Consider the following 57,052-nt stretch of genomic DNA (forward strand, 5'->3'; position numbering starts at 1 on the left):
CCCTCGATATACCTCTAACAGAACTACTCAAAGGATTCTAACCCAATCATTTTTTTAATCAGTTTTGATATTTACCCCATCGCTGCATTTCCCCCTTTGTGACCAGCGGGAACAAAGGGCAAGCGGTTTTTGTGGAACAAAAACACCGCTTGCTATAAAACCGCCACCTCCTTTTCCGGGCAACCTACCCGTTTCTTTCCTCCTTTTAAAGGGGCTGGTGAAAAGAAAAAAGGGGAAACAGTAGTGCCATTTAAACAGATGATTTTTCCGATACCGCCCGGCCATGTACTGCCGTTGCAAAAATCATCTGTTTAAATGGCACAAGCCCGCCGCAGGCGTATTGGGTTAAAGGGTCCCCGCCCGTAATGGTCTCCCTTCCCCAAACAACCGGTCTTTTAATGCTCTCATATTATTACTGATCTTACGTTGGGTAATTTTGGCATATATCTGTGTTGTACGGACACTTTTATGCCCTAATAACTGGCTTACTGTTTCCAATGGCACATCATGTTCCAATGTGACCGTAGTGGCAAAGGTATGCCGGGCAGTATGGGTGGTTAAATGCTTTTTTATGCCGCAAATGGTCGCTATTTCTTTCAAGTAGCCATTATACCGTTGATTACTGTTTACCGGCAGCAAACAGCCATATATTTTGCAATAGGGATGGTCTTTATAGCGTTCTACTATCTCCAAAGCGATTGGCAACAGCGGTACACGTTCCGGGTTATCTGTTTTCACACGGTTCTTTACTACCCACTTTTCACCATCAATGCCAGTTACCACATTATCAGGCTTCAAATTCAATACATCCTGGTAGGCGTGCCCCGTGAAGCAGCAGAATATAAAAACATCCCTCACTTCTTTCAAGCGGTCGAGGTGCAGCTCCTTATTGTACAGGGTCATGATCTCTTCCATAGTCAGCCGCTCCCTTTCAGGCTCTTCATACCTGCATTTGAAAGCGGCAAAAGGGTTGACCATCAGCCATCCATGCTCCACGGCCATTTTTACCACCTGTTTTAAGATTTTCAGGTACTGGAAAGCAGTATTGCCGGTCATACCCTGAACGGTGGTAAGAAAATGCTCAAAGTCCGCCGCAAATGAATGTTTGAGGTCATTTAGCTGTTTATCGGAAACCCTGTATTGATGTTTCAGGAAAGCAATTACTTTTCCCTTGCCAATCTCAAGGCGTTTCAGCGTACCGGTGGATTTTTTCCCGGCCTTCACCTTTTCGGCAAACCTGCGGTTATAATGCTCAAAGGCTTGCATTAGCGTCCTTTGCTGTTCTCCTATGCCCAAGTAGGCATTTTTCAATGACTCCGCGCTGATGGGTTTTCCTAACGCCAGCAAGTGGCTGTAATGCCGGTGTAGGTCGGCCTTCATAACGGTTAATTGCTGGTTGATTGCCTGGGCTTCATCTGAGTTCCCTTTTACACATTGACCAGCCTGGTTCCATAAATGGCTGTCAACATGGCGATAAGTAGAAAGTTCTGTACGTTTGGAGCCTACAGTAAGCCGGAGATAAATAGCTGGCTTATCATTTTTGCAGCGGTGCCGGTTAAGCCAGAAAAGGATTGCAAAACTTTGATGACCTTTTTCCATACAAACACATTTTTTGTTAACCAATTTTGTTTCAACTTCACTTGCCTTTACACTACTGGACAATTGGTAAAACTCAATCCAGATCAGCACTTCAGGTCAATTCGGTTAGCAAATATACAATGCATATCCGCTAACCGCAACGCTCACAATTTTGTTTGAATTCCTTTGAACTATTTTGGTATGGAAAAAACAAAAAACCCGCGCAAACCTAGATTTTACGCGGGTTTCTTTACTTTTCTGTTCTTATCTGAACATTGGGCTGTGATCCAGTCAGGATTCGAACCTGAGACCTACTGCTTAGAAGGCAGTTGCTCTATCCAACTGAGCTACTGGACCGTTTTATAGCTGCAATAGCTTTCCCTGAATGAAATAAATCCTATATTTATCCTTCCATTTTGGGAGTGCAAATTTATCAATTTCCACCAATTATTCAAATTTAGACGTTTTTCTAATACTTTAGCCATGGATGTACAAATAGAAGCCAGTTGGAAAGAAGTCCTCAAGGAAGAATTCGATAAATCCTACTTCGCAGAAGTTGCCATGTTCCTCAAACATGAGAAAGCCCTTGGCAAAACCATCTACCCTCCCGGCAACCTGATATTCAACGCTTTTAATACAACGCCGTTTGACAAGGTAAAGGTGGTGATACTGGGCCAGGATCCCTACCACGGTCCCCGGCAGGCGCACGGCCTGTGCTTTTCCGTGCAGGACGATGTACCTCCTCCCCCCTCCCTGATCAATATTTTCAAAGAGCTCAGGGAAGACCTGGGACAGCCCATACCCACCACCGGCAACCTCACCAAATGGGCGGAGCACGGCGTGCTGCTGCTCAATGCTATCCTCACGGTACGTGCCGCAGAAGCCGCCTCCCACAGCAAGATAGGCTGGGAAACCTTTACCGACGCCGTTATCCGCAAAATATCCGACAAAAAGGAGAATGTGGTGTTCCTGCTCTGGGGCCGGTTTGCACAGGACAAACAGGTGCTGATAGACGCCACTAAACATCACATCCTGAAAGCGGCGCATCCCTCGCCGTTCAGCGCCGACAAGGGCTTTTTCGGCTGCCGGCACTTCTCCAAAACAAACGAGCTGCTGGCAAAAGCCGGCCTGGAGCCGGTGGACTGGCGCTTATAAAACGGCCAAATACATATAACAAATTATATAACTATTATATTGTAAATTTGCTCGCTTAAATTTAACAGCAAACAGCGCCCCCGATTTAACAGGGACAAATGATAATATGATCAGGTTAAAGAATATACTGGCCCGGGTATACACCGTGTATGGTCTGTCGGTATTCCTGATCACCTTCCTGGTAATGTTATTGCCCATGTGGATCGTTTCCCTGCTGCCTGAACCACGGAGAACCCGCTGGTTCTTTGTGCTGGCGCGCGGATGGATGAAGGTGTTCATGCCCCTTGTCTTCTGCCCCGTAAGAAGAAAAGGGTTGGAATATTTTGAGCCGGGTGTCAATTACATTGTGGTCTGCAATCACAACTCCCTGATGGATGTGCCGGTTACTACTCCCGGCGTGCCCGGCCTCAATAAGACCCTTGCCAAAATAGAAATGGCGCGTATTCCGCTGTTCGGCATCATGTACAGGATAGGTAGCGTGCTGGTAGACCGGCAGGATGAGCAGAGCCGCCGGAACAGCTACGAACAGATGAAGGAAGTGCTGGCCATGGGCATGCACATGATCCTTTACCCCGAGGGCACCCGTAATAAAACCGGCCAGCCGCTGAAATCCTTTTACGACGGCGCTTTTTCACTGGCTATTGACACCCAGCGGCCTATTATGCCCGCCGTTCTTTTCCACACCCGGAAAATATTGCCGCCCGGTCGCATTTTTTACGCACTGCCCCACCGTATTGACTTCCATTTCCTGCCCCCTATCCAAACGCAGGGCCTCGGCAAGGACGATATGCCTGCTCTTAAGGAACGGGTGTTCCGAATAATGTGGGATTATATTGAAAAAGTGAATGGCTAGAAATCGTAGAACTGCCGCGTTCGATTGATCCGCAGATCCCGCAGCAGGCCGGATTTCGGGCTGATGGTGATGCTGAATTGCCGGAAGGTACCAAACGGCACCAGGTTGATGGACATCTGCCAGCAGTGCAGGTCGCGGGAAATATACATATTCGTATAGGCGATCTCCTGGTTGATGAAATCGTAGCCGCTGGTCAGGCCTACCTTCCACTTGGGCGTCAGGCTGAAATCACCGTTAAAGTTGAGGTACTGGTTAAAATTCACCACTACGCCGCCGGAGTCCGGTATAATGGATTTGCTGTAGGTAAGGCTGTAAGACAGGTCTACCCGCCAGGGAATGTCAAAATCCACGTACTCGCCGGGATTGTTCCGCATCATTTCCAGTTGCCGTTGCTGCGCCTGGTAGGCGGCATCCATGCTTTGCTGGTCCTGGTTCTGCATTTCCTCTAACTGTTTCTCCTTTTCCTGGCTCTTCTTGTCATTGCTCTGGAAGGAGGTGCTCAGCGTAATATTGGCATTGGTGAGGCGGCCCAGGCTCACTTTACCGGCTTCCCACACATACTGGTCCAGTCTTTTGCCCCGGGCGTCCACTACATAGGGGTCCAGGGTGCCGCTGGCGGAGATATTCAGCTTCTCAAACAGGTTCGTGCGCGCATAGATGCTGAAGTTGCTCAGCTTGAAGGAGTCCGCCATCAGGTTATAACTGCCATTAATGCCGAAGCCGTCCAGCAGCTTGATCTTCTTTTCCTTGGCGGCGGAGGTGTCTTTCTCCGATGCTACCTTCATTTCCAGGTTATTATCCAGGCCAAAGGACACCATGCCGGCTTTCCCTTCCCCTGGCACCCCGATGATCGATCCCGAGAAATAGGAAGTACGGGTAATGTCCTCCGGGTTATGGCTGTACTGCAGATCATAATAAGCGGCAGAAGCCAGGTCCGGCTGGTAGCTCAGGCTCACGGTAGGGCGCACCACATGCCGGATGGCCTTGATCTTCGAGCCTTTTTTGAACGTGTACATACCGTACAGCGCTGTGGACAGCGACACGCTGGCGCTGGCCTGCCGCGCAGCAAAGAAGCCGGTCTGGTAGGTGGTGTCAATAGCGCCCAGTGTATCCGTTTGCGGGTTGTATTTATTGGCATCCCAGCGGCGGAACATCTTGCGCGTATACCAGTACTCCGAGTAATTGAGGCCCGGCGACAGGGTGAAGGTACCGATGGGAATGGAAAATGAAACAGGTATGGTGTGCTGCATACCCGTCTGCAAACGGTCAAACATCTCCTTTTTCAGGAACATGGTGTCCCGGAAGTTCACGCTGTTGCGCAGCACCGTGCTATAGGAAACCCCTATTTTCTGGTACCATTTCGGGGTACCTACCAGTTCCTTCGGCTGGAACGGGTAGATGGTGTTTACGTTGAACGACGCGTCCGGGAAAGAGATCATGATATCACCGGTAGACAGGTTCTGCTGGTGGTTCAGGCTCATGCTCAGGTTGTAGGGCTTGCCCTGCCAGGTTTTGGAAAAGCTGATGGAGGAACCGATGTTATTATTTACGCGCGTATAATAATCGAATACATTGTACGTATTATAGGAAGAAGTACCAAAGTTCACGTTGGCGCCGAAGTTCACCCCCGGCCGGGCCTTGCTGTCCATGCTGTGGTTCCAGGTGATGCGGAAGTCGCGCGAGCGGGTAAACTCGGACTTTACAGCCGGGTCGCCAAAGCGGGTATTGGCAAAGCTCAGGTTGAGGCCGCCGTTGTACTTGTACCGCTTCCGGTATGTAGGGCTGGCGGTCAGGCTCCAGCTACCATAGGAGTAAACATCGCCGCGCAGGGTCAGGTCAAAATAATCTCCCAGCCCGATGTAGTAGCCGCCCTGCTCCAGGCCCACGCCCTTCTGGGCGTTTACCGCGTATTGCGGGGGCAGGATACCGCTGCGCTGCCCGTGCGTGATCGGGAAGATGGCAAAGGGTATGAACAGCGGCGTAGGCACGCCTTCTATTTCCAGGTTGGCCGGGCCGGATATCACCAGCTTGTCCGGTATCACCTTTATTTTCCGGGCGCGGAACTGGAAGTGCGGCGTATCCAGGTTACAGGTGGTGTAGCCGTTCCGGAAGCCGAAAATGGTATTGTCGGATTCCCGCTTGGTCTGTTCGCTGTGTATGTAGCCTTCCCCGTACTGGGAGCGTGTATGATAGATCTTTGCTTTTTGTGTGTTGAAATTGTACCGCAGCGTATCCGAATCAAAGGCCTGTTCCCCGTCCTTCAGCACGGGGCGGCCAAACGGGTTGCCGCTGGTGTCTTTCGCGGTAGTGGCTTCCAGGATGCCGGTGTTCTGCGTAAAGTTCATCCGCTCCGCGGTCAGGTCTACCGTTTTATACTTGGTATTGGCATTGCCGTACAGGAAAAAACGTTTATCCGGTACCATCAGCACGATGGAGTCTTTGGCTTTGTACTCCACCGGCGCATCCAGGCTGTCACGGGAAAGCTTGACCGGCACAGTGTCTGCCACCGTGCTGTCTGCCGGCAGCGTGGTGTCCGCCTGCAAGGGCGGCAGTGTATCTTTCACGCTGGAGTCCTGTGCGGTGGTGTCGGGCAGCGGCAGGGTTTTGAGCGGAATAGTGTCCTGCAGCGGCACCGTATCTGTGAAAATTTTGTTAAAATATCGTGCAGTGTGTGGCTTTGCTGCAGCAAATGCATCTATAATAAGAAAGAAAGCGACAAATGTACCTGCCACGAACAGGTACTGTCTTAAAAGCTTTTTATAGTTATTTTTGTGGTCAGGGCTCATGTGGTCAAGCGGGCACAAACCTACAAGTTTTTATACAAATAATTTTTATTATCATGTTGTAAAACGAAAAAGTGCCTGCAGTGGTACGGTCCCTGCAGAATATTGTATTTTTATTAACTAAATCAACTTACATAGAGTTATACTAACTAACAACTAAAGCCCATTAAATTTAGAAACATGCGCTGGAACCGATTTTGGATTTTAGGAGGCGGAACGCTATTTATCTGTACCTTATTTATTCAGGCCCAAAACCTTCCCCTTGCGGCCAATAATGAATCTCCATTGAAAACCGTGGTGATTGATGCCGGGCATGGCGGGGCAGATATTGGCGCCCGCGGCAGCTACTCCACAGAAAAAGAGATCAGCCTCGATGTAGCGCTGAAGCTCGGAAAAATGATGGAAGAAAGAATGCCCGATGTAAAGGTGGTGTATACACGCAAAACGGACCGCTACGATGATCCCCGGAAGAAAGCCGAGATAGCCAATAACGCCCGGGGCGATCTTTTTATATCCATACACTGTAACTCCGCTCCCCGTAGCCGGAAAGTGACAGGATACCGCACCGTATACCGGAAAAGAGGCGGCCGCAAGGTGCGTGTACGGCAACCTATTTACAAATACTACCCCAGCACGGCCAAAGGCACCGAGACCTATGTATGGGCCACCAGCAAGAACGATGAGAAAACGGAGTCCCTCAAGGAAAGCTCTGTGATGGTGCTGGATGCCAATTCCGAAGAAGCCAAGGAAGTGATGGACGCTGCCGATCCCGAGACCTTTATTATGCTCAATACCCTGCGCAATGCCTTCTTTGACCAGAGCCTGCGCCTGTCTACCCTGGTGGAGGACGAGTTCACCAAGGTAGGCCGCATCAGCCGCGGCGCCCGCCAGCGGAACGAGAAAGGCATCTGGGTGCTGCAGGCTACCGCCATGCCCAGCGTGCTGGTGGAACTGGGCTTTATCAGCAACCCGGAAGAAGAAAAATACCTGAACTCCGCCAGCGGCCAGGAAGAAACGGCCCTGTGCATATTCAATGCTGTAAAACGGTATAAAGAAGAGCTGGAACGCTTCGGCAACTTTAAGAAGCCCGCCGCTCCCACGCCGCCGCCTGCCGTTCCGGAGCCGGTAATGCAGCCCGTGATAGAAACCGGTTATAAACAACCGGTGGCTTCGCCCGCCACTGCCAATGGCATTACCTATAAAGTGCAACTGCTGGTGAGCGATAAGGACTATACGCCGGAATCCTCCATTTTCCGTAAACTGGACGGTCCCGTGAAGCAGGAGCAGGTGATACTCAACAGCAAAAGGTTCAATAAATACATCTGGGGCAATTTCAGGACGGAGCCTGAAGCCGGGGCCGCCGTGCAAAAAGCCAAACAACTGGGCTTCCACGATGCGTTCGTAGTGCCCTATAAAGACGGCCTGCGCCTGGAAGCGCAAATGTGATCCCGGCAGCCAATATTACACGGTCATATAATAATAACTCCTGAGCCGTTTCAACTTTCTTTATTTACTTTTGCATCGAACGTATACGTATCTCATGCTGAAAGTATCTAATGAAACCAAAGTAGGTATTCTGACCGTTGTAGCCATTACGCTGCTGGTATTGGGCTTTAACTTATTGAAGGGCAAAAGTTTATTCTCTTCCGATAAAACCATCTATGCCGTCTACCAGCAGGTAAACGGGCTGCAGCCTTCCAATTTCGTACAGGTGAATGGCCTTACTGTAGGGAACGTATCAAACCTGGATGTGCTCGACAACAACGCCGGCAAAATACTGGTCACCCTGCGCATCACCAAGGACGTGGAGATCCCGCGCAACTCCGTAGCCCGCATTACCGGCGACCTGCTGGGCACCAAAGCCGTACAGATCGATTTCGGTAACGCCAATGAATATCTGAAAAGCGGCGACACCATCTATGCCGCGGTAGATGGCTCCATTACAGACGCGCTCAAGGAACAGCTAAGCCCCCTGGTAAAAAAACTGGAAACCACCCTTACAGCGGTAGACTCCGTGCTGCTCACCGTCAACTCGCTGTTTGACACCACTACCAAGGGCAACCTCCGCAGCGCGATAGCCCACTTTAACACCACCATGTCCAGCTTCTCCAGGACCGCCACCTCCCTGAAAGGCATGATGGACCCGGAGCACGGCAATGTGCAGGCTACTTTTGACAACCTGGCCGCCATTACGGACAACCTGAAGAACAATAACGAAAAGATAGCAGGCATCCTGAGCAATGCAGAAAAAACCACCAGCGCGCTGGCCAACGGCAAGCTGGATTCCTCCCTGCTGGACCTGCAGCATACTGTTGCCAACCTGAACGGGATGATGGCCAAACTGAACAGCACAGACGGCTCCCTGGGATTATTGCTGAACGATAAAAAAGTGTACAACAACCTGCAATATTCCCTCAACAGCCTGAACATGCTGCTGGAAGACCTGCGTGTAAACCCGAAACGGTACGTGCACTTCTCCCTGTTTGGCAGAAAAGATAAAGTAAGGCCTATCCCGTCAGACACGGCAACGGCACAATGATGATTTGTAAGATGCAGCATTTAATAAAACACGGGTTAATACTGGCCGGTATCTGCCTGCTGGGATGGATGCCGGCAATGGCGCAGAACAGGGGCGACAGCACCTCGGTGATACATATCCTCCACGCGGATACGCTGAACAATATCACCCGGGACTCCGTACAGTTAGCCCGCTTTATCGGGAACGCCGCCTTCCGGCAGGGCAATACCACCATTTATTGTGACAGCGCCTTCAAAAACAGCCTTACCAACCAACTGGATGCATACGGCCATGTGCATATCAACCAGGCCGACAGCGTACAGGTGTACGGCGACTACCTCCACTACGAAGGCAACACGAAAATGGCCAGCCTTAAAGGCAATGCCCGCCTTACAGACGGTAAGGTGACCATTACCGGCCCGGAGCTGCAATACGATATGAACGCCCGCATAGGCACCTACACGCGGGGCGGCAAGCTGGTGAACGGGCAAAGCGTGCTCACCAGCCGTGAAGGCTTCTACTATGCGGATACCAAAGACGTGTATTTTAAATATGACGTGCTGCTGGTAGACCCGCAATACACCCTTACTACCGATACCCTGCTGTATAATACCGATACCAAAATAGCCACCATGGTGGCCCCTACCACCATCAATGACGGTAAGACCGTGATGTACACCACCTCCGGCTACTACAACACGGAAACCGGCTACGGCAATTTCGGCAACCGCCCTACTATTGAGGACAGCACCGCCACTATTACAGCAGATAATATTGAAACGGACAAGGCCACCAGCTTCTCTTACGCCACGGGCAACATGGTATACCGGGATACGGCCCAGAAAATGTCGCTCCTGGCCAATTACGGCAAGGTAAACCAGGCCGCCAGGACCGTGCTGGCCACCCAGCATCCCCTGCTGATACTGGAAAGGGACAAGGATACCCTGTATATGGCGGCAGATACCATGTTCTCCGGCGTATACCGGGAAGACACCTTAACGGCCCCGCCCATACGTACCGGTATGGAAAGCCTCCGGGCAGACAGCGTGGCGACCGACAGCCTGCAGACCATTATCCCGCCGGCGGACAGCTTACAAACCAGCAGCCTGCCAGCGGATAGCTTGCGTGCGGACAGCCTGCCCCACCCTACATTACCACCAGGTACCCTGCGCCCGGACACCACCGCGCTTACCGATACCTTGCCTGCCCGCAAAGCGCCGCCACGGGATTCCATTATGGCACCCCGCCCCCTGCAGCCGGACTCCGGCCTGGTGCTGCAGGACTCGATCCCGCAGGACAGCATTCAAACCACTCCAAAAGATACTACCGAGAGAAGGTACATCCTGGCTTACCACCATGTGCGCATCTTCTCCGATTCCCTGCAGGGAGTAGCGGACAGCGTATATTACTCCTCCAGGGACTCCATTTTCCGCTTCTACCGCGAACCGGTGCTGTGGGCAAACGATACGCAGCTCACCGGCGATACCATCTTCCTGCATACCAAAAACCAGCAGGCGGATAAGCTGGTGCTGCAGCCCAATGCCCTGATCGTGAATGAAGCGGAGAAGGGCAAGCCATTCTATAACCAGATCAAAGGCAACATCATTACCGGCTATTTTGCAGGCAGTGCGCTGGACTGGATGCATGTGGACGGCAACGCGGAGAGCGTTTATTACGTGCGGGACGACGAAGGCGGGTACATCAGCGTCAACAAATCTTTAAGCGCAGCCATCGATATCCATTTCCAGGGCGGCGAGCTGAATAAGGTGGTCTTTATCAAAGACCCGGAAGGCACCATGTATCCTTTTACACAGCGGCCCAAAGACCAGATGCAACTGGAAAATTTTAGCTGGCAGATAGAGCGCCGGCCTAAAAGCAAGTACGAGCTGATGGGAACAGTAAACAATGAATAATTAAAAATTAATAATCGTCACACCGGCGTTTCAGCGAAACAAGATTACTACGATTATTAATTATTAACTATTAATTAAATAAAGTGGCATGATAAAAGCGTCAGTAGATAATAAGATCAAAAAGTTCAGACAACAACTGCTCTCTCCTATTTATGAATTCTTCAAGGACAGCCGGGCAGTAGGCATTGTATTGATCATTTGTACTATTATTTCGTTGGTAGCGGCTAATTCGCCCTACCAGGCGCAATACCTGCAGTTCTGGGCAACGGAAGTACACTCCCCGGACGGCTGGCACCTGCCCCATACCCTCCTGCACTGGATCAACGACGGCCTCATGGTCTTCTTCTTTTTCCTGGTGGGCATGGAAATAAAACGCGAGCTCACTGTAGGCGAGCTGTCCTCCATCCGCAAATCCATGCTACCGGCGCTGGCAGCGGTAGGCGGCATGGTATGCCCGGCGCTTATTTTTGTGGCCTTCAATGCCGGCACCGGTCATGTGCATGGCTGGGGCATCCCGATGGCTACGGACATCGCTTTTTCGCTGGGCATCCTGTCCCTGGTAGGCAAGCGCGTGCCGGTAAACCTGAAGATATTCCTGATGGCCCTGGCCATTATTGACGACCTGGGCGCCATACTGGCCATCGCCCTCTTTTATACCGATCACCTGCAGATGCTTTACCTGCTGATCGGGGCCGGCATGCTGGCCCTGCTCATCGCCCTGAACCTGTTCAAGGTGCAGCGGCTCATCCTGTATATAATACCCGGTATTGTGCTGTGGTACTGCGTTTTCAATTCCGGTATTCATGCCACTATCGCCGGTGTGCTGGTGGCTTTCTGCATCCCGCTGCCCAAAATATCGGCCTTTGTGCATAACCTGCACGACCCTGTGAACTTCCTGATCATGCCCATATTTGCCCTGGCCAATACCGCCATCGTGTTCCCGGAAAACCTGGGACAGGCTTTCAGCTCCCATGTGAGCTACGGCATCCTGGCCGGGCTGGTGCTGGGCAAGCCCCTGGGCATCTTCCTGTTCTCCTTTGCAGCCACCCGGTTTAAACTGGCGGCATTGCCCCAGCAAACCACCTGGATGCAACTGCTGGGCGCGGGTATGATAGCGGGCATCGGCTTTACCATGTCCATCTTTATCTCTACCCTGGCCTATAAAGAAGCCGAGCTGCAGATCATCTCCAAGATGTCTGTGATGGCCGCTTCCCTGCTGGCAGGGGTGGCCGGCTACCTGTTCCTGAAGCTGTTGAAGACCAAAGCGTGATGGTACAGCAGATACGCTTGCAGGTAAATTTAAATATCTTGGCATTGTTATTGTGAAATATCCTTATACCACAATGAACAAAATAATATTGCTAACCATACTGCTTTGGGCATTTATGCAGGATCTGCAAGCACAGTCTAAAGGCAATCCGCAGGTAGGTATCCGGCTGGGCTTACCGCTGGGGGCTACCGCCCGTTATTTTTTTGACGATGCCAATGCCGTGGAAGGCATTGCCGGGATCTATAACCAGACTTTTACGGTAACGGGCTTATATGAACGTCATTTTGACCTGTCTGCCCTTACGGTGCCCGGCTTTGCCTGGTATGTGGGCGGCGGCGCCCACCTCGGTTCCCGGCGCATAGACGGGAACACCCGGTTTATTGCGGGCTTTGACGGCATAGCCGGCCTGGATTATACTTTTACAAATATTCCGCTGAACCTGAGCCTGGACTGGAAACCGGCCGTACATTTTACCACACCTTCAGACCTGGCTTCTTTTGCGGTATCCGTCAGGTATACGCTGAACAGGTGATAGCACGCCAGGCGACGAACCATATAGCAAGGAACCATCAAACCACTTAACATTCAAACAATAACAAACAAATGAAACCGAGCTTGCGAAACTCCCGCCGGGACAAATTCATGCGAGGTTCCATCTGGTAACCAAGAAAAACAAATCAAATATTAACAGATGAAAAGAGCGGCATTCTTACTGGGCTTATTTGCCCTGCTGACATTACAGGCAAGTGCGCAGCGGTCTCCTGCTAACTACGAGACGGCCCTGGGCGCCAGGACCAATCCCTGGATCATTGGCTTCACTATCAAGCATTTTATTAAGGGACCTCATGCCATTGAGGGCCTGGCGTTTACCAACTACGACAAACGCGCCAATGCCACCTTTACCGGCCTGTATGAATACCACTGGAATGTTTTCGGCCAGCGCGAATGGGTAATGTACGCCGGCGGCGGCGCCCATGTTGGCTTCTACGACAAGCGTGATTTTGACCGTGACCGCTGGGCGGACGATGGCTTTGATGACGGCACCTACTTTACTGCCGGTATGGACGGTATTATCGGGGTGGAGTACACCTTCAGGAACATTCCGCTGAACCTGAGCGCCGACCTGAAGCCCTACGTGAACTTCACCGGCGGGCACAACTTCTTCGGAGAGCAGATCGGTGGCTTTTCCGTGAGGTATACGTTCAAGTAAGGAAAAAATAAAAAGCAAAAGCTGGTTGCCGCGAATATTCTCGAGGCAGCCGGCTTTTTGTTTTATACCGGCCGCGCGTATGCCCTTTTATCGTATTTTTATATACTTGGCTGTAAAAAGACCTGTATTAACGAATGAAAATATTCTCTGCCGCACAGATCCGTGAAGCAGATGCTTATACCATCAGGCATGAGCCCATCAGCAGCCTGCAGTTGATGGAAAGGGCGGCCGGTGCCTGCGCCCAGTGGCTGTATGGCCACTTTGATGCCAGCCGGCCCTGCTATATTTTCTGCGGAATGGGCAACAATGGCGGAGACGGGCTGGTGATCGCCCGGCTGCTGCAGGATAAAGGCTACCAGGCTACTGCCTGCGTACTGCACCACAGCAGCAAGGCTTCTGCAGACCACCAGGCCAACCGGGAGGCCCTGGAGCGGCAGTATCCGCAAAGCCTATACGATATTCATGCGGTGACCGATTTCCCAGAGCTGCCCGCCGGCAGCATTATAGTAGACGCCATTTTCGGCACCGGCCTGAGCCGGCCAATAGAGGGCTGGATGACCGGCATCGTGCACAAGCTGAATGACCTGCAGGCCCGGCACACCGTTATTGCCATAGACCTGCCTTCCGGCCTGCTGGCCGACGCCTCTTCCGTGCTGATGCCCGTAGTGCACGCCCATCATACCCTGAGCTTCGAGGTGTACAAGCTGGCCCTGCTGATGCCGGAAAATGCCGCCCGCACCGGCCAGGTGTACATCCTGTCCATAGGCCTGCACCCGGCGTACCTTACGCAAACGCCTGCACGGTTCCATGTAACGGATGCCGCCATGATGCGCACCATTTACCAGCCCCGCCAGCCCTTTGCGCACAAGGGCACTTTTGGCCACGCACTGCTGGTGGCCGGGAGCTATGGTAAAATGGGCGCGGCCGTGCTGAGCGCCCAAGCCTGCCTGCATGCCGGCGTGGGGCTGCTCACCTGCCATGTGCCGCAGTGCGGCTACCTGGTAATGCAGATCAGCGCGCCCTGCGCCATGTGCATCACTGATCCGCAGGAAGCCTACAGCGCGCACTTTCACGAGGGGCTGTCCCCCGCGGAAGCGGTAAAGTACAAGACCATCGGCATTGGCCCCGGCCTGGGCACCGCCACGGCTACGGCCAAAGCGCTGGAGCTGCTGCTGGAGCAATACCAGCAGCCGGTGGTAATAGATGCGGACGCGCTCAATATCATGGCCGCGTACCCGTTCCTGTTATCCCGCATACCGCCCGGTTCCCTGCTTACGCCGCATCCTAAGGAGTTTGAGCGTATATTTGGCAGCACCCGGAATGACTTTGAACGGCTGGAGCGCTTGTCGCAGCAGGCCACGCAACTGCAGTTGTACATCCTGCTCAAAGGCCGGTACACCGCCATCGCCTGCCCGGATGGCGCGGTATATTTCAATGCTACGGGCAACCCCGGTATGGCTACCGGCGGCAGCGGCGATGTGCTTACCGGCATACTTACCGCCCTGCTGGCCCAGGGATATGCGCCCAAGGCAGCCGTGCTGCTGGGCGCTTACCTGCACGGACTGGCCGGCGATATCGCCGCTGCCCGCCTGTCGCAGGAGGCCATGACGGCCGAAACCATTATCGATTGTTTGGGGCCCGCGTTCCTCCAACTTTAGAGAGCCGGTTCTGTCTGTACTTTGAGCCCTGAAACCCCTTATTGCTGAAGGCTTGCAGCGCAAAGCCCGCACAATAAATTGACATTAGCAAAATAAAACTGGAAACACTATTTTTGTCAACCTTGTATATTTTAAAATCGCTTATATGAGTATCGTATACCTCGTTCCATGTTTTGGATTAATTGCCTTACTGTTTACTGCACTAAGAAGCGCCTGGGTAGTACGCCAGGATGCCGGTAACGAAAGAATGACGGAGATCGCCAAACATATAGCCGAAGGCGCTATGGCATTCTTGAAAGCTGAATACAAAATACTGACCTACTTCGTAATAATCGCCGCATTGCTGCTGGGGTATATGGGCGCCTCTCATGAGAATTCCGACTGGACCATCGCCCTGGCCTTCATTATAGGGGCTGTATTTTCCGCCACCGCCGGTTTTATCGGCATGCGCATTGCCACCAAGGCCAATGTGCGCACGGCGCAGGCGGCCCGCAGCAGCCTGGCCAAGGCCCTGCAGGTGTCCTTTACGGGCGGTTCTGTAATGGGTATGGGAGTGGCCGGCCTGGCCGTACTGGGCCTGGGCGCGCTGTTCATCATCCTGAAAACCTATTTCGGCGCTGCCGCCAATACGCAGGAAATGATCAAGACCATCGAGGTGCTTACGGGCTTCTCCCTCGGCGCTGAAAGCATTGCGCTGTTTGCCCGCGTAGGCGGCGGTATCTATACCAAGGCCGCCGATGTAGGCGCCGACCTGGTAGGTAAGGTGGAAGCCGGCATCCCGGAGGATGATCCGCGCAACCCCGCCACCATTGCGGATAACGTGGGCGACAACGTAGGCGATGTGGCCGGCATGGGCGCCGACCTGTTCGGCTCCTATGTAGCTACCGTGCTGGCTACCATGGTGCTGGGCGCTGAAACCCTGTCCGTGGACAACTTTGGGGGGATCGCTCCCATCCTGCTGCCGATGCTGATAGCCGGCATGGGCATTATCTTCTCTATCATTGGTACTTTCTTCGTTAAAATAAGCGATAAAGCGGGGCTGAAAACGGAAGTGGTGCAGAAAGCCCTGAATATGGGCAACTGGGGCTCCATTATACTGACAGCTATTGCCGTTTATTTCCTGGTACAATGGCTGCTGCCGGATGCCATGAGCCTGCGCGGCTATGAATTTACCAAGAACGGCGTATTTGGCGCCATCGCGGTAGGCCTCGTAGTGGGCACCCTGATGAGCATCATCACGGAATACTACACGGCCATGGGCAAACGCCCTGTGCGCTCCATCATCCGCCAGTCCGCCACCGGCCATGCCACCAACATCATCGGCGGCCTGTCTGTAGGTATGGAATCTACCCTGCTGCCCATACTGGTGCTGGCAGGCGGCATTTATGGCTCTTATGCCTTTGCCGGCCTCTACGGCGTGGCAATTGCAGCCGCCGGCATGATGGCCACTACTGCCATGCAACTGGCCATTGACGCCTTTGGCCCCATTGCGGACAATGCCGGCGGTATCGCTGAAATGAGCGAGCTGCCCAAGGACGTGCGCGAAAAAACGGACATCCTGGACGCCGTAGGCAACACCACCGCCGCCACGGGTAAAGGCTTTGCCATTGCCTCCGCCGCCCTGACCGCGCTGGCCCTGTTTGCGGCCTTTGTGGGCATTGCAAAAATTGACAGCATAGACATCTATAAAGCCAATGTACTGGCTGGCCTGTTCGTGGGCGGCATGATTCCCTTCATCTTCTCCTCCCTGGCCATTGCTGCCGTGGGCCGCGCCGCCATGGCCATGGTAGAGGAAGTGCGCCGGCAGTTCCGCGAAATACCCGGCATTATGGAAGGCAAGGGAAAACCGGAATATGAGAAATGCGTGGCTATCTCCACCCAGGCTTCCATCCGGGAAATGCTGCTGCCCGGCGCCATTGCGCTGATCACGCCCCTGGCAGTAGGCTTCATCTTCGGCCCCGAGGTACTGGGCGGCATGCTGGCCGGCGCTACCGTAAGCGGCGTGTTAATGGGCATGTTCCAGAACAATGCCGGCGGCGCCTGGGACAATGCCAAAAAATCATTTGAGAAAGGCGTGGAAATAAACGGTGAAACCTTCTATAAAAAATCGGAGCCGCACAAGGCCTCTGTTACCGGCGATACCGTAGGCGATCCCTTCAAGGATACTTCCGGCCCTTCCATGAACATCCTGATCAAGCTGATGTCTATCGTGTCCCTGGTAATTGCGCCTACCCTGGCGGAACTGCACGGTAATGACACCACTGCGGCCGCCAGGCAGCAAAAGCACCCGGTAGAGCAGGTAGCGCAGCACCACCACCTTAAAGAGGCAGTAGTAAAGAAATGATACCATGTGCGGGTATGCAGGCAGCGTAGCTGCATATCCGCACATTAATCTGTATCTTTGTACTGTAATGCAATTTATTACAGAATGATCAAAAGCAAATTCGCCATTTCCGTACATATACTGACCTTGCTGAGTATGAGCGAGGAGGAGTGGACGTCATCGGAGTATATTGCCGGCTCCATGAACGCCAACCCCGCGCTGGTGCGGAAAGAGCTGAGCGCCCTGCGGGCAGCCGGCCTGGTGGAAAGCAAAGAAGGGAAGAGCGGTGGCAGCCGCCTGCGCAAGCCAGCCTCGCAGATCCGCATGTCGGAAGTATTCCAGGCCGTAAAAGAGGACCACGTGTTCGGCTTCTCCCCTAACCTGCCCAATCCCCTGTGCCCCGTAGGAAAGGGCATTAATAACGCCCTGGACGACCTGTTCACCGAAATAGACCTGACCATCTACAACCGCCTGAAAAAAGTGACCCTGGCGGCATTCAGCAAGCAGTTCGTTTCCTGAACGGCTCCTTATCCATCTGTTCTCCGGGACTTGCCGGGGCTAACGCCGAATTTTTTCCTGAAAGCGTTGCAGAAATGCTGGGGGGAAGAATAGCCCAGTTCCTCCGCTATGGCGGAGATGGGAGTATGTTGCTGCTGCAGCAACAATTCCCGGGCCTGTTCCAGGCGGTAGTCGTTCAGGTAGCCAAATACCGTGTTGTCAAATACTTTCTTGAAACCTGTTTTCAGCTTGAACTCGTTCAGCCCGGCCTGCCGGGACAGCTCCCGCAGGGAAGGCGGTTGCTGCACAGCGCCCAGCAGCAGCTCCCTTGCGTGGTAGATCTTGTCCCGGTCTGTAGCAGACAGCGGGGTTACCGCCTGCAGGCGGCCGCCCGGTGCGGACCGCTCGTATTGCTCACATTGCAGGGCCAGCAGTTCCAGCACCTTGGACTGCAGGAACAGCTTTTTGATGCCGCCCTGGAACTGGCAGTGCCGGATCTCGTCCAGTACCCGCAGCATGCTGTGCGTGATCGGCTGGTTGCCATACCTGTTCAGGAACACCAGCTTGTTGCCGGCCACGCGCTCTCCCAGGCGGTTCAGCACATCGCCGTTGTTTTCCGCCAGTTCCAGGAAGCGCTCTTTGGTAAGGCTCAGCCCTACCATTTCAATGCCGTCCTGTTTCTTTATTTCCGCCGCTTCCAGCAGCTCGGGATTATATACCAGGTTATGCTCCAGCGCATAGTAGTGGCAGCCGGACCTGCCGGGTAAATGAGCGATAAAATGTCCCTGCAGCACAAAATGCAGCGACACCAGCGTGGGTGATTCCGGCATTTCCGCCGCGATGTGCAGGTTCTCATACACCTTTGCGCGGCCATAGCCTATATGCAGCCCGTCAAAATACAACTCCCGGTACCGGGCCTCCCCGAAAGCATATTTCATCTGCTTTTCCTCCTCTACAATAGTAGAGCTCTGCAACTCCTGTGCAGTCAGCAGCTTATCCTCCCGGAATAACTCCTTCCTGGAATCGTTCGTGACAATGAAGGGCATAAAAAATCCGTTTAGTATAAATTTTAATCCTTTAAATGCAACAGTTTTTTGCAGGAACGGCCCAAATTTGTGCAAAAATATTCCGAAATACTTAAAAAAAGCCGTAACCATGATAGGAATATTTAGGACCAACATCAACACCCTCCAGGATAAGGATAAGGTGATTGATGAGATCAGGGCCAACTTTAGCGTGGTAGCCTGCAGCGTGGATATTGACGACTGCGACAGGGTGCTGCGTATTGTAAGCCCCCAGTTGGGCGAAGAAGCCATTATAGCCTTTGTAAAGCGCCTGGGATATCATTGCGACCTGCTGGATTAAATTTTAATGTGCAGATGTGCGGATATGCGGATGTGCAAATTTCTAAACCAATGTGCTCATTCGCTGCATGATCTGCACATTTGCACATCCGCACATCTGCACATCAATCTCTCCTCCTCCAAAAATTTCACGCCCCAAATAGGGGTAGCCCCATCCTCCCCCGTCATATATTCGGAACAATAAAATAATCCGGCCTTTCTAAAATAAATACAGTGGGGAGACCGTCTTACAAAGCACATATATATAAAATTTATATGAAACCGCGCGTATTGTAGCTAACTGGACTGGGATGTAAACGCAAGGTTCCATGAGACCTTTAAAAGATAAATGATCAAACGAATGAAAAAGCACCTTTTCTTGTTAATGTCACTTGGATGTATCCTCCTGCAGGTACAGGCATTAAAAGCGCAACAACGTTTTACTGTCAGTGGTTATGTAAAGGACGAACAGAATGGCGAAAGCCTGATCGGTATCTCTGTTTCCAAAGCAGGTACCAGCATCGGCACCGTTACCAACGAATATGGCTTCTATTCCCTTACCCTGCCCGCCGGGGAGCATCAGTTGCAGTTCTCCTACATCGGCTATGCATCACAGCAAAAAACGGTGAACCTTACCGGCAACCAGCACCTGGACATCAAGCTGGAAAAATCCAGCAGCCAGCTTAGCGAAGTAGTGGTAAGCGGCAAGCACGAAAAGGCGGTGAACACCCTGAGCACCAGCATCAACCGGCTGGATATTGCACAGATGAAGAAACTGCCCACCTTCCTGGGCGAAGTGGACGTGCTGCGATCTATACAGACGCTGCCCGGCGTAACTACCGTGGGCGAGGGCGCCAACGGCTTTAACGTGCGCGGCGGCGCTACAGATGAGAACCTCATCCTGCTGGACGAAGCCCCGCTGTACAACTCTACCCACATGCTGGGCTTCTTCTCCATCTTCAACCCGGACGCGGTAAAAAGCCTGAATCTTATCAAGGGCGGTTTCCCTGCGGAATACGGCGGCCGTACCTCCTCCGTGCTGGATATCCGGATGAAGGACGGCGACAACCAGCGCCTGGGCCTTACCGGTGGTATCGGCAACATCTTCAGCCGCCTGGCCGTGGAAGGACCGATCAAAAAAGACGAATCCTCCTTCATAGTGGCAGCCCGCCGGTCTTATATAGACGTGCTGATGAAGCCCTTCCTGAGCGGCGATATGGCAGACACCAAGCTGTACTTCTATGATATCACCGCCAAGGCCAATTTCAAGCTGAACAGGAACAATACGCTCTTTGTAAGCGGCTACCTGGGCCGCGACGTGTTCGGCTTCGGCGGGGATGTGAATATGAACTGGGGCAACACCACCGGCACCGTTCGCTGGAACCACGTGTTCAGCAACCGCCTGTTCCTGAACCTGACCACCTTCTACAGCAAGTATGATTACAGCCTGAAGTTCGGCAACGAGTCTGATAAAGAAGCGAACGAGCCTTCCCAGAACTCCAGTTGGACCTCCAATATCATCAACTACGGCGTTAAGCCTTCCTTTACTTATTACCTGAGCTCCAAAAACAGCCTGCACTTTGGCGTACAGGGCATTTACTACACCTTCAAGCCCGGTAAAGGCACCGGCACGCAGGAAGGTACGGAAGAAAGCGTAGTGGAGCTGAATGACCAGCACGCCCTGGAGTCCGCCGTGTACCTGGATCATGAATACAAGCCCAATAACAAGTTCGGCGTACAGTATGGCGTACGTTTCTCCGCCTACCAGTACCTGGGCAAAGGCACCGCCTACTATTACAATGATACCACGCCCGGCGCACGCAGGCGCCTGGTAGATTCCAAAGAATATGGCACCAATGAGCTGATCAAAGGGTATTACTATATTGAGCCCAGGATCAGTGCCAAATACACCATTTCAGACAATCACGCGGTAAAGGCGGCGTATGCGCGCACCACGCAGTTCATGCACCAACTGTCCAACACCGCCTCCCCTACTCCGCTGGATATATGGACGCCCAGCACCAACAACATAGAGCCGCAGGTAGCGGACCAGTATACCCTGGGATATTTCTACAATGCGCCTTCCAACCTGTTTGAAGCATCTGCAGAAGTGTTCTACAAAACCATGGACCACCAGGTGGATTATATTGACAACGCCAACCTGCAGCTAAACCAGTACATAGAGGCAGACCTGCTGCCTTCCGAAGGACGCGCCTACGGTATAGAGCTGTACGCCAAAAAAGAAGTGGGCAAAACCACCGGCTGGGTAAGCTATACGCTGTCCCGCACGGAGCGCAAAACACAGGGCATCAGCCAGAACGAATGGTTCCTGAACCGTTATGACCGTACCCATAACCTGAACCTGGTGGCCACCCGCGAGTTTTCCAAGCGCACTTCTCTTTCCGCCAATTTCGTATATGCTTCCGGTACACCGGCTACCTTTGCTGACAGCCGCCTGGAGTACCAGGACTGGGATATTCCGTACAACAGCACGGACAAGCGCAACAACTACCGCCTGCCGGCCTTCCACCGCCTCGATCTTTCGTTTACCCTTAAGGGCAGGCAAAAGAAACGCTGGCAGGGAGAATGGGTGTTCTCACTGTACAATGTGTACGCCCGCAGGAACGCCTATACCATTTACTTCCAGCAGAATGAGGACGATCCGAATAAAAGGGAAGCGGTACGCCTGTCCATCATAGGCTCCATTATGCCGGGTATTACATACAACTTTAAATGGTAATCTAAACAGTCAAACAAATTAACAGATGAAACACATACGCTTCAGCATATTATTAGCCATGATCGCCGGTTTTACGGCCTGCGAGGATACCATAGACCTGGATATTGCCACCGGTAAATCCTACCCGGTACTGGATGCCTGGATCACCGATGAAGCCGGCCCGCAGGAGATCAGGCTTACACAATCCGTTACCTCCTATACGGATAATACGCCGGCGCCCATCATTTCGGATGCCGTTATCACCCTGGAAGACGTTACCGCCGACAGAAGCTATCCCTTTGCTTTCAGCGACGGCGCCTACCGTTACGATCCGGGCGGCGACCAGAGCATAGGCGTGGTGGGCCACGTTTACAAACTGCGGGTGGAGTACAAGGGAGAGACCTTTGAAGCAACGGACACCATCAAAAGAGTGCCGGTGATCGACTCCATCTCCTACAAATTTAAAACGGCGGAAGATGCCCAAAGCGGCGAGGAAGGTTACTATGCGGATATGCACGCCAAGGACATTGCCGGCGGAGATGATTATTACTGGATACGCTCCTACCGCAATGACCGCTCCAACCGGAACACGGATATGTACGCCATCAACGGCGCCTTTAACGAAGGCGTGGCAGACGGCTGGAACTTCATAGATCCGCTGCAGGAAGGCATTACGGACGAAGATAAACCTTACCAGCAGGGAGAAAAAGTGATCGCACGGATCGCCTCGCTGAGTAAGCCCAGCTATGAATTTATCCGCCAGGTAGTAGACCAACTGGATAGCGGCGGACTGTTTGCCAGGGTGCTGGAAAATATTCGTCCCAATATGGTGAATATTACGCCTAACGGCAAGCAAAAGCTGCTGGGCTGGTTCGGCACTTCCGCGGTAAGTTTTAAAGAAAGGACCATTGAATAATTAATAATGAACAATTATTAATTCTCCCAAAAAACCACCTCTCAATATGAAAAAGATAGTACTGGCGCTGCTGGTGCTGATTACAGCACAGCAGGCATGGGCGCAGCATGCGCAGATGGAAACACTTTTCTCCAACAAAAAATCAGGCAACAAAAAAGTATCCATTGGCGGATACGGCGCGGTAGTAGGAAAGCTTACCCCCATGAACGACAAACTGGGCGTACTGACCGGCATAGAGGGCGGCGTGCTGCTGAACCACAAGATCATGCTGGGCGCTGCAGGGTACGGCCTCGCCAATAACATTGAGGAGCCCCACCCCACCATTCCGAATGACCGGAAGGAATACCTGCAATGCTGGTATACCGGCCTGATGGGAGAATACATCTTTAATTCCAGCAAGCTGGTGCACTGGTCCGCCGGCGCCCTGCTGGGCGGTGGCGGCGTAGGCAGAAGGGAAGGCAAGTGGTACGATCGCTGGGATGATGACCACCACGACGGGGACGGCTGGTATGACGGCAGCGGCTTTTTTGTGGCGGAGCCTTTTGTAGGCGTAGAGGTAAACCTCACCACTTTCCTGCGGATCAGCGCCGGCGGCAGCTACCGTTTTGTACAGGGCTCCGATACGCCGGGCGTATCAGACAGTGACCTGGGCGGTCCTGCCTTCAAATTCGCGATCAAGGCCGGGAAGTTTTAGAAAGTAAAAAATTAAAAATTAAAAAATCCGGAGGCAGCCTTTCATTGAAAGCGCTGCCTTTTTGTTATTGCATTGCAACGCCGCTATTATGCTTTTTACTTTTTTCTTTTTTACTTAAATTAGTACATGTTCCCTAACCTTATCCATTACGCAATTCCCGGCTTTGTGCTGCTGCTGCTGGCGGAAGTGATCTTTTCGGTAGTGGAGAAGAAAGACCTGTATGAGCCGAAAGATGCGTTCAGCAGCATTGCCATGGGATTGGGGAATGTGTTCCTGGGCCTGTTCACCAAAGCCATTATCTTCGGCGTGTACAGCTTTGTATACCAGTACCGCTTGTTCACCCCCGGCTTTGTATGGTGGGCCTGGGTATTGTGCTTCTTTGCAGATGATCTCAGCTATTACTGGTTTCACCGTGTTAGCCATACCGTGCGCTTTTTCTGGGCCTCGCATGTGATCCACCATTCTTCCCGTAAGTATAACCTGGCTACTGCCCTGCGCCAGACCTGGACCGGCAATTTTACCGGCACCTTCCTGTTCTGGGCATGGATGCCGCTGCTGGGCTTCCACCCGGTGATGGTCATGAGCATGCAGGCCATCAGCCTTATTTACCAGTTCTGGATACATACAGAGGCCATTCAGCGGTTGCCGGGATGGATAGAAGCGTTTTTCAACACCCCCTCCCACCACCGGGTGCACCACGCATCGGATATTAAATACCTGGACCGCAATCACGCCGGGGTGCTGATCATCTGGGACCGGCTGTTTGGCACCTTTACGCCGGAAGTGGAAAAGCCGGTATACGGCCTTACCCGGAACATTTATACCTACAATCCCCTGCGCATAGCCACCCATGAGTGGGTGGACATCTGGAAGGACCTGCGCCGGGCGCGCTCCTTTAAAGAAGCCTGGCACTACCTGTTTGACGCACCCGGCTGGAGCCATGACGGCAGCCGTAAAACCACCCGGCAGTTGAGAAAGGAGCATCCCCCGGGCTAACCCTGCCTCGCCATCACCATTTATACAGCGTGCCCGCAGTTCAGCCGGTAAATTGAACCGCTGATCCTATCCTGCCGGAATTAATTTTGAATTTACGAAAACTATCGTACATTTGTTTACGAAGATATTCGTATATTCATTGACACGTATCGTAATTCATTCATAATGAGCACCGCAGGCAAACACATCAAACCTACCGAAAGCGAGCTGGAAATATTGCGCATACTTTGGGAAAGAGGGCCCAGTACCGTAAGGGAAGTGCACGAAGTGCTGGAGAAGATCAAGGATGCCGGTTATACCACCACGCTCAAGATCATGCAGATCATGCATGAAAAGGGGTTGCTGCAAAGGGATACCAGCAGTAAAACACATATCTATGCTGCTGTGGTATCACAGGAAAACACCCAGCGGCAACTGCTGGACAAAATGATAGACACCGTGTTCAACGGCTCCGCCTCCCAGTTGGTGCTGCAGGCATTGGGCAATCATAAGTCCTCCCCGGAAGAGTTGGAAAAGATAAAAGCATACCTGGACGAAATAGAAAAACAACAAAAGTAAATATTGCCTCACCGCAATAAAACCATTTTACCATGGCTGCAATGTTCCTTCCCTACACTACAGATCTGGTAACCGCCCTGGGATGGGCCATCCTTCACTCCCTCTGGCAGGCGCTGCTGGTTTTTGCCTGCCTGCGCGTAGTGCTGAAATTGTGGCCCAATGCCACTTCCAGCATAAAGTACAACCTGTCTTTCCTGTCGCTGGCCGGCATATTCGGCTGGTTCCTGGTTACCCTGTACCGCCAGTTGGCCGCCATCAGCAGGGTGCAGGATACCGTTGCCTGGCCCGGCGCCGCAGCAGCACCCGCCACCCCGCCGCAGCTACCCGCCGTTTACCAGGGCCAGCAGGAGCTGGTATGGATGTTTCCCAACCTGGAAACAAGCTTTCCCATACTGGTAGCGCTGTACATGGCAGGTGTAGGGGTAATGTGCATCAAGTTGGTAGCCGACCTGGCGCAACTGCGACAGATCCGGAAACGGCAGGTGATGCCGGTGGACGCAGCCTGGGAACATTACCTGGCCAGGCTTATCCAACAACTGCGGATACCGCGGAAGGTAAAGCTGCTGGTATCCCAGCACGTACAGGTGCCCGTGATGATCGGTTTCCTGAAACCGGTGATACTGCTGCCCATCGCCATGTTCAACAACCTGAGCGCAGAACAGTTGGAAGCCATCCTGCTGCACGAGCTGGCGCACATCAAACGCAATGATTATATACTGAATATCTTCCAATCCATTGTTGAAACCTCGCTTTTCTTTAATCCTTTTGTATGGTGGATCTCCAAGTACATCCGCCTGGAAAGGGAACACTGCTGCGATGATATGGTGATCGCCCATAGCATACAGCCGCTGCATTACGCCAAAGCCCTGGTGGCCCTGGAAGAATACCGGTTTACGACCAACCCCATGGTAATGGCGGCAGCAGACAATAAACAACATTTGTTTTACCGCATTAAACGCATCATGGAAATGAAGACCTCACATCTTAATTATAGCCAGAAATTAATGGCCATGCTGATCATAGCCGTAGGCCTGACTGCCATCGCCTGGATCACTCCTTCCGCCAAAGAGGATGACCATACCGCCGCACTGGCGGCCACTCCTGCCCCGTTTGTATCACCTGCCGTACAAACCGTTGTTACAGATACGGTTCCTGCAAAAGAAAACAGCCGGCAGGAAGGCAATGACATAAACAATGTAACGGAGGAATCTGCAGCCGCCATGCAGGACGCGCAGGAAGAAATGCGCACGGCACAGGAAAAAATGAGAGCCGCACAGGAAGCCTCCCAACAGGCCGTGCAGGAGGCTATGAAGAACATTGACTGGAAGCAGATCAATGCACAGACCGAACAGGCCCTGAAGGCGGTGGACTGGGATAAAATAAACGAGCAGATCGCCACTTCCATGAAGAACATTGACTGGGCAAAGATCAATGCAGAGGTGGATGCCGCTGTGAAGGAATCCGCGAAAGTAGACCCTGAAATGATCCGGCAAAGTGTAGAGCTGGGACTGAAGAGCGCCCAGACCGCCCTGGCCGCCATTGACCTGGAACAGATCATTAAACAGAGCATGCAGCATATCCCCAGTCCGGAAGAAAGGGCCGCCATCCGCAAGGAAATAGCCAAGGCCCGGGAAGCTCAGCGGGAAGCCATGGCAGAGGCCCGGGCGGCTGTAGCGGAAGCCAGGGCGGAAATGCGGGATGCCGGCAGGAAGGCCCAGGCTGCAGCACGCGCAGAAGCAAACGCCCAGCGCCATGCTGTACGCGCCGAAACCTCCCACAAGCAATACAAAACGCTTATTGAAAAAATGGAGGCCGATAAGCTGATAGACCGCAGCAAGCCTTTCACCATTGAAAAGAAAGATGGTCAACTGTATATCAACGGTACCCGCCAGCCGGACAGCGTACTGGATAAGTACCGCTCCTACCTCCATGCAGGCGAGATCACCATCAAGGGATCAAAAGACAACCTGAACGTAAATGTGAATGACTGATAACTGCACAACGCAGCCACTGCATTTACACCACGCGATAACGCTACTGCCGTTCATACAGCAGTAGCGTTCTTTTTTCGGCAGTTCCGTTATCTTTAGGCCATAAATTCCTCTTTTTCCATGCGTGTATCAACAACCGTATTGGCCCTGCTGCTGGCGGCAGCGGCATATGCCCAGACCAATGAAATAGCCGTACTGAAGAAGAATGCGGCCACCCCGGTAAAAAACCAGGCCCAGACCGGCACCTGCTGGTGCTTTTCCGTTACTTCGCTGGTAGAATCCGAGTGTATGCGCCGGGGCGAGCCCGGCATGGACCTTTCGGAAATGTTCACCGTTCGCAATATTTATATCGAGAAGGCCCGGAACTACGTTCGCCGGCAGGGCTCCGCCCGTTTTGACGAAGGCGGCCTGGGGCACGACGTGATACATGCCATGGCCACTTACGGCATTATGCCGGAAAGCGCTTACAGCGGGCTGGTTAACGGCCGCAGCTATCACAACCACAGCCAACTGATAGGCGAGCTAAAACGCTACCTGGACAGCCTGCTGCAGGTAAAAAGACCGATCCCGGACAACTGGGAGCAGCGGTTTACCGCCATACTGGACGAGTACCTGGGCAAGCCGCCGGCTACCTTCGCCTATAACGGTCACACTTATACGCCACTCACTTTTGCCAGGGAAGTCATACATTTCAACCCGGCGGATTATGTGTATTTCACCTCCTTTTCCCACCATCCCTTTTACCAGTCCTTCATTGTAGAGGTTCCGGATAATTTCTCCAATGGCGCTTATTACAATGTTCCTTTGGACGAGCTGGTCCGGATCACCAAAACAGCCCTGCAAAACGGTTATACCGTGATGTGGGATGCGGATGTGAGCAACAGGGGCTGGCAGCCCGGAAAAGGCTATGCCCTCTCTCCTGCCGATAACGCCGGCCCGGCCAACGGCGTTATAGATCCGGACCTGCCGGAGGTAAAACCTACCCAGGCTTACCGGCAGCGCCTGTATGAAGAGCTGGTGACCCAGGACGATCACCTGATGCATATTACCGGCCTGGCCAAAAGCAAAAAGGGCAAGGACTACTTTATCGTAAAAAATTCCTGGGGTGCGGGCGGACCGTTTGAAGGGTATGTAAATGTATCGGAGCCTTATTTTGCGATCAACACGATCACCACCATTGTGCCCAAGGCAGCGCTGGACAAGGCGATAAAAGAAAAGTTGGCAGCGGTTACGAAATAAGGTGAGTGCAGCGCACTCATTAATATCTTTCTATTTCAAAAGTCTTATAATGCTGCAGCGGGGCATCTACCAGTTGCACGCCGGCCACCCTGGCCAACGGAGGCCCCTGCCGGCACCATGCTATGAACGCTTCCATAGCAGGTTCCTCGCTTTCAGCGGCAATCCATACGCTGCCGTCCGGCAAGTTCCTCACCTGACCGGCTATGCCCAGTTGCTCCGCCATTTGTTTGGCGCTGGCCCTGAAAAAAACGCCCTGGACCTTTCCTTTTACAGTGATCTCCTTATGTATTTTCGCCATAGGTTCCGGTTGGGCAGCGGCTGCTGCATCTGCCTTTCAAAGCTACAAACAACCCGGCGGATTATAAAATTCACCTGCTGGCCATACCAGGTAACCATTTCACAATTACCTGCACCTGCCGGCGCCCCATGCCGGGCATGGCCTGCACAAAGCAGAACATACGGGCAGCGCATTCCGGCGGCTGTGCTTAACAGCCCGGCAGGCATTGCTGGTTACCTGGTATTGACGATTACTGTTACTCAGCAGGTAGGGTCAACAACAGATAGGGTTAACATGGGGACATTAATTATTCTGGTTACACGGTCTTTTATGGTTAACATATCCTATGAAAAATATGGTGATAACAATATTGGTCCTTAATCCTGATCCTATGCGGCATAATTGGCTGCATAATCAAACAGGGAGCCTTCTCCGTGCGCTGCTGCGCCAAAGGTAAATTCTCTTACCAGTTCATACGCCCCGCCGGCAGCGGGCTTCCGCAATAACGCAAATCCCCGGCAGCTAAAGCTGCGTACAAACAACTGGTTGTCGAACTGCGGGTATACTTTTTCAAACTCACTGGTGCTGATGGCCCTGGCCACGGTAATATGCGGCTTATAATCATTGGGCTTCAGCTCAAACAGTTGCAGTATCCGCTTCCTAAGCTCCACAACCGGCTTGGGATTGGCGATATTCACATAGATCGTGCGCTTCACACTGCCATGATCGAAATGGTCGAACTTGGAAGTATATAGCGTAAAGCCGGATTGCCTGCGGGCGATCTCTTCCAGCAGGTCAATACAATCATCCTGGAATTTCTCGGGGAATACGGAACGGAACAGGGAGATATGCGCCCTGGAATAACGACTGGTAAAAATGCCCAGCTCCCGGGCGATCCGTTCCTTGAACATGCGCACTTCTCCTATAAGCTGCGCATCCGGGTTTATCACTACCAGGTAGTCATAAAGCGGTGATTCCTGTGCTGTAAATAAGGTTTCTGATTGCATAACCAACAATTTTAGCCTTCACGATTGTTGACCACACAAATATACAACCTTTTTTCAGATTTACTAATTTTTTTAGCATTTTTTACTAAAAAAATGCACAGCTTTTGTAAGAAGCTGGAAATAAGAGGTAGGAAGTATAACCCGCCATTTCTTACTTCTTAATTCAAGCTTCGGGCTTCTTACCAAAGCTGCGCATCTTTTTATAGTTACGATAACTTTTCAATAATAGCGGTAAAATCCGCGGCCACCAGGGAGGCGCCGCCTATCAGGCCGCCATCCACATCCGGGCAGGCAAATAATTCACCGGCATTGGCAGGCTTGGCGCTGCCGCCGTACAGGATGCTCAGGTGCAAAGCCGCTTCCCGGCCGTATTTGGCGGCTATCTGGCTGCGTATATAGGCGTGCATGTCCTGCGCCTGCGCGGCAGATGCGGTTAAGCCGGTACCAATGGCCCAGATGGGCTCATAGGCGATCACCACCTGCTGCAACTGCTCCGCCGAAAGGTGGAACAGGCTCTCTTCCAGTTGCGTCGCTACATAAGCATTCTGTCCTTCCGCTTTCCTTACTTCCAGCGGCTCCCCGCAGCAGAATATGGGTTTCAGCCCATAAGCCAGGGCCATATCTATTTTCTTTGCCAGCATGGCATTGCTCTCCTCAAAATATTCCCTTCTTTCAGAGTGCCCCAGTATCACGTAGTCCACGCCTACGGATTGCAACATTTCCGCGGATACTTCTCCTGTAAATGCGCCGGATTTCTCTGAATAGCAGTTCTGCGCGCCCAGGTAAAAACCGGGGTAGTTCTTCAACAAGGTCTTGGCTTTCAGCAGGTAGGGGAAAGGCGTGGCGATCACCACTTCCTGTCCTTCCTTCAGCTTGATGCCGGACTGCAGGATATCATTGATCAACTGTTCTCCCTGCAACAGGGAAAGGTTCATTTTCCAGTTAGCCGCTGCAATTTTTTTTCTCATGATAATGCTTGTGTATTAGTTTGATGGTTTACTAATTCGTATACGGCAGCCAGTAATTTCCGGTCTGCTTCGGTCAATTCCTTTCCCTTGAACGCCATCCAGGCAGCGGCGTCCCGCATGGCTTCCTGCAGGCGGTACACGGAATGCGCTTCCCGGCCACCCCAGGAAAAAGAAGGGACGAATTTTGGCGGAAAATCCCCGCCAAAGATATTACAGGATACGCCTATTACGGTACCGGTGTTCAACATGGTATTAATGCCGCAGCGGCTCAGGTCGCCCATCAGCGTGCCGCATTTCTGGCCGGCCACCCAGGTGTCCTTCCGGGCTTCCATCCACACTTTCACCTGGCCGGCATTGTTCTTCATGTTAGAGCAGGTGGTGTTGCCGCCCAGATTGCACCACTCGCCTATCACGGCATCGCCCAGGTAACCATCGTGGGCCTTGTTGGAATAGCCGAACATCACGGAATTCTTGATCTCCCCGCCCCCGGTACAGCCCGGCCCCAGCGTGGTGGCCCCGTATATCCTGGCGCCCATTTTCAGTGTAGCGCCCTCTCCCAGCGCCAGCGGTCCCCTGACCAGGCAACCTTCCATCACCTGGGCGTTCCTGCCGATATAAATAGGCCCGGTAGCGGCGTTCAGCACGCTGCACTCCACTACGGCGCCCGGTTCTATAAAAATATTCTCCGGGGCTATTACCTGGTTGGTAGCAGGTATTGGCGCCGATGTCCGGCCGCTGGTAAGCAACTGGAAATCGTCCCGTATGGCTTTATCGTTCATGGTAACCAGGTGCCAGGGCAGCTCTATGCTGCACACAGCACCGGTATAATTTTTACGGTCTTCGGCGGGCAGGGTCAGCTCATTGCCCGGCACCACTTTTACGAGCAAGCGGTTGTCCTTGTACAGTTCCTGCCCCGGCCCCAGCGCTGCAATAGCATCCACCAGCGCTTTGTCTGGCAGCACATGACCGCTGATCAGCACGTGTATGGTGTCCGCAGCCCCTAACCGTAATGGATATTTTTCCTGGAGGTAAGACATCGTAAAGTGACTTACGCCGGTCCCCAGCCAATGCTCCCATTTCTCCTGGATAGTCAGGATGCCAGTCCTGCAGGCAGCTACAGGTCTTGTATAGGTGAAAGGATATAAAAGATCGCGGGCGGGCGTGTCAAAAAGAATATAGTTACGCTCCATAAAGGGATAAAAATAAAAAATCCCACCGACAAAAGCCGGTGGGATATAGAATATTTTATCGGAAAGCTTATTTGGCTTTCTTCTCGTAACGTTTCTTGAACTTGTCGATACGGCCGGCAGTATCTACCAACACATTCTTCCCGGTATAGAACGGATGGGAAGTATTGGAAATTTCCAGCTTGATCAACGGATATTCGTTACCATCCTCCCATTTAACAGTTTCGCGGGAAGGAGCAGTAGAACGGCTTAAAAAGCTAAACCCGTTAGACATATCTTTAAATACAACAAACCTATAATTTTCTGGATGGATACCCTGTTTCATCTGCAAATAGTAAATATTATTAAATACGGACGGCAAAGTTAACACAGAAATTTTTAAATAACAAAAGTAAATTGAAGTTTTAGGACTTCATGTTCACATACTGTAGCGGCAGGTTGAATTTCCCCTCCCTGCATTTCTGTATAACCGCCTGTAAATCATCTATTTTCTTACCGGTTACCCGTATAATGTCGTCCATAATGGCCGCCTGTACCTTCAGGCCGGAATCCTTGATCATTTTTATGATCTTTTTGGCGTCGTCCTGCTTGATGCCGTTGCGCACCGGTATTTCCTTTTTCAGGACCTTGCCGCTCTGGTAAGGCTCCTTACCAAGATCATAGATCTCCGCATCCAGCCCCTGCCGCATGGTGCGGCTCACCAGTACGTCTATTACCTGGTTCAGCTTCATATCGCTTTCCACTTCCAGGTTCAGCGCCAGGTCTTTTTTGTTCAGCTCAATACTCACATGGGAATCCTTGAAATCAAACCGGTTGGTGATCTCCTTCTTCACGGTATTGATGGCGTTGTCCAGTGTTTGTACATCTACTTTGCTAACAATATCAAAGGATGGCATAATTGAAATACTTTTGGAACAAAGATAAAAAAATCCAAATTCCAAATTCCAAACTGGCAGCAGTGGTCTAACTACTGTAACAGTGCATGTTATCAGTGGCCTGCTCACGTTTTGGAATTGGGGATTTGGAATTTGGGATTTCCTAAAAAATCCCGCCCCAAATCCCGGCTGAGACGGGCAAGGGCGGGAGTAACCGTTAAATATTAAACTTGTTATCCAACGACTCCCATAGGTAAACACCTGGCGGAGGTCAATGCGTTTATCCTTCTTTGGCGATACTGCCCCTGCCGGACACGGCCTGGGAAATATCCGGATTACCTTTATATTTTACATTTCCCATGCCGGAAACGCCTACTTTCAGGGTTTTACGGGCATATACCCGGGCATTGGCGCTGCCGGAAATACCGATCTTTACATCATCGGTCTGCAGGTCAAAAGCGGCGATATCCGCCTTGCCGGACACCCCGTAATCTGCTTCGCTGCTGGTGCCGGTCAACTTCACATTACCGGCGCCGGAAACAGCTACCTCTACCTTGCCGGCATCAATATCCAGGTCGGCATCCGCGGCGCCGCTGATGGACAGCTTCAGCCCGTCGGTCTTCAGCTTTCCCTTGCTGAAAAAACCACCGGAGCCACTGGCGGCCAGGTTATGCACTTCTTCCATCGTCACATAGATATTCACGGGTTTGGTGGGCCGGATATTGTACCCTTTTTTCACCTTTACCTCAAGGTCGTTTCCATGAATGTTCGTTTCAATATACGGCAGCAGATTGCTTTCCGCCTCTACCTGAATAGAGTGGGTACTTCCCTGCCGGATGTACACCTTGAAAGAGCCGGAGGTGCCAATATTCTCAAAACGGGCTGCCTGCCGGTTCTCCTGCTTCACCTGCCCGTTGCCGCTTACGCGCTCCTGCTGCCGCACAAAGGAGGATAACGCAAGGATGAAGGCCAGCAGCGGGATGTAGAGGAACAATTTTCTTTTCATTCGTTAATAATTTTTTGGTTAGCAATCTCATGGAACCTCGCATTAACATGTCCCTATGTAAGAACTGTTTATCATACCCGGTTTCATTACGATAGGTTTTGAAGTTCAGTAATGTTTGTCTTCTTTGTATGTAAAAGGATTTAGAATGGCCGTATGTAAAGTGCAGGTTCAGCGCCCCCCGGACAGGTCCACATCACTTCTCACACCACGGATGCTAAGCCTGGGCGACTGCTCTCCCCCGCTGTTGGTGATGGCGGTATATGTTAACTGCGTTTTTCTTTTTACAGAGCTGATATTTTTCAACGGCAGATCGCCGGTCTTCAGATCGCCGTAATTAAGGTCTACCGCTATCTGCAGGGCGCATTTAGGAGAAAGCCCCAATTCCAGGTCACTGTAGGTCAGGCTTATCTCGCCTCCCTTGAAAACGTCGGACGCCTCTTCCGCTTTAAAATCGCTGTACACCAGCTTCAGGTCTGCACGGTCGCGCAGGCTGCTGATAACGATGTCGCTGTAATTGGAAGTAGCGTCAATGCTACCCAACTGCCGTACCTTGTAATCGCTGTAGTTAGACCTTGCGGTAAGCGATCGCAGGTTACCCAGCGTATAGTCGGAATAGTTAGATCTTACGTCCACGCTACCAGCGGCGTCGCAATGCACATCGGAATAATTGGAGCGTATCACCAGGTCGCCGGCTTTGTCTATCCTGCCCTTTTCACAGTAGTTCAGGCTCATTTCCAGTTTTTTTGCTACTTCTTTGACGGCATAGAAACAATAGTTCAGGTTCATTTTGACGGCAAAGGGCAACTGGTCGGTGATCACATCGCCAAAATTATTTTCCAGGGTCAGCATTCCCAGGCTTCTCGGCACGTACAGCTCGTAATCTATATTCACATACTCTTTGGAGTCCCGTTTATCGCCCCAGGAGAACCACTTTCCGCCTTTGCCGGCGTTGTAGCTGGTTTGCATGGTTACATTCCCGGAGCCGGCATTGGTTTGTATCTCCACCCCGTTGGCAATTTCCCGGGCTTCTGCAGTGTTCTTGCCAAACCCGGTGATCACGATAGTAGCTTTCACCTGGTTCCGGTTCCAGGTATGCACCACTATTTTACCGTACTTGTTGAAAACGTCCAGGCTGGCGTTATTATTCACGTTGAATTCCTTTACAACGGTGCGTTTGAACTCAATATCCCCGTTATGCGCACATGCCCACACCGGCAATAACAGTAAGAGTAGCGTTTTAAATTTCACGTTCATGATTGTTCAGTGTTTTAGATGGAGGCTGTTTGGCCCGTAATTCTTCCAGTATTTTATCCAGCAGGTCCAGCTTCATCTGGTAGTACCGGATCATGGCAGACCGGATACGTTCATTGCCGGGGTTTTGCTGCAGTTCTTTTTCGAGTAGCTGGAAAGTTTCATTGCGCAGCTCCAGCTCTTTGCGGGCGGCGCTGTCCAGCCCCAGCACTTCCGGCGGGTATTTCCGGATATCTTCCAGCCGCTGCGTTATCTGCGCAGAATAATACACCTGCGCCTCCTGCAGCTCGGGCGATATACGGGCCAGGTCCTGCTGCTGCTTTTTGAACTGCAGGAACTGGTACAGCATTACACTGTTCACTACCAGCACCAGCACGGCGGCAGCCTTTAGCCAGTGGCGCTTCAGCAGGTATGCCACTTTCCCCGATGGCTGGCTGGCCTTCAGTTGCCGTTCCAGCTCCTTCCACACGCGGGGGCGGGGCCCCTCCTCTTCAAAACCGGCGCGGTGCTGCCGGATGAAATCCTCTAAATTGTTGTCAGACATCAACGAAACTTTTATTGATCAGTTTTGCCTTTTCACCATTTGCCTTACCCTTTCCTTGGCCCGCATGTACTGGGTTTTTACGGTAGATTCCGAAATGTCCAGCATGCCGGCTATTTCCTTGTGGGAATATTCCTCGAAAAGGTAGAGGTTCAGTACCGTCTTGTACCCGGAAGGCAAAGCCTGGATGGCGTCCCTTACCGCGCTTACCGTCCAGGTAAAGCCCTCTTCGTCTACCGCGTCCTCCTCTTCTACTTCCACCTGCTCCACCTCTTCGAAATATACCTTCTTACGGCGCAGGTGGCTCAGGCACTGGTTTACCACGATCCTTTTGATCCAGGCTGTTACACTGCCTGCCTGCGCCAGCCTGCCGATGTTGTTATACACCTGGATGAACGCCTCCTGCAGGATGTCTTCCGCATCTGTAACATTACCTGTCATTCTCAGACAGATATTGTACATGGCCGTGGAGTATGCGTCGTACAGCTCGCGGAAAGCGCGTACGTCACCCTTTTTGCAGCGGGCCACCAGTTGGTCTGTTACAGGCGTTGGATTCAAGTTGTTGGTAAATGCTTCTTGCATTATAAAGACGATAAAGTGTGAAAAGGTTGCACGTGCGGTCAAAAAAATCCCGGGAAAGAGAAACGCGGCCTACGGAGCCGCGCTTCTTCCATCCTTATATATACCTAAAACCAGTCCGGAGTTTTTGGAGTTAACAGACAATCAATTAGTTACCTCCCTTTACGCGGTTCTGTTCGGCTTCCAGGCCGGTTTTACGGTTGCGGGCGGCTTTTACATTCGTATTGCCGAAGCGGTAAGTGAAGTTCACCCGGAACTGCTGGCTTTCCCATTTGCTCATAACGGAAGTGTAATAGCCTGCATTGTCAAAGGTGCCGCGGAAGCGCTGGTTATTGAAAACGTCGTTCACGCTCACCTTGATGGTGCCCTTCTTCTTCAGGATCTGCTTCTGGATACCCCAGTCCAGCGCGTACATGGACTTCATCCTAAACAGCCCTTCCTGGGAGATCTGGGGTGACAGGTAGAAGAAGGTCAGCTCCGTGGTAAAGCCCTTGGGCAGGGTAAAGGTGTGCTGGGTGCGGCCAAAAAAGCCGGCAGCGTCCAGGTCTACCAGGTTGTTGTTCACCACGGTCTGGTACATGCTGTAGTTAACAGACACGTTGGTAAAGGTGTTCCACCATTTGGTGATGGGCAGCGGCATGGAAATGTTCAGGTTGAAATTATCTGACTTGGCTACGTTCAGGTATTTATACCTCAGCACGGTGGTATCGCCGGTCACGGGGTCCTGGCCTGCCTCCGCGATCTGGGTGATCATGTCCGTGGTGTGCGCATAGCCCAGGGAGGTGATCAGGAACTGCCTGAACGTGTGCGTGATCTCGAAGTTATTGGAGTACTGCGGCCGCAGGTACGGGTTGCCGGAGGCAATGGTATAGCGGTCCAGGTAGTACTCAAAGGGATTCAGGTCCTCGTAGCTGGGCCTTTGTATCCTGCGGCTGTAGGAAACACCGAACTGGTGGTCCTTGCCGGCGGCATAGCTCAGGAACACGCTGGGGAACAGGTTGAAGTAAGTGGTATCATTGAGCTGGTTCAGCGTCAGTGAGTTGCCTTTCACATGGGTCTGCTCGCCGCGCACGCCTACCTGGATGCCCCATTTCTTGAACTGCTTGTGGAAGTTCAGGTACCCGGCATTGATGTTCTCCTTATATATAAAGTGATTGGAACGGTTGGCGTCATACACCCATTTGTTGTAGCGCAGGGAATCAAACTGCGCGTCATTATCCGTTTCCACAAAGCTCAGCTTGAAGCCGACCTCAAATTTGGCCTGGTTCTTCAGCGGGTGCGTATAGTCCGCCTTTACGGTTTTGATGTCGATGGTGGAGGGTGTCAGGTTGCGGGAAGTGTCGCCGCGCAGGTAGTCCTTGCCGGTGCTGCTCCAGGTGGAAGCCAGGATGTTGGAGGTCTGGTCCTGCTTATTGCGGGCGTAGTCCAGGTCAATGTTCAGCTCTTTACCGGTGGTATCCAGCACGCCTTTATAGTTCAGGTTGTAGGCCCAGCGGTTCCAGTTGGAGTTATTCTCCGTACGGGTGATCAGGGTAGAGTCCACCACCTGGCCATTGCCGATGTAGGTGGTAGAGGTAGCCGGGCCGCCCCAGTCGCGGTAGGCCGCGTCCACCATCACACCGATGGTGTGGTTCCTGGCAATGAAATAGTCCACACCCACTTTGGCTGCATGGTAGTCGGACTTGTTCTTCATCAGGTTGAACTGGTCGAACACGTTGAAGCGCCCGTTGCTGGTGCCGGTACGGTACAGGCCCAGGCGCTGGTCGTTCTCCCGGTGGTTATAGTTATAGTTACCGAAGATGTTCACCTTCCCGTTCCGGTGGTTCAGGTTCAGGCCACCGTTGTACTTGGGAGTACGGCCATGTGCGAAGCCCAGGTTCACACTGCCGTTGGTCCCGTAGTTCCGGTTCTTCTTCAGCTTGATATTAATGATCCCGGCATTGCCCGCTGCATCGTACTTGGCGGAAGGATTGGCAATGAGCTCAATTTGCTCAATGTTGTTACTGGGCATATTTTTCAGCAGCTGGGCAATGTCCTGGGAACTCATATTAGTGGGTTTGCCGTCCAGCATAATGATCACACCATTCTTTCCCTTCAGGGAGATGTTGTCATCTTTATCCACGGTTACGCCGGGCGCTTTTTCCAGCACTTCCATGGCGGTACCGCCGGCGGCAACGATACTGTTCTCCACGTTCACCACCATTTTATCGGCCCGTTGCTCAATAAAGGGCCTTTTGGCGGTTACGTCTACGGCTTTCAGGTTACGGGCGTCAGCGGCCAGGGTCAGCGGATCCAGGTGTACGGCCGCTTTTCCGCCGGTCACTTCAAAAGGTTTGCTGAATGCTTTGGTCATCCCGATAAAGTTGGCAGCTACCAGGTAGCGGCCCTGTTTGATGTTCTCGAATTCATAGCGGCCATTGATGTCTGCTATGGCTCCTTTCACAAGGGAGGAGTCTTTTGCTTTTAATAAGGTCACCGTGGCAAATTCCACCGGTTTATTACCTGCCTGGGTCACCTCCCCGGTGATCTTAACAGGTAAAGCATTTTGTGCTAAAGCTGGTTTCAGGGCGCCTAACATGATGCTACTCAAGGTCAACAGCGCTACAAGTTTTTTCATCCGGTTGTTTTTTGCCTTTGCGGGGGCTGGATGGAACCCTGCATGAAGATTTTGTTTAGAATGGCTCTGGCTCGGTTTCATATAAGGGCAGATTAGAATTTATAAATTTTTATTCACCAATTATTTGTTTAATTTATAGAACCTTTGTTTGACAACTACAGTGTAAAGGTAGGTATTATGCATTGCATAGTACATAGTTTTACATAAACGGTCGTTACACGGTGACGATTGGTAAAAGTTGCCATATCAAAAAACATTACCGGGGTTTAATGAACATCCATTATGCTATGCAGATAAAGACAGAACATTTATAAATATCATAAAGACGATCTATCCCTCCTTTTGTTACATAAGAAGTATGAAATATGAAGTAAGATGCAGGAAGTAGAAAGCGTACGTTACATCATACATCTTACTTCATACTTCCTGCCTCCTACATGACAAAGGTATTCCTAAGCGGAATCAGGGCCAATGTGTTTTTGGTAAGCTGCAGGTTTTCGTCGGTAAAAAGCAGTATAAATATGGGGACAGGTGATTACTCCCAGTTAATCTTATCAAGCAGCGCAGCATGATCCTGCTGCAGGCGCTCGAAGAACACGCGCTCCTCTTTCCGGATATGTGCTTCCAGGGCGCGGGCCAACTGGTCCATGGCGTTTTCCAGGTCTGTTTGCTCGGTAAGGGCGCTATACATGCGGGATATCTGCTGGTGCTCCGTTACCAGTTCCTGCACCAGCGCATCCAGCGCAGCATCTTTGCCCTGGCAACGCTCAAACAGGTATTCTTCTTTCTGGATATGCGGCACCATCACTTCCTGGAACACCTTTACTATATAGGCCAGCTTGGCCTGGGTTTCCAGCGGGAAGCCTTCATAGGGAGCGGCATCCCTTTTCAGGTACCGGCATACAAATAACAAGCGCTTGTGCTCGTGCGACAAGGGCACTAAAGTGGAATGACGATGCATAATATCAATGTGCTGGTGTGCTGATATGCAAATTAGTTTGTGGTTTTTGCGGCATAAGCCTTACGGCAATACCAGATGAACACGGCTCCCCCGATCACCATCAGGAAAGAAATGATCTCTGCCTGTGTAGGATGAAAACCGAAGATGTCATACTTGGTGTTCACCCTTATTTTTTCAATAAAGAACCTTTCAATACCGTTCAGCACCAGGTAAATGCCGAATATAACGCCGGGCACCCGGATCCTTTTGCGGATGCTCCACAGTAAGGCGAACAACAGCAGGCAGGCAATGATCTCATATAACGGTGTGGGATATACGGGCACTTCCAGCATACGGCAGTAGTTCCCCTCGCATCCCGGGATGGGAATGCCTTCATTGATCACGTTATGCGGGTAGTTATAGGCCCAGGCCCAGTCAGGCAGCCAGGAGAAGGGATTGGGATGAGGGTTGGGAATGCCCCAGTCCCCATCGCCGGCAAACTGGCATCCCATACGGCCTACGCCATAAGCCAGCATCAGCGCCGGTGCGGCGCTGTCTATCAGGTGAAAGGTGTTGATATGCTTCTTGTTGGCATACCTTATTATAACAATAGCGGCTACTATCAGGCCGCCATAAAAAGTAAGCCCGCTGAAAGATAAGAGGGAGCCGATGGGGTCCTGCACAAAATCGCCCCAGTTCTCCAGGTTGTGGAATATCTTGGCGCCTATCAGGCCGGCAACGGCGGCCATCACGGTAAAATCCGGCACACGCTGGTGCGGCATTACGGTAATGGTCTTCTTTTCAGGAGCCGGCAATGCTTTCTTCTTTTTGTCCCGGTATTTGAGCCAGGCAAAGAGCGCGCCCAGCACAATGCCGGCCGGCCAGTTGCCCTCGCCGGACAGCAGGAAACCCTGCAGGTTGCGGGACACGGTATCCCATGCCAGCGCAGCGCCTATGACCTTGAAGCCTAACAGGAACCCCAGTACGCCGTTCCAGATCAGTTCCGCCGTGCTGGCAGGCTTGCCTACTTCTATGGTTTCCGGGTAGCCGGCCATCCAGCCCAACCGCTCCCGCCGCCTCAGCTCAATGGTCAGCACATAGGCAGCCGCCAGGAAAGCTACTGCCACGAAAAAGCCGAACGTTTGAAAGATTTTCAGGAAAGGGAGTTCAACGCCGAAGAGGTCTCTGAACGCGTAATATAGATTAGGATACATAGTAGCTGTAAAAAAAGTTTGGTGATCTGAGTTTTCCTATGAACAAAGCCGAATTAATCAAAAGGAAAATCAAACCACCAAAGTAAGGTTGAAAAATCCCAAATTCCAAATCCCAAATTCCAAATTTGGCGTTTGGGATTTGTGGTTTGGGATTTCCCCTAGCAGTATTGTTCAAAAGCGTCTGCCAGGTTTGCGGCGATCATCTGGGCCGGACGGCCTTCAATCATATGACGCTCAATAAAATGCACCAGTTCTCCATTTTTGAACAATGCGATGGAGGGAGAAGAAGGTGGATAAGGCAGCAGGTGCGTACGCAATTGCTGTACAGCTTCCATATCAAAACCGGCAAAGCTGGTAGCCAGCCTGTCGGGCTTCTTTTCGCTGTGCGCTACTGCCAGCAGCACACCCGGACGGGCAGTACCGGCCGAACAGCCGCATACGGAATTGATCACCACCAGGGTGGTGCCTTCTTTCTTCAGTGTTTCGTCTACTGCCTGGGGGGTCAGCAGTTCTTCAAAGCCATTATCTGTCAACTCTGCCTTCATGGGCATTACTAGTTCCGCAGGATACATATCACTATAATTTTTTCTTGTTTTTAATTTTTTGTTCCCACAAAGTTAGTTATAACAATGCACTTTTTAAAAAAATGGACACTAAAAACGTCTTTTTGGCATATTATCTTACTCAAAAATGACACTATGTCGTTTTATTCGTGAAAATACTGGCAAGATTACTTATTTCAGGGCCTGGTATTCCATTTGATTAGGTGAGATCGTTGGAAAACAAAAAACCTTAAAACAAAAAAAACTTTATAGGCTATGACACTCGTAAAATTCAATCATCACCCTGCACACAAATCATTTGGCGGTCTTATGGACGAAGTATTTAACAACACCGCCCGCCTGCTGAAGGACGATTTCCTGACCGGCGATTTCTTCGGCACCTATCCCCCGGTGAATATCCGGGAAACCAAGGAGGCCTACCTGCTGGACGTAATGGTACCGGGCCTGTCCAAGGAAGATTTTAAGATCAACCTGGACAAGAACGTACTGAGCATCAGCGCGGAAAAGCAGGCAGAACAGAAAGCTGAAGACCAGAAGCAGATCCGCCGTGAATTCAGTTTCCGCTCCTTCAAACGTTCTTTTACCCTGGATGAGACCGTAGATGCGGAGAAGATCCAGGCAAAATATGAAAATGGTATCCTGCAGTTGCAACTGCCCAAGAAGGAAGAAGCGCAGCCCAGGACCAAATCTATCGTAGTAGGATAAGTACTGGGAATCAACAGATAAGTGGAGTTTGCGAAGCCCGGCAATGTAACAGTTGCCGGGCTTTTTTTATTATCATCCCGGCCGGGCGTGTCCTATATAATTCACACAAACGTTTAACGGGTATGCTATTTTAATATGATAATTTGCCTCCCAACGAAGTAAACATGGCACCCAAAGCCAAATACAGGTGGACACTTGCCGGAAAACTCTATGTCGCTGCCGAGAAAGCCGTGATAGGCGGCGCTTTGAAAAAAACACTGGACAGCCGGGAGCACTATAATATCAAACTGATATTTGACTACCTTTTCTTTCATATTTTATTGATAGTGCCTACCCTGTTCATTACACTTTACTACCAGCATACCCGGCAGCTCCTGTTATATCCATTTTTCCTGGCCATGTGCCTGGCAGGAATGGCTATGCTGAAAATGCGCGCGCCGGTCCGCGCTACGGGTACCGTTGCGGCGCTAACCACACTGACCTTCGCCATGCTGTCGTCCTTCCTGAACAACCTGGATATTTCGCTGAACTATGCCATTCCCTGGGTACTGAGCATCCTGTTCTGTTATCTCACCACCAACCTGGCCATTACCCTCACGCTGGGCAGCCTGCTTTGCGGCTACCTGGGGCTGGCGGCCTATGTAAAGGCGCATCAACTGGTGCTGGTCCAAATGCCGGGCTATTCCCCGGAGCAGGTGTACAACGCGGCGCCTGCGCTAACGGCGCTGTTCATCCTGTTTATTATTATACGGGTGCTGGGCCGGCATTATAATAATATTATGATACTGGAGCAGCGCCGTACCCTGCAACGGCAGAAACAGCATTCCGCCCTGATCCGGCAAAACCTCACCAAGCAGTTCATGCTGGTAAAGGGGCTGTCCCGCTCCGGCAAGACCAAATACCTGGAAGGCAACCTGGAGCTGCTGGAAGCTTGTCTTACGGAAATTGAAAAACAGTGTGAAACGGCGATAGACCTGTTGCAACAGCCCCACAAGGTAGCAGAGGAGGAAAATAAAAAAGCTCCCCAGTAATGCTGAAGAGCCTATTCCATGGCATAGGTTAAGGAAATATTCAAAAGCATAAGGGGAAAATAAGACGGATGAATTTTGGAGACCACAAAGATAGATGACCGCTTACATCTTCCAGATACCAATAAAGTTGTAATTTTCCCGCCCATCTCATCATTTATTATTCAGGTTAATATGATCCTACTTTCCTTACAACGTTTATGCATACTGCTCCTGTGCTGGGCCGGCTGCGCCGCCACAACACCAGCCCCCATGCAGGCCGGCGAGGAAGCGGCCGTGAAAAGCACCATCGGGCAACTGTTTGAGGGCATGCGCAAGGGAGATAGCAGCATGGTAAAGGCTGCATTTGCTCCCGGAGCGGTGCTCCAGACCATTGCAACGCCTGCCGGGGGCGGCACAGAAGTAAAGACGGCTTCGCTGCAGCGCTTCCTGGATGCGGTAGGTTCCCCTCACACGGACGTGTGGGATGAGCAGATCGAGTACGGCCACATTGCTATAGACGGCGAGCTGGCATCCGTATGGACCCCGTACCGTTTTTACCTGGGCAAAGCGTATAGCCACTGCGGTGTGAATTCCTTTCAACTGGTAAAGCTGGAGGGCGTTTGGAAGATTGCTTATTTAATAGATACCCGGCGGAAAAATTGCGGAAATTAATAATTAAAAAACCTCCCGAAGAATCGGGAGGTTTTTAAGTGGATTACTAACCCATTTTCTTAATAACCCAAAATCTTTAACATACTCTGGGAGCTTTGTTCCTTGGCATAAAGCCAGTCTTTGAGCTGCCCGTTCTTATCGTATCCTACTATTACGTGTTTGGGGGAGGGTATCAGGCAGTGCTTGATGCCTCCGTAGCCGCTTAGCTGGTCCTGGTAAGCGCCGGTATGGAAAAAGCCGATATACAACGGCTCCCCATTGGTGAGCTTGGGCAGGAACACGGCATTAATATGCTCTTCCGAGGTGTAGAAGTCGTACCCGTCGCAGGTGAGCCCGCCCAGGTGCACCTCCTGGTACTCCTGGTCCCATTTGTTGATGGGCAGCATCAGGAACTTTTCCCCGATGCCCCAGGTATCCGGCAGGGTGGTAATGAAAGAGCTGTCTATCATGTACCAGTTCTCGCGGTCGTTCTGCATCTTCTCTCCTATTACGCTGTATATCACTGCGCCGCTTTCGCCTACCGTATAGGAACCGAACTCCGTATAAATATCCGGTACCGGCACCTTGTTCTTTTTGCAAACATTCTTGATGGTGGCTACGATCTCATTCACAATGTAATTATAATCATAGTCAAAGCCCAGGGAATGCTTGATGGGGAATCCCCCTCCTATATTAATACTATCCAGTTCCGGGCAGATCTTCTTCAGTTGGCAATACAGGTTCAGCACCCGGTTAAACTGGCTCCAGTAATAAATGTCGTCCTTGATACCCTTGTTCATGAAGAAGTGCAGCATTTTCAGCTCAAACTTCTCATTGCCCTTCAGCTTGTCTACATAAAACTCCAGTATGTCACGGGAGCGGATGCCCAGCCGGGAGGTATAGAAGTCGAAGGTCGGCTCTTCCTCGGCGGCGATGCGCAGGCCCAGCTTTACCGGTTCCTTGGGGCGCACGTGCTTCTGGTAGTCGTCCAGCTCCTCCTTATTGTCCAGCACCGGGATCACGTTCTTGAAGCCGCTGTTGATAAGCCGGGTAATGGCACGGGTATAACCTTTTGTTTTATAACCGTTGCAAATTATGAAGGTTTCTTTACTGATCTTCTTCCGTTCATACAATTTATTGATGATATCAATATCGTATGCAAAGGAGGTTTCAATGTGCACGCCGTGCTTCAGGGTTTCCTCCATGATAAAGGAGAAATGTGAGCTCTTGGTGCAGTAGCAGTAATAATAGTTCCCGTCATACCGGTTCTTTTTAATGGCATCCTGGAACATTTTCTTGGCCTTGTTGATCTGCATCCCGATCTTGGGCAGGTAGGTCAGCTTGAAGGGGGTGCCATACTTGTCGATCAAAGCCTTCACATCCAGCCCATTAAAGGTCAGGTAATTGTCCTTCACATCAAAACCTTCCTGGGGAAACTCAAAGGTTTGATTAACGAGGTCCGTGTAGGTGTTGTTCATCTAAAACTGCGAATGAATTTTAGGTTAGTAATAAAATTTAAACTCAGGTCTAGCTGGAAAACTCCTGGTTTGCACACCTACGTCAGTTTGAAACCCAGCAAAATTGGTTGCAAAGCTAAATATTTTGTTCTATTGCCGGGCTAAAAAATTTCCCCCTTTTTACCGGCGGGCAGTAAGATGTAAGAAATATGAAATATGAGGTAGGATGATCTTCGCGTATCTTACTTCCTACTTCCTACTTCCCACTTCCTATTATTCTCATACTATGCCTGCCCTCGCAAAAGAGCAGGTCCAGGATGCTGAGGTTGGGCACAAAACCGGTCCTGTCCTGGAACACCTGGGTGTAGGCCGGCGTTTCGCAGGGCTGCTCCCGGCCGGGCTTCAGCAGGTTGCGGGCATCGGTAATGCCGGCGGCCGGATCGTACTCCTTTTCATAGGCGCTGGTGAAGCTAAGCTGGCAGTCATACCCCAGGGCCCGGTTGGCCCATTCCAGGCAGGCCAGGTTCCAGTCCAGCAGGAACCCGAAAGGTTTTTCGTACAGCGCCTGCAGGTCTTCTTCAAAATACTCGAACCAGGGAGAGCGGCGGTAAGCAGATACCAGGGTCTTCCAATGGAGGGCCTGCCATTTTTCCTCGTTGCTGATCCGCACATCTTTTATCACGGTGCGCTGATTTTTTCCGCGGGCCAGGGGCACGCTCAGAAGGATAGGGCCATTAGGCCCGGCAATGTAGCAACGGTTGCGAAAACTCAGCTTCTGATAGTGTTCATATTTCTCTATCTGTAATATGTGATGTTTAATTAAAGTTTTATAGAAGCAAATATTTGGAAAATATTGTAATTCAATTAGTAATGTTCCATTATTAGCGGCGGCTGTCATGTTGTCAAAATTTAGTTCAAAGTTTGTGAAAACCAATCCTTCCGGTAGTTGAATCTGTTAGTATTCACCAGTTAATAATTAATTACAATCTCCTGTAAAACAGTTCATAGAAAAATAAAAAATATGCTATTTTTTTTAGCATTTTGATGATTAAAGCAAAATGTAAGACAAGTGCAAAAATACTAAAGTAATTAGTAGCTTTTTTGTTCATTTTGAAGCCTGTTTTTACTTAAAGTAAAATGTGAAGTAAGCGGACGCGGCAGGAATTGTTTAGATTTTGTGAATTTATGGACGCCCCTCTTCCGGGAGTAGGTATTTTGCTATTTTTGGGGAATGAAGAAAAGTTTCCTTTTAATACTGGCAGTGCTGCTCACCTGGGGCATGATCAGCTCCTGTGAAAAAGTGAAGGACCTGGAATTTGTCCGGGTGGCCGGCGTAAGCCTGGACGACCTGGGTTTTTCCAAAAGCATTGTACGGATGACCCTGGCCTATTACAACCCCAATAATTTTAAACTGCAACTGAAAGACGCCTCTTTCGATCTCTTTTTTGACGATACCCAGGTAGGGCATTCCATCCAGGATACCCTGATCCGGATCCCGGCGAAGGACACTTTTTACTTTCCCGTAAAGCTGGAGGTGAATATGGAGAATGTGCTGAAAAATGCCTGGGGCGCCCTCGTCAACAAGGAAGTGACCATCCGCGCCACCGGCAATTGCAAGGTCGGCAAAGGCGGGGTGTACTTCCCCTTTCCCATTAAATGCGAGACCCGGCAGCCGCTGAAGTTTTTCTAAAACAGTTTGCTGCACAAAAAAAGTCCCGTCGCTGACCGGCGAACGGGACTGTAAATATCATTGATAACCAGTTACTTAATGCTTATCCGGGTGGCCGCCGCCATCTTCCGGCTTTTTGCAGCAGAGCGGCAGCCGGTCATAGGATTCCGTATTGGCGGTTACGTTGTCCGCATCATAGCCTGCATTGGCAATGGCGGTTTTCACGTTCTCGATATTGGTACGGTCGCTGTAGAACTTCACCGTGGTGAGTTTTTTCTTGTAGTCTACTTTGCTGTAGGCCACACCGGTTTCCTGCTTCAGGTATCTTTCAATACGGTTCTTGCACTGTTCACACTGTACGGTGGGTGTGCTGATCTTCGCGGTTACGAGGGTACCTTTCTTGCTTTGCGCCACGCTTACGCCGATGCCGGCAAACAACATGACCACTACGAGCTGAATAATACGCATAAGTATAAGTTTTTAACTACTCTAAATTAGTAAATAGTTGTTAGTCGCCGGTCACCGTTGTTATGAACGGCCCCATTTATCCGGCGAGCTTCTCCAGTCCTGCAGGGTGGCTACCTCCGATTCCGATACCAGGCCTTTTTCCACCGCCAGCTCTATCAGGGTGTTGTAGTTGCTGAGGGAGTGATAAGGCACGCCCGCCGCTGCAAAGGCCTGTACGGCCACATCAAAGCCATAGTTAAAGATGGATACCATGCCGATCACTTCCCCGCCTGCTTCCCGTATGGCCTGTACGGCTTCCAGGCTGCTTTTGCCGGTGGAGATCAGGTCTTCCACCACCACTACCGGCTGCCCGGCCTGCAGCACGCCTTCAATACGGTTGCCCATGCCATGCTCCTTGGGCTTGGACCGCACGTAAATGAACGGCAGCTTCAACTGGTCCGCCACCAGGGCGCCATGCGGTATGCCCGCAGTAGCTACGCCGGCAATCACGGCGGCGTCCGGGAAAGCTTCAAACACCACGTTGCACAGCTCGGATTTAATATAGTCGCGCACGTAAGGGTAAGACAGCAGTTTACGGTTATCGCAGTAAATGGGCGATTTCCACCCGGAGGCCCAGGTAAAGGGCTCGGCAGGGCGCAGCTTTACCGCCTGCACCTGCAGCAGCTTTTCCGCCACTTGTTTTTCGCTGATGTTACTCATAAGTGGGCAAATATATGTACATATAACTATTTTTGCTGCATGGAACAGCAGAATACTACTATCATATATCTTAACGAGCGGCCCCTGATCCTGTGCGCGCGCCAGAAGGATATCCCGGGCGACTACAAAGATGCGCCTGTATGCCCTACTCCCGATGCCGGCGCCATCAGCCACACCCTGAAAGCCCTGGAAGCCGGCGAAATTCCGGCGGCCGTGTTTGTACAGGCGGACACCCAGCGCCTGCTGGCGGCGATAAAAGGCCATTTCGAGGAATTTGTGGCGGCGGGCGGCCTGGTGACCAACCCGGAGGGGGACATATTACTGATATTCAGGAAGGGCAAATGGGACCTGCCCAAAGGCAAGCAGGATGACGGTGAAAGCCTGGAGGAATGCGCCCTGCGGGAAGTGCAGGAGGAAACCGGCCTGCGCAACATTACCCTGGGGGAAAAGATCACGGAAACTTACCATTATTACCCGCTGAAGGAGCAAAAGGTGCTGAAGCATACCTACTGGTACAACATGTTGTTCCATGGCACCGAGCTGACCGTGCCGCAGATAGAGGAAGATATTATGGACATACAGTGGATCAGACCCGAGCACCTGGGCAAGTACCTGAAATTCTCCTATAAGAACATCGTGGACGTGTTTGAGCGGGCAGGATATAATAATTGACTATTCCTTTTTGGGCAGTACCGCCACGGTGAGCCTGCTTACGCACACCAGCTTGTGATGGTCATCTGTAATACGGATGTCCCATACATGGGTGGTGGAGCCGAGGTGCAGGGGCCGGGCGATGCCGTGCACGTAACCTTCCCGCACGCCCCGGATGTGGTTGGCATTGATCTCCATGCCTACGCAGATCTGCTTTTCCGGGTCTATGATCAGGGCGGAGGCCACGCTGCCCGCTGTTTCCGCCATGGCAGCGGAGGCGCCGCCGTGCAGCAGGCCATAGGGTTGCACGGTACGGAAATCTACCGGCATCATGATACGGAGGTAGTCCGGGCCTATTTCCGTAAACTCCATGCCCAGGTGAGCGCCCATGGTACCGGCAGACATTTCGTTGAGCTGGTCCAGGGAGATATCCAAAGAATGCCAGATAGGTTTCATCTTACGAATTAATAATTAAGAATTAATAATTAATAATATGCGTTACAGGGATGTTTCAGCGGAACACGAGTGCTACGATTATTCACTCTTAATTATTCATTATTAATTGTACGTAGCACCTCCGCAGGCAGGAACTGTGATACATCGCCTTTATTGCGGATAATGTCCCTTACCAGGGTAGACGCAATGCTGGTATACTGGGGCGTGCAGGTGAGGAAGATGGTTTCCAGGCTGTTGTCCATCGCCCGGTTCACGTCTGCGATCGCCTTTTCGTACTCAAAATCGCTTACATAGCGGATACCCCGCAGGATAAAACGGGCCTGCATCTTTTTACAGAAGTCCACGGTAAGGCCTTCGTAAGCGGCGGCTTTGATCCTGGGCTCGTGCCGGTATATATCCCGTATCCATTGCAGGCGCTGCTCCAGCGGGAACATGGGTACTTTGCTGGCATTCACGCCAATGGCGATGATCAGCTCATCGAACAGGTCCAGCGCCCGGTCTATTACATCGGTATGGCCTAGTGTAATAGGGTCAAAGGTGCCCGGAAATACACATATACGCATGATCTATTTTTTCAGTTCCTCCCGGTTAATAAAAATAGAAAATATAGTGGTGCCGTACTTGCGCTCTGCCCGGTAATAGGCATAGTGCTGGTAGTTATTGCGCGGCGTATGTTCCAGCACCAGCCATCCTTCCGGGTTCAGGAGCTGCCGCTCAAACACCAGCAGCGGTAGCTGGTCTATGGTGGTGAGGGCATAGGGCGGGCCGGCAAATATAAAGTCGAACTTTTCCGTGCATTGCTGCAGGAACTTGAACACGTCCATCCGTACCACCCGCAGGCTTTGGATGCCCAGGGAGGCGGCCGTTTTCTGGATAAAGCCGGCCATTTCCGGGTCTTTCTCCACAATAGTGAGGTCCGTGGCGCCGCGGGAGGCCAGCTCATAGCTGATGCTGCCGGTGCCGCCAAAGATGTCGAGGGTTTTCAGAGAAGGGATATCCAGGTTGTTCTCAATAATATTGAAAAGCCCTCCCTTGGCAATATCGGTGGTAGGCCGCGTATACGGCATGCTGGCCGGCGGCTGGAACCTTCTGCCTCCATATGCCCCTCCTATTATACGCATAGGGCCAGGGCATACAGGTTATGAAAATAGTAGCCGGGTATCTCCTGCATTTTGCTGATGTACTGGAATTCGGGCAGGCGCTGTACCCATTCCAGCCGGGGAATGAACTTATACAGCTCCTGGTATACCAGGGAGTCGCTGGTAAGGGCGCCGCCCAGCTTCACTTTTACCTTCTGCTCGTCCAGGGAGAGCAGGCGCAGGGTATTCACCAGGTGATACACTACATCCAGCCCGGTCTGGTAGGGCTGCTCCTGCTGGTTTACCAGCTTGCCGCCGGAGTAGATGGTGAGGGTAAAGCGGTTGCGCTGCACCGCTACATAGGCGATGCCTTCGCTATTCCGGAAATCAAAATCGTAGGGATAGGCCTGCAGCAGTGCGGAATGGGCATGCACCACCCGGTCTGTGGAAAACTCCTTGCGTAAAAAGCCCAGCAGGTCCTTGTCTGCGGAATAGATGTTCACTACGGACAGGGGGGGCGGCAGTATATCCGCCAGCACTACTTCCTGCAGCTTTTCAGGATATGCCATGTGCATGTATTCCTTTTTTAACTGCGGGCTGTAATGCTTTTCCGGCACCAGGGTGCTGTTGGCCGTATCAAAAGCCAGCAATACGGAACGGAAGGCGGTGAACAGCAGCTTGTCTGCATCAAACACCTGCTCAATCATTTCCAGGTCGGCCACGGCCAGCTTCTGCGGTTGAAAATTATAGGATTTCAGGGCGAGGAACTTCCCGCCTGCGGCAGGATCAAATACCACGTAACTGAGCGCCCCCCTGCCTACCAGCACCAGCAGGTGACAGGTAGTGAGGTCCGTTTCCAGCAAAGTGGCATCATCTACTGTAAATGCAGGCTGCATATGATATAGTACGGACATACTTTATAATAAAGCAGCTAAATTAAGGCAAAATGCCTTCTTACTGCATATCTTCCAGCATTTTCTTGCAATCGGCCTTGATGGCGTTGTCATCCTGGTGGATGCTGCGGAGGGTGACGGCTTTTTTCAGCACTTCCATGGCCTGGGTCTGCTGATCGTCCTTTTTATAGGCGCGCGCCAGCTCCAGGTAATTCAGTATAAATGAGGGATCCAGCTTGCGGCATTTCTCGTAGTTGGCGATGGCCTGCTGCAGGGAGCCATCCGGCAGCCCGCCGAAAAGGGCTTTGGCGGCGTTCCTTTCCAGGAAATTGAGGTTGGCCACTTCATAGTTCCACTTGCCCAGCACATGATAGGCCTCGGCATACCTGGGATTGAACTTGATGGCCAGCTCGGCGTACTTCTTCACATCCCGGGAGGCGGCTACCTTTTCCTTTACGCCGGAAATAAGAGCCATGCGCCCCATGGCTACCGACATGACATAGTTGGCCCCGGCATTGTTGGGCGCCACTTTCAGCGCCTGCTCCGCGTAGCTTTTGGCTTCATTGAAATAACGGGCTTTGGCATCCTTGTCCTTCTGGCGGTTCCCCTCGCGGGAGCTGAGCTCACTGGCCCCAATCAGCGCCTCCACCTGGTCGGGCTGTATTTTCAGGACCTCCTTGTACTTAAGCAGGGCTTCCGATTCTTTCATCTGCTTTTCGAGCTGCTTAGCGGCTGCGATCATTTCATCCACGCTCTGCGCGTACAGGGCGCCGGTGCCCAGGAACAAAAAGCAAACGGCGGCGAGGAATTTTTGTGCCATAGGATGGGTTAGTTTTTTTCAAGCGTAATATAGAAAAAATTAAGTATATCTAATATTCTCTCTCCAGGGATACCAGGGAATTCCGTATGTCCGCCCCCATCGGAGGGTTCATTTTCCGCAGGGAGACCTGCGTTCTTTTAATGCGGGGATACTTTTCCCTTACCGCATTGCTGATAGCCTCCACTACCTGCTCCAGCAGGGGCCTGGGCACGTCCATCACTGTTTTTACAACAGTAAAGAGGTCCTGGTAGTTCACCGTATCCGACAAGCCGTCCACCGGGGAGGTTTCAGGAAAGGTAACGGATACATCCACGATGAAATCGTTACCGATCACCTGCTCCTCCGGGTAAAAGCCGTGAAAGGCGCGCATCCGGATCTGTTCCAATGCAATTGTCAACATCCGTTTTAAATTAATAATTAATAATTAACAATTAATAATCGTAGCATGGATGCTACGTGCAACATGGGTGTTACGGGAATTGTTAATTATTAATTATTCATTATTAATTCAATTAACTGTCGTGTTCCAGGGAAGACAGGTAGCGCTCCGCGTCCAGGGCGGCCATACAGCCGCTGCCGGCGGCGGTTACGGCCTGGCGGTATATTTTGTCCTGCACGTCGCCGCAGGCAAATACGCCTTCCAGGTTGGTGCAGGAGGTGCCGGGAATGGTCCTGATGTATCCCTGCTCGTCCATGTCCAGGAATCCCTGGAAAATGCCGGAGTTGGGCTGGTGCCCGATGGCCACGAAGAAAGCGCTGACAGGAATGGTGGTTTCCTCCTTTGTCTGGTTGTTGATCACCTTTACGGCTTCCACTTTATGCTCGCCCAGCACTTCCTGGGTTTCTGTATTCCAGTACACAATAATATTGGACGTTTTCATGACCCTGTCCTGCATGATCTTGGAGGCGCGCATTTCATGGCGGCGCACGATCATGTGTACGGTAGAGCACATTTTGGAAAGGTACAGGGCCTCTTCAGCCGCGGTATCGCCGGCGCCAACAATGGCCACTTCCTTGCCCCGGAAGAAAAAGCCGTCACAAACGGCGCAGGCGCTTACGCCGCTGCCGTTCAGGCGCTGCTCGGAGGGCAGCCCCAGCCACTTGGCGGAAGCGCCGGTAGCAATGATCACGGCATCGGCGGTGATCACCTTCTCCTCCTCTATCACTACCCGGTACGGGCGTACGGAGAAATCAACGGCGGTAGCCATCCCGTAGCGGATGTCTGCGCCCATGCGGGCGGCCTGCTTTTCAAAATCCACCATCATTTCGGGTCCCTGTATCCCTTCGGGATAGCCGGGATAGTTTTCTACTTCTGTCGTTATAGTGAGCTGTCCGCCGGGCTGTATACCCTGGTATAAAACCGGTTTCAGGTTTGCCCTGGCCGCATAAATGGCTGCGGTATAGCCGGCAGGACCGGAACCAATGATCAGTACATGTACATGCTCTTGCTGTTGTGTGTTTTCCATACTTGTATGCTAAAGATCAATCAATTACTTTACTAATCGGATGCTGCGGTAGCTGGTGGCGTAGCCGCCCCAGTATCCCAGCGCGCCTTCAATGTTGCCCCTCACCTGCAGCGGGGAGGAGAACACGTTGCCATTGCTGGCATAGGCAAAATCCAGGGTGCGCCAGAAATCAAAGGTGGCCTTGTCCACCTGGCTGAACATCACCCGCACGCTGTCGCCCGCCTTGAAATAGCCATAGGTATCGTAATCTATCTGCTGGGACCTGTCATGGCCGGCCTCCAACTGGAGGCTGAAGGTAACGCCGTTCACGATCTGGTCGTCAATGGTAGAATTGATACCGGGTCTGAATATGCCCCCGTTACGCGCGGTCTTGTACCGCACATAGTTGCCTCTTTCCGGCGGATCGGAGATCACGCCCTGCAGGCGGGCCAGGCCGGGATCACTGGATGAAAGATGGGACCACAGGGAGTCCAGGACCATGCCGCTGCCCGGAATGGTGGTTACCCCTTCATAGGTTTCGCCTGCTACGGTGATACGTAAGGTATAGCGGCCCCCGGGCTTTCCTGTGAAGGCATCTGCCAGGGTAGTATCTGCGGAGTAGTAGTACCACTTTACACCACTGGTGGTGTCCCTGGAAAATTCCTTCAGTTGCATGGTGCGGGCGCCGTCCGAAACGGTAACGGTGGCGTTGTGCACAAATGCATTGATCAACTGATCAACGGTGATATGGCTAAAATAGTTCAGGCTGCGTGTCAGGACCACTTCCGGATACCTGTCACTTTCTATGGTCCCCTCCACCACCATCTGTTCTTCGCCCTGCGGCAGGTTGACGGTGACATCCTTTTCGCACGCAGCCATGAATACACAGCCGATAATTAAAATAGCTGTTGTACGCATATAGCTTACAAAAATAAGGTTACATCGGGTAACAAAAAACACCGGCTTGTAATATATACAGCCGGTGTTCTTATAAGTTAGGCGCTAAAGCATATGCCCTCATCCCCCTGCCTCAGCCGAGGTAAGATTTCAGTGAGCCGCTGTAGCGTGCTTTCTGCAGCCTTTTTATGGCGCGTTCCTTGATTTGGCGGATCCTTTCTTTTGTCAGATCGTATTTTTGACCGATCTGCTCGATTGTTGCTCCATTTTCACCATCCAGACCAAAATAAGCGTTAACGATCTCTGCTTCCCGCGGGCTCAAGGATTTCAATACCCGGCGAATCTCTTCGCGCAGCGAGTCACGCATTACATCATCATCGGTAATATCTCCACCTTCAAGCAAGTCGCCCATGGCCACATCCTCTGCTTCGTGTACCGGTGCATCCAGTGACATATGGCGTGTATTGCTCTGAAAAATGTTATTGATCTCCGATTCGGACATTTCCAGGATCTCTGCCAGTTCCTCTGTAGAAGGCTCTCTCTCGTTCTCCTGTTCAAATGCCATGTAAGCTTTATTAGCTTTATTGTATGTGCCAATTTTGTTTTGCGGCAGGCGGACCTGTCTGCCCTGCTCTGCCAACGCCTGCAGGATGGACTGGCGGATCCACCATACGGCGTATGAGATGAATTTGAAACCTTTGGTTTCGTCAAACCGCTGCGCTGCTTTGATCAAGCCTAAATTGCCTTCATTGATAAGGTCGCTGAGGCTAAGCCCCTGGTGCTGATATTGCTTGGCAACGGAAACTACGAAACGCAGGTTTCCGGTTGTTAGTCTTTCAAGAGCCTTTTGGTCGCCCATTTTGATACGTTGCGCCAATACGGTCTCTTCCTCAGGTGTTAACAAAGGGATCTTTGAAATTTCCTGCAGGTATTTTTCTACCGCCTGCGAATCACGGTTGGTGATCTGGGTGGCAATTTTAAGTTGCCTCATATTAAAAGTGAATTGGTTTACGAAATAATAACAGCCTAGTAATAATTTTGTTGCAAATAAGAAATTTTATATCTTACAAAATTTTCCCGACTGACAAATTAGCCTGCAAAGATCGTGCTAATACTTCACTCTTCCAAATACTTCCCGACACAATCTGCATGATAACAAATTACTCTTTTATAACGGATTTTAATAGCGCTTTATTTGTCAATTTTTGTTAGTTTAAGCAATTTTTAACAATTGATAATAAATCATCTTTAAATTAGCTTCTTAACTAATTTATACTGAACGCTATTGCAAATTCTTTAACAAAATGACCATAGATTACAGGAGCGATACCTTCACCAAACCCACCCCGGGCATGCTGCAGGCCATGCTGGCTGCTGAAACCGGTGACGACGTGTTCGGGGAGGATCCCGGCGTGAACAGGCTGGAAGCCATGATGGCAGACTTTTTTGGCAAAGCGGCAGCCCTATACTGCCCTTCCGGCACAATGAGCAACCAGGTTGCCATAAAGGCGCATACCCTGCCGGGCGACGAGGTGATCTGCAGCCACCTGGCGCATGTGTACATCTATGAGGGAGGCGGCATCGCTTTCAATGCCGGCGCCCAGGTAAGGCCGCTCACCGGCGAGCGCGGCATGATCAGCGCGGCGGAAGTGGCGGCAGCCATTAACCCCGATGATGTGCACAAGGCCCGCACCTCCCTGGTATGCCTGGAGAATACAGCCAACCGCGGCGGAGGCTGCTGCTATGACTGGGAGGAGATCCTGCAGATCCGGGCCGTATGCCGGGAGCATGGCCTTCGCCTGCACCTGGACGGGGCCCGGCTCTTCAATGCCCTGATCGCTACCCGGCAGGACCCTAAAGCCTACGGTGAGACTTTTGACAGCATTTCCGTTTGCCTCAACAAAGGCATGGGCTGCCCCATGGGCTCCGTACTGCTGGGCGGCACAGAATTTATCCGGGAAGCGCGCCGTATCCGCAAAAAACTGGGCGGGGGCCTGCGGCAGGCAGGCTATATGGCCGCCACCGGCATTTATGCCATGGAAAACCACCTGCAGCGGCTGGAGGAAGACCACCAGCACGCCAAGCAGATCGCGCACACGCTGCTGGAGAAGAACTTTACCGGCCACATGCTGCCGGTGGAGACCAATATCCTCATTTTTGAAGTGGCGGGCGACTGGACGCCGGCCTCCTTTGCCGCCCACCTGGAAAAAGAAAGCATCAGGGTGATGCCTATTTCCGGCACCCAGGTCCGTATGGTCACCCACCTGGACGTTACCAGGGAAATGGTGGACCGGACCTGTGAGATCATCAGCCTGATGTAAAAAAATATGCGGGTGTTTACCACCAGCCCAGCTTGTGATAATTAAAGTTGTGAATATAGTTGGGGCTAAGGTATACCTGCGACAGGCTGCTGGTATTGGAGCGGAGCATGCCGAACCAGTTCGTGTTGTAAATGAACAGGTCGTCGTAGCCCGCGCCGCCGTTGAAATTGGTCACGGCCAGTTTGTCCACGCCGCCCAGGTTCCAGCTACCGATCCAGTCCTTCTGCCAGGTGCCGCTCAAAGCCGCACCGGAAGAGCGGAGTATGCCCAGGTACTCCTTGTCCCAGTTGCTGGTATTATAAATGTACAGGTCCTTTTTGCCGTCGCCGTTCACATCGGCCAGGTACAGGCGGTCATTGGGCGCCATTTCCCAGCCCGGTATCACGCCATCGTAGCGTTTTACATAAGCCAGGTCATTACCGGTGGAGCGTACCATCAGCAGGTATTCCGGGTTCCAGTTGGTACCGTTGAACACGTACATGTCCGCTTTCCCGTCCCCGTTGAAGTCACCTACAAAATGCTGGTCGTTATCGGCCATGGTCCAGCCGGGCAGGGTGTTGCTGAACACTTTGATGCAGCTTACGCTGTTGC

The 57,052-nt window shown here is 51.8% G+C and carries 57 protein-coding genes and 1 tRNA gene (2 of these 58 cut by a window edge); 26 read left to right on the plus strand and 32 right to left on the minus strand.

The genetic code is table 11. From position 1 onward, the window contains the following. On the plus strand, positions 1-41 hold the 3' portion of the coding sequence (locus tag LX66_RS22985; RefSeq protein WP_145717825.1) for a helix-turn-helix domain-containing protein. The gene continues 187 nt to the left of window position 1, outside the view; only the last 41 of its 228 coding nucleotides appear in the window; the start codon falls outside the window, past its left edge; its stop codon occupies positions 39-41. 304 nt (positions 42-345) lie between these two features. Here the strand turns inward: LX66_RS22985 and LX66_RS22990 are convergent, their stop codons facing one another. Together LX66_RS22990 and LX66_RS22995 are read right to left on the minus strand one after the other, a co-directional pair. Next, the gene (locus tag LX66_RS22990) at positions 346-1,599 is read right to left on the minus strand and encodes a site-specific integrase (protein ID WP_145717827.1); all 1,254 of its coding nucleotides are present in this window, start codon (positions 1,597-1,599) and stop codon (positions 346-348) included. A 262-nt stretch (positions 1,600-1,861) separates the two neighbouring features. After that, positions 1,862-1,935: transfer RNA gene (locus tag LX66_RS22995), tRNA-Arg, on the minus strand. 126 nt (positions 1,936-2,061) lie between these two features. Between LX66_RS22995 and ung the strand changes: the two genes are divergently transcribed. Continuing rightward, positions 2,062-2,733: a uracil-DNA glycosylase gene (ung, locus tag LX66_RS23000; protein ID WP_145717828.1), complete on the plus strand. Its 672-nt coding sequence runs from the start codon at positions 2,062-2,064 to the stop codon at positions 2,731-2,733. 106 nt (positions 2,734-2,839) lie between these two features. Beyond that, complete coding sequence (locus LX66_RS23005; protein WP_145717829.1) at positions 2,840-3,586, plus strand: lysophospholipid acyltransferase family protein; 747 nt, start codon at positions 2,840-2,842, stop codon at positions 3,584-3,586. On the opposite strand, the gene LX66_RS23010 is transcribed toward LX66_RS23005, so the two are convergent. Beyond that, positions 3,583-6,219 carry a putative LPS assembly protein LptD gene (locus LX66_RS23010; RefSeq protein WP_145717830.1) on the minus strand — a complete coding sequence of 879 codons (2,637 nt, stop codon included), beginning with the start codon at positions 6,217-6,219 and terminating at the stop codon, positions 3,583-3,585. The genes LX66_RS23005 and LX66_RS23010 overlap by 4 nt on opposite strands. A gap of 444 nt (positions 6,220-6,663) precedes the next feature. Between LX66_RS23010 and LX66_RS23015 the strand changes: the two genes are divergently transcribed. The 9 genes from LX66_RS23015 (at position 6,664) to LX66_RS23055 (ending at position 17,780) form a co-directional block, all read left to right on the plus strand. Further along, entirely contained in the window at positions 6,664-7,815 is a 1,152-nt protein-coding gene (locus LX66_RS23015) for an N-acetylmuramoyl-L-alanine amidase family protein (protein ID WP_244620499.1), read from the plus strand. A gap of 94 nt (positions 7,816-7,909) precedes the next feature. Continuing rightward, positions 7,910-8,908, plus strand: a complete 999-nt coding sequence (locus tag LX66_RS23020; RefSeq protein WP_145717832.1) for an MlaD family protein — start codon at positions 7,910-7,912, stop codon at positions 8,906-8,908. Between the two features lie 11 nt (positions 8,909-8,919). Next, a complete protein-coding gene (locus LX66_RS23025) occupies positions 8,920-10,800 on the plus strand; it encodes an OstA-like protein (RefSeq protein ID WP_158642724.1) in 1,881 nt (626 codons plus the stop codon). 88 nt (positions 10,801-10,888) lie between these two features. After that, complete coding sequence (gene nhaA, locus LX66_RS23030) at positions 10,889-12,070, plus strand: Na+/H+ antiporter NhaA (RefSeq protein ID WP_145717835.1); 1,182 nt, start codon at positions 10,889-10,891, stop codon at positions 12,068-12,070. Positions 12,071-12,185: 115 nt separating this feature from the next. Next, complete coding sequence (locus tag LX66_RS23035) at positions 12,186-12,602, plus strand: hypothetical protein (RefSeq protein ID WP_145717836.1); 417 nt, start codon at positions 12,186-12,188, stop codon at positions 12,600-12,602. Positions 12,603-12,761: 159 nt separating this feature from the next. Continuing rightward, positions 12,762-13,280 carry a hypothetical protein gene (locus tag LX66_RS23040; protein ID WP_145717837.1) on the plus strand — a complete coding sequence of 173 codons (519 nt, stop codon included), beginning with the start codon at positions 12,762-12,764 and terminating at the stop codon, positions 13,278-13,280. A gap of 134 nt (positions 13,281-13,414) precedes the next feature. Continuing rightward, positions 13,415-14,938 (plus strand): NAD(P)H-hydrate dehydratase, encoded by a 1,524-nt coding sequence (locus tag LX66_RS23045; RefSeq protein WP_145717838.1) that lies wholly within the window; start codon positions 13,415-13,417, stop codon positions 14,936-14,938. A 145-nt stretch (positions 14,939-15,083) separates the two neighbouring features. Continuing rightward, positions 15,084-17,282: a sodium-translocating pyrophosphatase gene (locus tag LX66_RS23050; protein ID WP_145717840.1), complete on the plus strand. Its 2,199-nt coding sequence runs from the start codon at positions 15,084-15,086 to the stop codon at positions 17,280-17,282. An 84-nt stretch (positions 17,283-17,366) separates the two neighbouring features. After that, on the plus strand, positions 17,367-17,780 hold the full coding sequence (locus LX66_RS23055; RefSeq protein ID WP_145717841.1) for an Rrf2 family transcriptional regulator: 414 nt from the start codon (positions 17,367-17,369) through the stop codon (positions 17,778-17,780). Between the two features lie 8 nt (positions 17,781-17,788). On the opposite strand, the gene LX66_RS23060 is transcribed toward LX66_RS23055, so the two are convergent. Continuing rightward, entirely contained in the window at positions 17,789-18,805 is a 1,017-nt protein-coding gene (locus LX66_RS23060; RefSeq protein WP_158642725.1) for a helix-turn-helix transcriptional regulator, read from the minus strand. A gap of 109 nt (positions 18,806-18,914) precedes the next feature. Between LX66_RS23060 and LX66_RS23065 the strand changes: the two genes are divergently transcribed. From LX66_RS23065 to LX66_RS23100, 8 genes are all read left to right on the plus strand, one after another. Beyond that, entirely contained in the window at positions 18,915-19,124 is a 210-nt protein-coding gene (locus tag LX66_RS23065) for a hypothetical protein (RefSeq protein ID WP_145717843.1), read from the plus strand. 339 nt (positions 19,125-19,463) lie between these two features. Next, positions 19,464-21,842 carry a TonB-dependent receptor gene (locus tag LX66_RS23070; protein ID WP_244620489.1) on the plus strand — a complete coding sequence of 793 codons (2,379 nt, stop codon included), beginning with the start codon at positions 19,464-19,466 and terminating at the stop codon, positions 21,840-21,842. Positions 21,843-21,867: 25 nt separating this feature from the next. Continuing rightward, complete coding sequence (locus LX66_RS23075; RefSeq protein WP_145717845.1) at positions 21,868-22,737, plus strand: DUF4249 domain-containing protein; 870 nt, start codon at positions 21,868-21,870, stop codon at positions 22,735-22,737. A gap of 46 nt (positions 22,738-22,783) precedes the next feature. After that, positions 22,784-23,431 (plus strand): hypothetical protein, encoded by a 648-nt coding sequence (locus tag LX66_RS23080; protein WP_145717847.1) that lies wholly within the window; start codon positions 22,784-22,786, stop codon positions 23,429-23,431. Between the two features lie 126 nt (positions 23,432-23,557). Then, positions 23,558-24,427, plus strand: coding sequence for a sterol desaturase family protein (locus LX66_RS23085; RefSeq protein ID WP_145717848.1), 870 nt, complete (start codon positions 23,558-23,560; stop codon positions 24,425-24,427). 165 nt (positions 24,428-24,592) lie between these two features. Continuing rightward, positions 24,593-24,985 carry a BlaI/MecI/CopY family transcriptional regulator gene (locus tag LX66_RS23090; RefSeq protein ID WP_145717849.1) on the plus strand — a complete coding sequence of 131 codons (393 nt, stop codon included), beginning with the start codon at positions 24,593-24,595 and terminating at the stop codon, positions 24,983-24,985. Between the two features lie 32 nt (positions 24,986-25,017). Further along, the gene (locus tag LX66_RS23095) at positions 25,018-26,976 is read left to right on the plus strand and encodes a M56 family metallopeptidase (protein ID WP_145717850.1); all 1,959 of its coding nucleotides are present in this window, start codon (positions 25,018-25,020) and stop codon (positions 26,974-26,976) included. Between the two features lie 120 nt (positions 26,977-27,096). After that, on the plus strand, positions 27,097-28,215 hold the full coding sequence (locus LX66_RS23100; protein ID WP_145717851.1) for a C1 family peptidase: 1,119 nt from the start codon (positions 27,097-27,099) through the stop codon (positions 28,213-28,215). Between the two features lie 19 nt (positions 28,216-28,234). Here LX66_RS23100 and LX66_RS23105 read toward each other — a convergent pair whose 3' ends face one another. The 14 genes from LX66_RS23105 to LX66_RS23170 all read right to left on the minus strand — a co-directional run bounded on the left by LX66_RS23105 (position 28,235) and on the right by LX66_RS23170 (position 41,249). Then, positions 28,235-28,513, minus strand: a complete 279-nt coding sequence (locus tag LX66_RS23105) for an acylphosphatase (RefSeq protein WP_145717852.1) — start codon at positions 28,511-28,513, stop codon at positions 28,235-28,237. A 368-nt stretch (positions 28,514-28,881) separates the two neighbouring features. Continuing rightward, a complete protein-coding gene (locus LX66_RS23110) occupies positions 28,882-29,499 on the minus strand; it encodes a 2'-5' RNA ligase family protein (RefSeq protein WP_145717854.1) in 618 nt (205 codons plus the stop codon). A 206-nt stretch (positions 29,500-29,705) separates the two neighbouring features. After that, complete coding sequence (tpiA, locus tag LX66_RS23115) at positions 29,706-30,467, minus strand: triose-phosphate isomerase (protein ID WP_145717855.1); 762 nt, start codon at positions 30,465-30,467, stop codon at positions 29,706-29,708. Next, on the minus strand, positions 30,464-31,657 hold the full coding sequence (locus tag LX66_RS23120) for a putative sugar nucleotidyl transferase (RefSeq protein ID WP_145717857.1): 1,194 nt from the start codon (positions 31,655-31,657) through the stop codon (positions 30,464-30,466). The genes tpiA and LX66_RS23120 overlap by 4 nt, the downstream gene beginning before the upstream one ends. Positions 31,658-31,724: 67 nt before the next feature. Then, positions 31,725-31,979 (minus strand): type B 50S ribosomal protein L31, encoded by a 255-nt coding sequence (locus LX66_RS23125; protein ID WP_145717858.1) that lies wholly within the window; start codon positions 31,977-31,979, stop codon positions 31,725-31,727. A gap of 79 nt (positions 31,980-32,058) precedes the next feature. After that, a complete protein-coding gene (locus LX66_RS23130) occupies positions 32,059-32,550 on the minus strand; it encodes a YajQ family cyclic di-GMP-binding protein (RefSeq protein ID WP_145717860.1) in 492 nt (163 codons plus the stop codon). Positions 32,551-32,809: 259 nt separating this feature from the next. After that, a complete protein-coding gene (locus LX66_RS23135) occupies positions 32,810-33,535 on the minus strand; it encodes a head GIN domain-containing protein (RefSeq protein WP_145717861.1) in 726 nt (241 codons plus the stop codon). A gap of 168 nt (positions 33,536-33,703) precedes the next feature. After that, complete coding sequence (locus LX66_RS23140) at positions 33,704-34,789, minus strand: hypothetical protein (protein WP_145717863.1); 1,086 nt, start codon at positions 34,787-34,789, stop codon at positions 33,704-33,706. Further along, on the minus strand, positions 34,773-35,330 hold the full coding sequence (locus LX66_RS23145) for a hypothetical protein (protein WP_145717865.1): 558 nt from the start codon (positions 35,328-35,330) through the stop codon (positions 34,773-34,775). Before LX66_RS23145 ends, LX66_RS23140 begins: the two co-directional genes overlap by 17 nt. Positions 35,331-35,348: 18 nt before the next feature. Next, positions 35,349-35,909 carry an RNA polymerase sigma factor gene (locus LX66_RS23150; RefSeq protein ID WP_145717866.1) on the minus strand — a complete coding sequence of 187 codons (561 nt, stop codon included), beginning with the start codon at positions 35,907-35,909 and terminating at the stop codon, positions 35,349-35,351. Positions 35,910-36,054: 145 nt separating this feature from the next. Beyond that, the gene (locus LX66_RS23155; RefSeq protein WP_158642726.1) at positions 36,055-38,523 is read right to left on the minus strand and encodes a TonB-dependent receptor domain-containing protein; all 2,469 of its coding nucleotides are present in this window, start codon (positions 38,521-38,523) and stop codon (positions 36,055-36,057) included. Positions 38,524-39,058: 535 nt separating this feature from the next. Further along, the gene (locus LX66_RS23160; RefSeq protein WP_145717869.1) at positions 39,059-39,484 is read right to left on the minus strand and encodes a hemerythrin domain-containing protein; all 426 of its coding nucleotides are present in this window, start codon (positions 39,482-39,484) and stop codon (positions 39,059-39,061) included. 32 nt (positions 39,485-39,516) lie between these two features. Continuing rightward, positions 39,517-40,677: a prolipoprotein diacylglyceryl transferase gene (locus tag LX66_RS23165; RefSeq protein ID WP_145717870.1), complete on the minus strand. Its 1,161-nt coding sequence runs from the start codon at positions 40,675-40,677 to the stop codon at positions 39,517-39,519. 158 nt (positions 40,678-40,835) lie between these two features. After that, positions 40,836-41,249, minus strand: coding sequence for a BrxA/BrxB family bacilliredoxin (locus LX66_RS23170; RefSeq protein ID WP_145717871.1), 414 nt, complete (start codon positions 41,247-41,249; stop codon positions 40,836-40,838). Between the two features lie 246 nt (positions 41,250-41,495). On the opposite strand from LX66_RS23170, the gene LX66_RS23175 reads away from it, so the two are divergent. The 3 genes from LX66_RS23175 to LX66_RS23185 all read left to right on the plus strand — a co-directional run bounded on the left by LX66_RS23175 (position 41,496) and on the right by LX66_RS23185 (position 43,627). After that, on the plus strand, positions 41,496-41,945 hold the full coding sequence (locus LX66_RS23175; protein ID WP_145717873.1) for an Hsp20/alpha crystallin family protein: 450 nt from the start codon (positions 41,496-41,498) through the stop codon (positions 41,943-41,945). Positions 41,946-42,109: 164 nt separating this feature from the next. Further along, positions 42,110-42,976 carry a hypothetical protein gene (locus LX66_RS23180; RefSeq protein WP_145717875.1) on the plus strand — a complete coding sequence of 289 codons (867 nt, stop codon included), beginning with the start codon at positions 42,110-42,112 and terminating at the stop codon, positions 42,974-42,976. A gap of 171 nt (positions 42,977-43,147) precedes the next feature. Next, the gene (locus LX66_RS23185; protein ID WP_211366483.1) at positions 43,148-43,627 is read left to right on the plus strand and encodes a nuclear transport factor 2 family protein; all 480 of its coding nucleotides are present in this window, start codon (positions 43,148-43,150) and stop codon (positions 43,625-43,627) included. Positions 43,628-43,686: 59 nt separating this feature from the next. Here LX66_RS23185 and LX66_RS23190 read toward each other — a convergent pair whose 3' ends face one another. Together LX66_RS23190 and LX66_RS23195 are read right to left on the minus strand one after the other, a co-directional pair. Then, complete coding sequence (locus LX66_RS23190) at positions 43,687-45,084, minus strand: type III PLP-dependent enzyme domain-containing protein (RefSeq protein ID WP_145717877.1); 1,398 nt, start codon at positions 45,082-45,084, stop codon at positions 43,687-43,689. Between the two features lie 235 nt (positions 45,085-45,319). Beyond that, on the minus strand, positions 45,320-45,961 hold the full coding sequence (locus tag LX66_RS23195) for a WbqC family protein (protein ID WP_145718372.1): 642 nt from the start codon (positions 45,959-45,961) through the stop codon (positions 45,320-45,322). Positions 45,962-46,294: 333 nt separating this feature from the next. Here LX66_RS23195 and LX66_RS23200 point away from each other — a divergent pair, with 333 nt between their 5' ends. After that, positions 46,295-46,753, plus strand: coding sequence for an LEA type 2 family protein (locus tag LX66_RS23200; protein ID WP_145717879.1), 459 nt, complete (start codon positions 46,295-46,297; stop codon positions 46,751-46,753). 75 nt (positions 46,754-46,828) lie between these two features. Here the strand turns inward: LX66_RS23200 and LX66_RS23205 are convergent, their stop codons facing one another. After that, a complete protein-coding gene (locus tag LX66_RS23205; protein WP_145717880.1) occupies positions 46,829-47,200 on the minus strand; it encodes a heavy-metal-associated domain-containing protein in 372 nt (123 codons plus the stop codon). 60 nt (positions 47,201-47,260) lie between these two features. Beyond that, positions 47,261-47,899: an orotate phosphoribosyltransferase gene (pyrE, locus tag LX66_RS23210; RefSeq protein ID WP_145717881.1), complete on the minus strand. Its 639-nt coding sequence runs from the start codon at positions 47,897-47,899 to the stop codon at positions 47,261-47,263. 39 nt (positions 47,900-47,938) lie between these two features. Here pyrE and LX66_RS23215 point away from each other — a divergent pair, with 39 nt between their 5' ends. Next, complete coding sequence (locus LX66_RS23215) at positions 47,939-48,571, plus strand: NUDIX hydrolase (protein ID WP_145717882.1); 633 nt, start codon at positions 47,939-47,941, stop codon at positions 48,569-48,571. Here LX66_RS23215 and LX66_RS23220 read toward each other — a convergent pair whose 3' ends face one another. The 9 genes from LX66_RS23220 to LX66_RS23260 all read right to left on the minus strand — a co-directional run bounded on the left by LX66_RS23220 (position 48,572) and on the right by LX66_RS23260 (position 55,131). Next, positions 48,572-49,006 (minus strand): hotdog fold thioesterase, encoded by a 435-nt coding sequence (locus tag LX66_RS23220; RefSeq protein ID WP_145717884.1) that lies wholly within the window; start codon positions 49,004-49,006, stop codon positions 48,572-48,574. It abuts the gene before it with no gap. A 92-nt stretch (positions 49,007-49,098) separates the two neighbouring features. Continuing rightward, positions 49,099-49,569, minus strand: coding sequence for a pantetheine-phosphate adenylyltransferase (gene coaD / locus LX66_RS23225; RefSeq protein WP_211366486.1), 471 nt, complete (start codon positions 49,567-49,569; stop codon positions 49,099-49,101). Between the two features lie 3 nt (positions 49,570-49,572). Next, complete coding sequence (locus tag LX66_RS23230) at positions 49,573-50,127, minus strand: RsmD family RNA methyltransferase (protein WP_145717888.1); 555 nt, start codon at positions 50,125-50,127, stop codon at positions 49,573-49,575. After that, on the minus strand, positions 50,118-50,999 hold the full coding sequence (locus LX66_RS23235; protein ID WP_145717890.1) for a DUF3822 family protein: 882 nt from the start codon (positions 50,997-50,999) through the stop codon (positions 50,118-50,120). The genes LX66_RS23230 and LX66_RS23235 overlap by 10 nt, the downstream gene beginning before the upstream one ends. A gap of 40 nt (positions 51,000-51,039) precedes the next feature. After that, positions 51,040-51,798 (minus strand): tetratricopeptide repeat protein, encoded by a 759-nt coding sequence (locus LX66_RS23240; RefSeq protein WP_145717892.1) that lies wholly within the window; start codon positions 51,796-51,798, stop codon positions 51,040-51,042. A gap of 49 nt (positions 51,799-51,847) precedes the next feature. Further along, entirely contained in the window at positions 51,848-52,198 is a 351-nt protein-coding gene (folB, locus tag LX66_RS23245) for a dihydroneopterin aldolase (RefSeq protein WP_145717894.1), read from the minus strand. 112 nt (positions 52,199-52,310) lie between these two features. Further along, positions 52,311-53,264: a thioredoxin-disulfide reductase gene (trxB, locus tag LX66_RS23250; protein ID WP_145717895.1), complete on the minus strand. Its 954-nt coding sequence runs from the start codon at positions 53,262-53,264 to the stop codon at positions 52,311-52,313. Between the two features lie 24 nt (positions 53,265-53,288). Further along, positions 53,289-54,122: a DUF4249 domain-containing protein gene (locus LX66_RS23255; RefSeq protein WP_158642727.1), complete on the minus strand. Its 834-nt coding sequence runs from the start codon at positions 54,120-54,122 to the stop codon at positions 53,289-53,291. Between the two features lie 151 nt (positions 54,123-54,273). After that, positions 54,274-55,131 (minus strand): sigma-70 family RNA polymerase sigma factor, encoded by an 858-nt coding sequence (locus LX66_RS23260; protein ID WP_145717900.1) that lies wholly within the window; start codon positions 55,129-55,131, stop codon positions 54,274-54,276. 313 nt (positions 55,132-55,444) lie between these two features. Between LX66_RS23260 and LX66_RS23265 the strand changes: the two genes are divergently transcribed. Then, a complete protein-coding gene (locus tag LX66_RS23265; RefSeq protein WP_145717902.1) occupies positions 55,445-56,461 on the plus strand; it encodes a threonine aldolase family protein in 1,017 nt (338 codons plus the stop codon). A 16-nt stretch (positions 56,462-56,477) separates the two neighbouring features. Here the strand turns inward: LX66_RS23265 and LX66_RS23270 are convergent, their stop codons facing one another. Then, a protein-coding gene (locus LX66_RS23270) for a M64 family metallopeptidase (protein WP_145717904.1) crosses the window boundary here: on the minus strand, positions 56,478-57,052 show its 3' portion. Its footprint extends 1,537 nt past the window's final position; only the last 575 of its 2,112 coding nucleotides appear in the window; its start codon lies beyond the right edge, outside the window — the gene reads right to left on this strand; it ends in the stop codon at positions 56,478-56,480.

The organism is Chitinophaga japonensis (assembly GCF_007830125.1).
Classification (GTDB): Bacteria; Bacteroidota; Bacteroidia; order Chitinophagales; family Chitinophagaceae; genus Chitinophaga; species Chitinophaga japonensis.

What these genes read in the sequence shown, in the direction of transcription:
- LX66_RS22990 (WP_145717827.1), bottom strand. Translation starts at nt 1,599, where the DNA reads ATGGAAAAAGGTCATCAAAGTTTTGCAATCCTTTTCTGGCTTAACCGG.
- ung (WP_145717828.1), top strand. Translation starts at nt 2,062, where the DNA reads ATGGATGTACAAATAGAAGCCAGTTGGAAAGAAGTCCTCAAGGAAGAA.
- LX66_RS23005 (WP_145717829.1), top strand. Translation starts at nt 2,840, where the DNA reads ATGATCAGGTTAAAGAATATACTGGCCCGGGTATACACCGTGTATGGT.
- LX66_RS23020 (WP_145717832.1), top strand. Translation starts at nt 7,910, where the DNA reads ATGCTGAAAGTATCTAATGAAACCAAAGTAGGTATTCTGACCGTTGTA.
- LX66_RS23025 (WP_158642724.1), top strand. Translation starts at nt 8,920, where the DNA reads ATGCAGCATTTAATAAAACACGGGTTAATACTGGCCGGTATCTGCCTG.
- nhaA (WP_145717835.1), top strand. Translation starts at nt 10,889, where the DNA reads ATGATAAAAGCGTCAGTAGATAATAAGATCAAAAAGTTCAGACAACAA.
- LX66_RS23035 (WP_145717836.1), top strand. Translation starts at nt 12,186, where the DNA reads ATGCAGGATCTGCAAGCACAGTCTAAAGGCAATCCGCAGGTAGGTATC.
- LX66_RS23040 (WP_145717837.1), top strand. Translation starts at nt 12,762, where the DNA reads ATGAAAAGAGCGGCATTCTTACTGGGCTTATTTGCCCTGCTGACATTA.
- LX66_RS23045 (WP_145717838.1), top strand. Translation starts at nt 13,415, where the DNA reads ATGAAAATATTCTCTGCCGCACAGATCCGTGAAGCAGATGCTTATACC.
- LX66_RS23050 (WP_145717840.1), top strand. Translation starts at nt 15,084, where the DNA reads ATGAGTATCGTATACCTCGTTCCATGTTTTGGATTAATTGCCTTACTG.
- LX66_RS23055 (WP_145717841.1), top strand. Translation starts at nt 17,367, where the DNA reads ATGATCAAAAGCAAATTCGCCATTTCCGTACATATACTGACCTTGCTG.
- LX66_RS23060 (WP_158642725.1), bottom strand. Translation starts at nt 18,805, where the DNA reads ATGCCCTTCATTGTCACGAACGATTCCAGGAAGGAGTTATTCCGGGAG.
- LX66_RS23065 (WP_145717843.1), top strand. Translation starts at nt 18,915, where the DNA reads ATGATAGGAATATTTAGGACCAACATCAACACCCTCCAGGATAAGGAT.
- LX66_RS23070 (WP_244620489.1), top strand. Translation starts at nt 19,464, where the DNA reads ATGAAAAAGCACCTTTTCTTGTTAATGTCACTTGGATGTATCCTCCTG.
- LX66_RS23075 (WP_145717845.1), top strand. Translation starts at nt 21,868, where the DNA reads ATGAAACACATACGCTTCAGCATATTATTAGCCATGATCGCCGGTTTT.
- LX66_RS23080 (WP_145717847.1), top strand. Translation starts at nt 22,784, where the DNA reads ATGAAAAAGATAGTACTGGCGCTGCTGGTGCTGATTACAGCACAGCAG.
- LX66_RS23085 (WP_145717848.1), top strand. Translation starts at nt 23,558, where the DNA reads ATGTTCCCTAACCTTATCCATTACGCAATTCCCGGCTTTGTGCTGCTG.
- LX66_RS23090 (WP_145717849.1), top strand. Translation starts at nt 24,593, where the DNA reads ATGAGCACCGCAGGCAAACACATCAAACCTACCGAAAGCGAGCTGGAA.
- LX66_RS23095 (WP_145717850.1), top strand. Translation starts at nt 25,018, where the DNA reads ATGGCTGCAATGTTCCTTCCCTACACTACAGATCTGGTAACCGCCCTG.
- LX66_RS23100 (WP_145717851.1), top strand. Translation starts at nt 27,097, where the DNA reads ATGCGTGTATCAACAACCGTATTGGCCCTGCTGCTGGCGGCAGCGGCA.
- LX66_RS23105 (WP_145717852.1), bottom strand. Translation starts at nt 28,513, where the DNA reads ATGGCGAAAATACATAAGGAGATCACTGTAAAAGGAAAGGTCCAGGGC.
- LX66_RS23110 (WP_145717854.1), bottom strand. Translation starts at nt 29,499, where the DNA reads ATGCAATCAGAAACCTTATTTACAGCACAGGAATCACCGCTTTATGAC.
- tpiA (WP_145717855.1), bottom strand. Translation starts at nt 30,467, where the DNA reads ATGAGAAAAAAAATTGCAGCGGCTAACTGGAAAATGAACCTTTCCCTG.
- LX66_RS23120 (WP_145717857.1), bottom strand. Translation starts at nt 31,657, where the DNA reads ATGGAGCGTAACTATATTCTTTTTGACACGCCCGCCCGCGATCTTTTA.
- LX66_RS23125 (WP_145717858.1), bottom strand. Translation starts at nt 31,979, where the DNA reads ATGAAACAGGGTATCCATCCAGAAAATTATAGGTTTGTTGTATTTAAA.
- LX66_RS23130 (WP_145717860.1), bottom strand. Translation starts at nt 32,550, where the DNA reads ATGCCATCCTTTGATATTGTTAGCAAAGTAGATGTACAAACACTGGAC.
- LX66_RS23135 (WP_145717861.1), bottom strand. Translation starts at nt 33,535, where the DNA reads ATGAAAAGAAAATTGTTCCTCTACATCCCGCTGCTGGCCTTCATCCTT.
- LX66_RS23140 (WP_145717863.1), bottom strand. Translation starts at nt 34,789, where the DNA reads ATGAACGTGAAATTTAAAACGCTACTCTTACTGTTATTGCCGGTGTGG.
- LX66_RS23145 (WP_145717865.1), bottom strand. Translation starts at nt 35,330, where the DNA reads ATGTCTGACAACAATTTAGAGGATTTCATCCGGCAGCACCGCGCCGGT.
- LX66_RS23150 (WP_145717866.1), bottom strand. Translation starts at nt 35,909, where the DNA reads ATGCAAGAAGCATTTACCAACAACTTGAATCCAACGCCTGTAACAGAC.
- LX66_RS23155 (WP_158642726.1), bottom strand. Translation starts at nt 38,523, where the DNA reads ATGAAAAAACTTGTAGCGCTGTTGACCTTGAGTAGCATCATGTTAGGC.
- LX66_RS23160 (WP_145717869.1), bottom strand. Translation starts at nt 39,484, where the DNA reads ATGCATCGTCATTCCACTTTAGTGCCCTTGTCGCACGAGCACAAGCGC.
- LX66_RS23165 (WP_145717870.1), bottom strand. Translation starts at nt 40,677, where the DNA reads ATGTATCCTAATCTATATTACGCGTTCAGAGACCTCTTCGGCGTTGAA.
- LX66_RS23170 (WP_145717871.1), bottom strand. Translation starts at nt 41,249, where the DNA reads ATGTATCCTGCGGAACTAGTAATGCCCATGAAGGCAGAGTTGACAGAT.
- LX66_RS23175 (WP_145717873.1), top strand. Translation starts at nt 41,496, where the DNA reads ATGACACTCGTAAAATTCAATCATCACCCTGCACACAAATCATTTGGC.
- LX66_RS23180 (WP_145717875.1), top strand. Translation starts at nt 42,110, where the DNA reads ATGGCACCCAAAGCCAAATACAGGTGGACACTTGCCGGAAAACTCTAT.
- LX66_RS23185 (WP_211366483.1), top strand. Translation starts at nt 43,148, where the DNA reads ATGATCCTACTTTCCTTACAACGTTTATGCATACTGCTCCTGTGCTGG.
- LX66_RS23190 (WP_145717877.1), bottom strand. Translation starts at nt 45,084, where the DNA reads ATGAACAACACCTACACGGACCTCGTTAATCAAACCTTTGAGTTTCCC.
- LX66_RS23195 (WP_145718372.1), bottom strand. Translation starts at nt 45,961, where the DNA reads ATGACAGCCGCCGCTAATAATGGAACATTACTAATTGAATTACAATAT.
- LX66_RS23200 (WP_145717879.1), top strand. Translation starts at nt 46,295, where the DNA reads ATGAAGAAAAGTTTCCTTTTAATACTGGCAGTGCTGCTCACCTGGGGC.
- LX66_RS23205 (WP_145717880.1), bottom strand. Translation starts at nt 47,200, where the DNA reads ATGCGTATTATTCAGCTCGTAGTGGTCATGTTGTTTGCCGGCATCGGC.
- pyrE (WP_145717881.1), bottom strand. Translation starts at nt 47,899, where the DNA reads ATGAGTAACATCAGCGAAAAACAAGTGGCGGAAAAGCTGCTGCAGGTG.
- LX66_RS23215 (WP_145717882.1), top strand. Translation starts at nt 47,939, where the DNA reads ATGGAACAGCAGAATACTACTATCATATATCTTAACGAGCGGCCCCTG.
- LX66_RS23220 (WP_145717884.1), bottom strand. Translation starts at nt 49,006, where the DNA reads ATGAAACCTATCTGGCATTCTTTGGATATCTCCCTGGACCAGCTCAAC.
- coaD (WP_211366486.1), bottom strand. Translation starts at nt 49,569, where the DNA reads ATGCGTATATGTGTATTTCCGGGCACCTTTGACCCTATTACACTAGGC.
- LX66_RS23230 (WP_145717888.1), bottom strand. Translation starts at nt 50,127, where the DNA reads ATGCGTATAATAGGAGGGGCATATGGAGGCAGAAGGTTCCAGCCGCCG.
- LX66_RS23235 (WP_145717890.1), bottom strand. Translation starts at nt 50,999, where the DNA reads ATGTCCGTACTATATCATATGCAGCCTGCATTTACAGTAGATGATGCC.
- LX66_RS23240 (WP_145717892.1), bottom strand. Translation starts at nt 51,798, where the DNA reads ATGGCACAAAAATTCCTCGCCGCCGTTTGCTTTTTGTTCCTGGGCACC.
- folB (WP_145717894.1), bottom strand. Translation starts at nt 52,198, where the DNA reads ATGTTGACAATTGCATTGGAACAGATCCGGATGCGCGCCTTTCACGGC.
- trxB (WP_145717895.1), bottom strand. Translation starts at nt 53,264, where the DNA reads ATGGAAAACACACAACAGCAAGAGCATGTACATGTACTGATCATTGGT.
- LX66_RS23255 (WP_158642727.1), bottom strand. Translation starts at nt 54,122, where the DNA reads ATGGCTGCGTGCGAAAAGGATGTCACCGTCAACCTGCCGCAGGGCGAA.
- LX66_RS23260 (WP_145717900.1), bottom strand. Translation starts at nt 55,131, where the DNA reads ATGAGGCAACTTAAAATTGCCACCCAGATCACCAACCGTGATTCGCAG.
- LX66_RS23265 (WP_145717902.1), top strand. Translation starts at nt 55,445, where the DNA reads ATGACCATAGATTACAGGAGCGATACCTTCACCAAACCCACCCCGGGC.